Genomic DNA, 57671 nt, shown 5'->3' with positions numbered 1-57671 from the left:
ACTGGCCACCGATGACAAGAAAGCATTGCGAGAGCTGGGGCCACATCTGCTGGAGCGATTCGTTACCCTGAACCAGCCCCACAAGGCCGCCGAGTTGTATATGGCCACGTTGCAGTCCCACGGTGCTCCGGCCATCGACAAGTCCCTGTTGCGCCACCAGATCGCCGAGGCGCTCTACCGCCAGCGTCACTTCAAACCGGCGCTGGCGCTGGTGAATAATCTGCACAAAGAAGACCCCCACTACACCCGCCTGGATAGCGCATACCTGCTGCTGGCAAAGATCTACATGGATGGATTCAACCGCACGGACAACAGCCGCAAGCTGCTGGCGTTTGTGCGCGGCAAGTTTCCGAAAAGTGCGGTGCTTGGAGAGGTGAAACAGCTGGAGGCGATTCTCGCCGCGGAAGAAAGCGCACAGCCTGCCTAGTACCTAGCGGTGCCGCCACCCAAGTTTATTCAAACCACCTAAACCGCCGCAGGCTGTAAGGTACGCGCAAAATCCAGCGCCTTGCGCGCCCGCTCTTCATCGCCGCAACGGCGGTAATGCTCCACCAGGCCATTGGCCAGGCGCGCCATCAGCGGGTGGCGCTGCTGCTTTTGCTGCAAGCGTTGCAACAACACCTCTACCAGTCCCCAGTTTTTTTCCCGCGCGGCACGCTGGGCAAGTACCAGGCACACACGCGGGTTTAGTGCATGAGGTTCTGTGGTTTTTGAAAGGTAGGCTTCCAGGCCTTCTGCCACCGGTGCGAAGTCCTGCTCGGGGAGCCTGGCCAGGGCAAACAGACCAAGCCATGCACGGTGATGCGCCTCACTCTCAGGCGCCAGCGCCGTGAGCTCTATGGATTTGTGGATAAGTGCGAGGGAATCCGGGTGCTGTTTCACGGCACTGGCCGCCGCCTGTCCGGCCTCCAGTAACTTGCCATTGTTGTGCAGCGATTCGATGCGGGCCAGAGCCAGTTGCTCTGGAGTCGGTGGCAGATCTTCTTCCACATGTATCTCGCGACTGGGACGCACGCGGATCAGCGCCATGGTGCACACAAAGCCCGCCATCAGACCACCGAAATGCGCCCAGTACGCAATATTCTCGCTGCCAAAGAAATATCCAAATACTTCCTTGCCAAGCCAGAGCGGCAATACCATCAGTGCCGGAGCGGTAAATTCGCCAAAGGCGAAACCGAGGGTATAAAAGAAGCGCAGACGACGGATGCCGTAGACAGCAACAAACATCCCCATAATTGCAGAGACGGCCCCGGAGGCGCCGATCATTGGCATCATGCTGCCCACTTCCACCCCCATATGCAGCCCGGCTGCGGCGAGGCCGCCCAGCAGGTAGAGGCCAATAAACCAGGTCGCCCCCAGAGCCAACTCCACCGACAGGCCAAACAGTAGCAGGAAGATCATGTTCCCCAGCAGGTGGTCCCAACCGCCGTGCAGAAACATGTGACCGAACAGGCCCTTGAGAGTCGGCTCTGCTGGGGTAAGGCCAAAAGCGAAGCTGGACAGGCGATCGCGCAACTCCCCGTACTGCTGTCGCTGCATCAGCCACTGCCCGGCCCCTTCCTGCTCCAGGCGGGGCAGCAGCCAGTTGTGGAACTCGCGACTCCACAGAAGCTGCTGGTAAATAAACTCTTCGCCAGCGCCCTGGGCCTGGGTGCGCCACTCGGGCTTTTCTGCATCCACATATTCGTAGAAGCGCCCCTCGTCCAGCGCAGGGAGCTCGCTGGAGAAGTAGAACTCTTCCGCCACCCGCCAGCGCGCCTCATCACCGCCCTGATAGAGTACGAACACCAGCAGATTGGCGAGAATCAGTGCAAAACATACCAGTGGTGGCCGGCGCCAGTCGGGTTTGTTCTGGATGGGGATAATCAGCAAGGGCGGGCCTGCGACAGGTTGGGCAATGGGCCGTTGTGGCTATGGACCACCAGAATACAGGGGATGCTGAATAAGATCAGCCCCGGATGCCGCAGGCGCGAGCGAAACAAGGCTTTTTGCGCCAGTCGTGTGGCGGGCGCCCTCTCAGTGACTCGACGAAGTGCCGCCACTCCCGCCATCGCCACCATCACCGGACTCTCCTCCGTCGGCGCTATCATCGCCAGTCGAGTCCGGCCAGTCCTCGGCCCCCGCGGAACCGCGGCGCTCCACAGGCTGTATCGGTTCGCGCGGGTGACCGCCTGTTGTATCGTCGTCGGCCGGTGCCGCAAGCGGCGTCCCCTCACCCCAGCTGCGCACATGCAGATCCCGCTGCGGGAAAGGAATCTCGATACCGCGCTCATTGAACTCGCGCAACAGCTCGATGTTGTAGAGGGCGTTCAGATCCCCGAGAGAAGAAACCGCATTGCTGTTGACCCAGACCACCAGTTTGAAGTCCAGCGCACTGTCACCGAAACCAGTGAGCCACACCTCGGTTTTACGCTGCCAATTGCTAAAGGTCACCGGAACCCGCTCCGCCGCGGCCATGGCCGCCTCGCGCACTTCTTCCGGGTCGGTGCCATACGCAACGCCGAACATCACGTGAATCCGCCGCACCGGGTCTTCCAGGGTGTGGTTGGTTACCCGACCGGTGACGAATTCGGAATTGGGTACCAGAATATCCACATTGTCGCGCGTGGTGATACGGGTGGAGCGTACATTGATATCGCGGATACGCCCGAACACGCCGGATTCCAGCTCAACCAGATCCCCGACCCGCAGCGGCTGCTCAAACAGCAGAATCACACCGGAAATAAAGTTGGAAAAGATCGCCTGCATACCAAAGCCGATACCTACCGAAAGCGCGCCGGCGATCAGGGTGAGCTTCGAGGTATCCAGCCCCACCATGGTGAGGATAATAATGAACGTAATCAGAACGATGCAGTAATTCAGAATCCGCCACAACGTATAAGCTGACTGCTCGGTGGTGCGGCTCTTGTGCACCATGCGCCGCAAGATGATATTGAGCAGACGCGAACAGGCCCAGGCACCGATAATCACCAGTACCATCTGCGCGATGTCTTTCAGGGTGATCGGTTGCTCGCTGATGGCGAACAACTTGTAGTTGGCAAGGTTGCGCCAACCGGTGCGAATTTCCTGCAACTGATGAACGAAGCGTTCACCCAGGGTTTTCCACCACCCCTGCTGGCGCTGATACACAAACAGTTGCGCGGTTTCATAGCGCTTTATATCGTCGATCAGATCATGGGTGCGCCCGAGTGCACTGTCGATTTTTTCAAACTGCCGCCACCATTTCTTCATCCCCTCGGCATCTTCCCCCACCCAAGCAACAATCTGGCGCTGGCGTACATTGAGCTGGCGGGCGAGATTGGCCTGCGCTTTCTCCGCGTTGCTCACCAGGTCCTTGCTGATTGAAAGCTCTCCCTCCTCGCCGCCCGGTGCGAGCACGCTGTTGATCGCCTGCAACAATTGCTGCTTGCGGATCTGCAGGCGGTTTTCCAGCGCCCCCACACTGAATATCAGCATCTTGACCTGCTGTTCAACAGTGTCCGCGGCGTCAGAGCTTTCAAAGATAAGATGCTGAGCATCGCTCCGCTCTCGCGCCAGCTCCTGCAGATTCGTTTTTTCTTCGGTGCGCGCGGCGGACAGCTTTTTCTCTGCTTCCTCACTGTACTGCAGTTGCTTGAGCATGCGCTCCAGCTCGGTGCGGGCGAACGCCAGCTCCTCCCCCCATGCCACCAGCTGATCATTCAGCAACCGCTGCTCTTCGAGCACCTGGAGATGGGTAATCTGGGCAAGGAATACATTCAGGGTGGCACTCAGATACTTGGGGTCGTTGCGGTTAATATCCCGCAGCGCCACTACCCGCTCCCGCAGTCGGCTGAGAGACAGTGCAACACCGTCATCCAGCTGCTTTTTTTCAAGCTGCAGGCCGAGATAGCGCTGCTGGCCACGCGCGACCGCCGCATCCGATTCCGCCCATTGCAATACCGTGGGATCCGCAGGGAACTGCACATCCGGCAGTATTTGCACAGACTTCAGGTTTTCGCTTTTCTCCCAGGTTTTGCGGATACCGGCCAGGCGCTGATTGACCTGTTTGACGCGCTTATCCAGCTGCGCTTCCTCTGGCAGATTTTTATTCCACTCCTGCCAGGCACCTTCTATATCGGTAAGCCACTGCTGTTTTTGCTCCTGGGTCGCCTCCGGCCACTGGGTCCACCAGTCGGCGGCGAGCGCATTGAAGTCGGGAACAACCGGTGAGAACTCTTTGGGTTTGGTGGAGGGGAGCTGGGCGCTGGCCGGCGGGGGAATCAGCAGCGCGAGAAAACACAGGCACAGCAGCGACAGCCGCCAGAAACCTGTCAGTGGAGATTGTTTACTATGGGCGTCACTGGCGACCATGCCGGAACTTCCCTGTACCGCTTGAAACCACAACCGCGGGCACACAGCAGGACACCGTATACCGCGCAACTGTTTCAGTGTAGATGAGCCGCGCCGCGGGACTGGCGCCGGCTAGCGCTGACGATCGTAGCGCTGAATACAGTCGCGGTATTCCCGCTGGTAAATACGCAGTCGCTGGCTGTCGAGGCTGCTGCCGCGGCGCGCGGCACTGGTGGCATCCTGGCGACACAGTGACTCCGCCAGAGCGCGGTTGTCGTAGCGCTCGCCATTGGCATCGTAGGGAGGGCGCACATTGGCGTAGGGTCGGGAATCACTGCGACGCGGGTCGCGGTAGCCTTCCGCTTCAGACAGAGGAATGCCTTCACCGCCGAGCCCATCGGGACGGGCAGCGCGCGGCGGATAGGCGCGCGGAATACCGGAGCGGTCGCGCAGGTCTTCCAGGTCGGCGTCGGGATAACCATAGAGGCGGTCCTCGTATGCGCCCACCAGATCACCGTTATAGTACCTTCTCCACTCATAGGGGGGCGTGGTCACCACATAACTGCGACGGCGCGGTTCATACCGGTAAAAGGTCCCTGTTCCGCTCAGAAAAAACTGGCGGCCATCAATTTCGAACCCCTGACTGCCATACGGCAGGAAGGTCAGTTCTGCACCCAGTGGCGGCTCCACGCGCAGGTAGCCGTCATCTTCCTGGCGGTAAAAATAGCCGCCCTGATAGAAATAGATGTTTCCGCTCAGGGTGAGCCGCACCGCATCCGCGGGCAGCTGCTTCTGACGATTCGGGTCCCGCGCATAATCTTCGGCAGACTCACCACTGGATTGACCTGCAGGAGGTAGCTGCTCGCCGCTCTGTGCCTGCGCGCCCTGAAGCATAAAAAAACTGATTGCGACAAACAGGGCGATCACCGGCTGGCGCGGTTGCCACCTGGAAATCGCAAGAACGGAATGAATCGGCTTTGGGATACTCACCAGCAACTACCTCGCGGGAAACCTACAACTGCCACACACCGCTACTACCGCGGCAAACAGCAGCACACGGCCTCCACCACCGCGAAAAAAATCGGCGGCGGAAGACCGTGCGCGCATAGTAGCCGGAGGCGCCGCCCTCCCTGGGAGAGTGGCGATCGCGGCAGGGTGCATAGCGATGAAACCTTGCACTTGCTGTCACTCCGCCGACTACTTATTCAGTGTAGTTTCACCGGTGCAGAACCCCCATCACGGGGTAGAGGCTGCCTAGTCAGCGGTGGCGGTGGAGGAGGCGCGCAACACTACGCTCAGTTGGGTGGCACCAAAACGGTTCTCGCCATCATCAAAGTGGCCGCCGGCGTGGAGCAATTTGACTCTGGCCCCCGCTGCCAGGCGACGATCGAGTTCTGCCGCGAAGCTGCCGAAATCCGAGAAGAACACCAGGTCACCATCTTCGGCCCCGCGCTGGGCAATGGTGTAGATACCGCGACCGGAGAACACCGCGTCTTGTGGCTCGAGCCGCGGCAGCGCAGAGAGGTTCAACAGGTCCGTGCGGTGCGCACCTCGGCGGATATGGTGCATTGCGCCGAAATTACCATCGCCGGAAACCTGCAGGCTCGTGGCATCCACTCCGACAAAGGCCTGGGATTCTCCGTCGCCCTCCCAGCTCAGCAACAGGCGCGCGCGTGCATCGCCGTAGTCAACCACGGTGTGCGCGTGAAAGTCCGCCGGCGCGCGGCCAAATGGCGCCACGTAACCGCGAATCTGCAAAGGTGAGCCACTCACAGTATCTGGGCTCAGGCCATTCACCATGACTTCATAGGCCCCTGGGTCCGCATCCAGCGCCGCGCTACTTCCGGTACCGGTGAAATCGAACAGGGACACATCGCGGCCGCCAAAGGCGAGGGCGTTGACGCTTAGACCATCCTCGGAACTTTCAAGACCGGTTGCGGAAACACGGGTCAGCAGCAGGTGCGCGCGGCCGTCTCGCGCGTCAAATACCGCCTCTTCGGCATCCCAGTTCCCCAGCAGGCGAACGCGCTGCCCTACGGAAATATGCTCGATGGACAACACTTCCAGCGGACGGCGGGGTTTGCGCACCAAGGTAGTATCCGCCAGCGTCACCACGAGTTGCGGGTTGAAGTGCACCGCACCGTCAGCGCGAATCAGACTGGCGCCACGCACCGTCAACTGATTCCCACTGCGCGCCACCACGTGACCTTCCACCGCATCCAGCGTTGCTCCGGGTACACTGGTACCCACCAGAACCACCTCGGCGGTAAAGGTTTTTGACCCCCGGTCAAACACGCCCATGGCGAGAGTGGCAGTTCCCGCGTCCATTTGCGCAAGCTGGTCAAGTCCGGCGGCACCGATAAATGGCTCGCCATCAATCTCCCAGCTGGTTTGGCTATCGGTCTCGATATCAATACCGCCGAAGCGCCCCTGGCTGCGCTGGAAAGGGCGTACCGCAATGCGGTAGTCGCTGTCACTTTCCGGCACGGCGACCAGAAGACCGCGAAGGCGGAAGTCTTTCTGGTTCTCGGCGTTGACCTCAGCCACCAGCACCGGATACAACTCCACCACCGGCTCGGCACCGGAAATATCCACGGTGTGCGAAGCTGCGAGATCAAAATCCGCTGTCAGCATGGCGGGCACCCCAGGGGCGATCACCAGGCGATTGCGACTGTCAATAGTGAGCGCCAGTGACACCTGCTCTACCACCTGGCCGTTTTCATCCACCACCGTTGCCGGCTGAGCCTGCCCCGCCACTTCCACGCGAATATTGGCGTTGCGATAGTCGAGAGTGATTTCCCCGCGCACATAGGTGCCGGCGGGCACCGTCGCGGCGGTGACCAGCTCCGTCACATCAACGTACTGGGCAAAGTCCACCGTATTGGCACTGGGCAGCACATCCACTGTGGCACCGTTGGCGCGCTCCAGAGTGAGCGACACCACATCCACCTCGTACTGCAAAAAATCACCATCCGCATCGGTCAGCCCCAGCAGCAGAGTGCCGCACTGATCCGAATCGCTTCCGGAATCGGAGGTTTCACATTGGGCACTGCTCGGGGGCGGCGGCGCGGTATTCTCTTCTTCCGGTGCTAAAGCACTGCCACCACTGCCGCCACCACAGGCGGAAAGTGCGGCGCTGAGCAGAAGCGCTGAAAGCAGGTGGACAGGGTTTTTCAGGCCCACAGGCTGGGAAGTCGTCCTCATCCTTGGTTCCTCGTTATCGGTTATCAGATTGAATTTACGACCGGGTCGAAGATAACAACGGGGGCGGGACAAAAACGTTGACAGGGGTTAGTCGAAAATATACGACGTGTTTTGATGTGCACAGAACGGAAACACAAACGGGCACGAACCGTAAAGATTCGCGCCCGCCGTGGATAAACGTTGAGGATTTAGTTCTGTTCAGATCGCGCGCGATCAGGCCAGACCGGAAATCACCTCGCGCAGCTTGCCGACAATATCGTCGATCTCATGGGCCTCGATAATCAGCGGCGGAGACATGCACAGCGCATCGCCAATTCCTCGGGCCATCACACCCGCCTCCCAGGCCAGCGCCGACGCCTTGGCCCCGAATTTGCCTTTCAGGTTTTCCGGCGCACGCAGTTCGATGGCGCCGACAAGGCCGTAATTGCGCACATCGATTACATTGTCCAGGTCCGCCAGGCTGTGCAGGGCATTTTCCCAGTGCTTGCCGATATCCCCGGCCGCACGGGTCAGCAGGCCCTCGCGCTCGTAAATATCCAGGGTCGCCATACCGGCCGCGCAGGCCACCGGGTGCGCGGAATAGGTGTAACCGTGGAACAGCTCCACCATGCCTTCCGCCGCCGCATCCATCACCGTGTTGTAAATCTTGTCACTCACAAACACCGCACCCAGTGGTACCGCGGCGTTGGTAATACCCTTCGCGGACGTGATCATATCCGGGGTCACGCCAAACTCTTCCGAGGCAAACGGAGACCCCAGACGGCCCCAGCCGGAAATCACCTCGTCAAAAATCAGCAGCAGATCGTGCTTGTCACAGATCTCGCGCAAGCGCTGCAGATATCCCTTGGGTGGCAGAATCACACCACCGGCACCGGAGAACGGCTCCACAATCACCGCCGCAATCTGGTCCGCACCGTGGAATGCCACCAGACGCTCCAGATCCTCCGCCAGCTCCACACCGTGCTCGGGCAGACCCTTGCTGAACGCATTGCGCTCGATATCCAGCGTGTGGCGCATATGGTTCGCCTTCACCGGCTGACCAAAGCTCTGATAGTTCGGCGCAATACCACCTACAGAAATGCCACCAAAGTTCACCCCGTGATAACCCTTCTCACGGCCGATAAACATCGTGCGCGAACCCTTGCCCCGTGCGCGCTGATACTGCAGCGCAATCTTCAACGCCGACTCCACCGCCTCGGAACCGGAGTTGCCGAAGAACACATGATTCAGCGGATCTGGCGTGTGCTGCACCAGGCGCTCCGCATACTCAAAACTCAGCTCGTGGCCGAAATTGAAAATAGAGCTGTAATCCAGCTTCATCGCCTGCTGATGAATCGCCTCGGCAATCTCACTGCGGCAGTGACCCGCATTGGAGCACCACAGGCCCGCGGTCGCATCGATGATCTTGCGACCAGACTTTTCAAACAGGTAAATCCCCTCCGCGCGCTCCACAATACGCGGCGCCGCCTTGAAGGTGCGATTGGGAGTAAACGGCATCCAGAATGCGTTGGTATTCAGTTCGGACATGATGTTCTCCGAGTCTTAAGAGTTAGAGTCTTTCTAACGTAGTAAAAAAATCCGATGCGAAGGCAAAGTGCCGGGTATTCGTTTTCGAAAGCGTGAGCGACAGGGACGTCGCTCACGCAGCGTACATGGATGTATTCACAGCGGTTTCGAAAACGAATACCCGGTGCTTTGCCGCCACAAAGCCAATAAGAAGGTTCCTCACAAGCTACGAAGCTCAAACCCCGTAGCAGCAGTACTTGGTCTCATAAAATTCGGCCATTCCTTCGACACCACCCTCGCGACCGATACCGGATTCCTTGCAGCCACCAAACGGCGCCACCGTGGTCGAGAAGACACCCGCGTTGCAGGCCACCATCCCGTACTCCAGCGCCTCAACCACCCGGTTCGCCCGGTGAATGTTTTCACTCATCACATAGGCCGCCAACCCGAACGGCGTATCATTGGCGCGCTGAATCACATCATCCTCATCACGGAACTTCTGCACCACCGCCAGCGGCCCAAAAATCTCCTCACGGGCAATACGCATCTCATCGTGCACCTCCGTCAACAGTGTCGGCGCATAAAAATTCTCACCGTTCGGCAGAAAGTCCCCACCCAGCAAAAGACGCGCGCCATTGGCCACCGCCTCCTCCACCAAACCGTGCACCCGATCCACCGCCCGGCGGAAAATCAGCGGCCCGAACGTCGTGCCCGCATCCAGACCGTGGCCCACCTGCAACTTCTCCATCTGCCCGCGCAACTTATCCACAAATTCATCGTGCACCGACTCGTGTACATAAATCCGATTGGTAGACACACAGGTCTGGCCCGCATTGCGCATCTTCGTCGCCATACAGGCACTCACCGCCACATCGATATCCGCATCGTCAAACACGATAAACGGCGCATTGCCGCCCAGTTCCATGGACATCTTCTTGATGGTGCTCGCACACTGGGCCATCAGCAGCTTGCCCACCGGGGTAGAACCGGTGAAAGTAAACTTCGCTACCCTCGGGTCCTGGGTCAGCACCTTGCCAATCGCCGCAGAATCGGTGCCCACCACCACATTCAGGGTGCCCGCCGGCAACCCGGCCTGCTCCGCCAGTGCACACAGGGCCAGGGCCGACAGTGGCGTTTCCGACGCCGGCTTGATCACCACCGTACAGCCAGCCGCCAGCGCCGGCGCCGCCTTGCGGGTAATCATCGCATTGGGAAAATTCCACGGGGTAATGCAGCTCACCACACCCACCGGCTGACGGATGGTGTGCAGGCGCATGGCCGGGTTGTGGGTGGGGATGGTCTGACCGTAGGCGCGACGACACTCCTCCGCGTACCACTCGATATAGGAAGCGCCGTAGTCGATCTCACCCATGGCCTCCGCCAGCGGCTTACCCTGCTCCAGAGTCAGCAGACGGGCCAGGTCCTCGCGGTTTTCTGCAATCAGCTGGTACCAGCGCTTCAGTACCGCAGCGCGTTCGGCGGCGGTTCTGCGGCTCCATTCCGGGAAGGCCTCGTGGGCCGCAGCCACCGCGCGCTCGGCGTCGGCGGCACTGCCATCGGCAATCTCTGCCAGCAGATCTCCGGTCGCCGGGTCAGTAACCGCCAACTCACCGGTGCCCTCGCACCACTGGCCATTGATGTAGTTCTGGGTCTTCAATAGCTGGCTATTATTCAATTTCATCGAATACTCCCTGATCAGCCGGTATATATGCTTTTCATGGATTCTGGCCCGGTACTTCGACGGCGAATAGTAAGATCTTTGCAACTAAAGTTTAAATCTATCAAACTTTGTGAAATTCCCGATTGTAGGAACCTGCCCTGCAGGCGAGCCCATGCCAGATTCGACTCCGAAACCCGCAACAAAAACCAAGCCAACCAGCAGCAAGCATGCCCTTTCCGGCCGCCTCAGTGATATGGACCTGCGGCTGCTTCGGGTCTTTCGCGAAGTGGTGCAGGCCGGCGGCCTGGCGCCTGCGGAGGTCGCGCTCAACGTCAACCGCTCCACCATCAGTGTGCACCTGTCGGACCTGGAGACTCGCCTCGGGATGCAGTTGTGTATCCGCTCCCGCGGGCGCGCGGACTTCAAGCTCACCCCCGAGGGCGAGTCCCTGTACCAGGCCATCCTCGAACTGGACGGGCACCTGGCCACCTTCAAGAGTCAGGTCAACGCCATCCAGTCACAGCTCACCGGCAAATTGCGGGTGATCTTGCCGGACGATGCCCTGGCCATGCCCCAGCTGGATCTGCCCGCCACCATCGCGCGCCTGCGCGAGCGGGCGCCGCAATTGCAACTGGATATCCAGCTGGCAGCCCCCCACGAGCTGGAACTGGAAATCCTCGCTGGCCGCGCCGACGTGGGCATCAACCCGCTGCACTCGCGCCGCCCCGGTCTCAGCTATCAGCCCCTTTTCAGTCACCAGTCCCTGCTCTACGCAGCCGCCGGTCATCCGTGCACAGTCGCCGATACCGATGAAGAGCGGATTACCCAACAGGAACTCGCCGCCCCGGACCACGCGGTGCTGTCCGGTGCCGCGCACCTGTACCGTCTGTTCCCCAACAAAAGCATCGCCAACCATATGGCCGCGCGCCTGGCGATGATCCTGTCGGGAAAATTTATCGGCTTCCTGCCCACCTATCTGGCCGAGGAATATGTTAGAAATGAGCAGCTGGCCGCTCTGAGGCCAGAGCGCTTCTGCTACCAGATCCAGAATGCGATTACCTGTAAAAGCAGCGCGGCGGAACAACCGGCGGTGCAGTTGTTCACTACGGCACTGGAACTTCACAATGTTTAAAAAAAGGGAGCGTATATCATTATGAAAGAGGAATTTATTCAGGAAGTCTCCCGCCGCCTTAACAGGCTTTTTTCGAATTCCAAACTCGGCATGCGGATACCATCCGTCGAGCGGCACAGGCTGGAAGGCTTTATGCAAGCAGGCGTATTTTTCGGTTTCAGCAGTAAGAACGAATTAGCCCAGATTATGGAGAACATTCATATTGATGTGTTTGGCAAAACCATTGCAGAACGTAAAGCAGAAGTACCCGCCTCATGTGTATTTGAAGAAATCGATTACAGCCAATATGAAACGCCTACATATGAGCGAAGTCGGTAGCACAGAAAATGTATATTCCTAAACACTTTGCAGTTTCAGAGCGTGATGAACTTCATCACTTTATCCACAGCAACGCATTCGGCCAGTTGATCTCAAATCTCAACCACCGTCCCGAAGCCTCCCACCTGCCTTTTCTCTTATCGGCGGATGGTGAGCGACTGACCTGCCACCTGGCCCGCCAGAACCCACAACTGGAGAAATTAGACGGCCAGCAGGTACTTGTGATTTTTAACGGCCCCCATGCCTACATTTCGCCGCGCTGGTACCAGTCTGCCGGGGTACCGACCTGGAACTATCAGTCCGTGCATGTCTACGGAACAGCGCGCACATTTAATGATGCGGAGCGGCTGATGACACTGGTTGATCAGCTTTCTCAAAAGTATGAGTCCGGAGCAGAAAAGCCGTGGCAACCGGAGTACTCACCCAAACTACTGCGCGCGATTAGCGGTGTGGATATCGAAATTTCCGAGATTCAGGGCAAGTACAAACTAAGCCAGAACCGCCCACTAGAAGACAGGCAAAGTGTCGCTCGGGAATTGCGTGCAGAGGGCGAGATCGCCATGGCCGATGCCATCGCGCAGTGGGGAGCCCCAGCCAAGCCATGCTGAACGCCATCCATCACGCCGCAATAATCTGCTCGGATTATCCACGATCGAAACACTTTTACACGGAAGTTCTCGGGCTGGAAATCATTGCGGAAAACTACCGCGCACAGCGCGATTCATGGAAGCTGGATCTGCGCCTCGCAAACGGCGGCCAGATTGAACTGTTTTCGTTTCCCGATGCACCAGCACGGCCAAGTTACCCGGAGGCCCGAGGATTGCGCCACCTGGCTTTTGTGGTCCAATCTGTAGACGATGTAAAGGCTCGGCTGGAGTTGCGCGGTGTAGAGGTAGAGCCGGTACGGGTGGACGAGCACACCGGCAAGCGTTTCACATTTTTCAGTGACCCGGATGGACTACCGCTCGAACTTTACGAACAGTGATTTTCCGCATGTTTATTCTCAGCCACCCTTTCAGGCTTGGTTCCGTTGCTGATGCTCTCGATCACAAACACCGGCCGCCGTTTTGACTCCATATAAATCCGCCCAATGTATTCGCCGATCACGCCAATACCTATCAGCTGGATACCGCCGAGAAACAGCACCACTACAATCGTGGATGCGTAACCGGGGGTATCCACACCCCATAGCAGGGTGCGCGCAATAATCCAGGCGCCGTAGATAAATGACACGGACGAGACCAGCACGCCGATGTAGGTCCAGATGCGCAGGGGTACTGTGCTGAAGCTGGTGATGCCCTCCCAGGCCAGGTTCCAAAGTTTCCAGCCACTGAAGCTGCTCTCGCCGGCAACCCGCTCCGGGCGTTCGTAATCCACATACGCGGTGGGGAATCCGCACCAGGCAAACAGGCCTTTCATAAAGCGCTGGGATTCGGGGAGATTATTGAGCACGGTCACTACGCGACGGGAAATCAGGCGAAAGTCACCAACATTCTCCGGTATCTGTACCTTGGAGAGCCGCTTGAGCAGGCGGTAGAACATACCGGCGGTCCAGCGCTTGGCAAGGGAGTCGGACCTGCGGGAAACCCGCCGCGCCAGAACCACGTCAAAACCCTCCCGGTATTTTTCGAGCATTTGCGCAATCAGTTCAGGCGGGTCCTGCAGATCCGCATCAATGGGAATGACCACGTCGCCCTGCGCCACACTGAGTCCCGCTGACAAGGCGCACTCTTTGCCGAAATTGCGCGAAAGGTTAACCACTTTTAGCGCATCCAGGTCCGCGGCCTTTTGCTGCAGACGGTCGAGGGTGTCGTCGCTACTGCCGTCATTAACGCAGATCAGTTCATACGGGCACCCGAGGGCATCCAGATGCCGGGTGATTTCCTGAAAATAGTGTTCCAGTCCGGCGCTCTCGTTGTACATCGGGCAGACGACAGATATCAAAAGGCTCAAAGCGTTCCCCTGCAAATTATTCTTATAGTTCCGCCGCCAGCAGCGACAGAGTGGTCAAACGAAAAAACCGGGACCGATAGTAGCGGCAATTGCACGACGCTTCTATCGGGTACCCGGTTAAGGACGTTTGCCAGAGAGCAATCAGATCACGGGGTCGCCTTGGTGGCACCACTTGCACCGGTAGTTGTTTTGTCCTTTACCGACGCTTTGCCCTGAATCTGGCTCTGGGCCTTGCTCTTGTCCGCGGTCGAGGGCTTCAGCTCTGCCAGCATCATCTTCATCTGGTTGTACTCGGCCTCATTGGTAAGCTCCAGCATCAGCGGCTGGGCCACCTCGGCGAAGTACTCCGCGTCTTTGCGATCATAGAGCTCCTGGGCCATCCACTGGGCGATATGCAGCTCGCGGGGCGCGCGCAGGTAAGCCTGCTCGAGCATTTCCACATACTGCTTTTTCGGGTACCCCATCATCTGCATGGTGATCGCCAGGCCGTACCAGTTCATCGCTTCACTGGACTGGTTGTTGACCAGCTTGACGAACTTGTCCCGGGCACCTTTCAGCATTTCCTTGCTGCGATCGCCGCCCAGGGTGCTGATCTCGCGATTCAGCCACAACCAGGCCTGGGCCTTCTGGTACCAGAAGTGTTCGCGATCCGAAGGGGCTACCTGGGCCAGCAGACGTGCAGCCTGGTCAAAATCACCCTCGCGGGTCGCCGAGTCGGCGCGCACCGCGGTCAACTCTGGCGAGTAGAGGTTCGCGCGCTCGGCGTACTCCACCAGGTCGTGGATACCGTGGGGGTTATAGCCGGACTTCACCAGGAAGCGCGCCAGCTCCACCACCGTTTCCTGCCCGCTGAGCACCGTCAGTTTGGGACGCACCGGCTTGAAGCTCGCCGGTACCTTGCCGCGCGCCAGCTTGAAGCGGCCATCCTGAAACTTCTCGTTGTAGATATCTTCGATCTCACCGATGGACATACCGAGGTTTTTCGTCAACGCCTCGACCGGGTCTGCACCGTTGTTGTAATCCACAACGAACTGTTTGAACTGCTCGGTCTTGCCACTTTCCATCACGATCCAGTGGGCCAGCATCCAGCCACTGGCATACACGCGGCCTTTCTCTTCATCCGGCGTGTTGTACACGGTAGCGCGCAGTAGTTCCTGCAGGGGCACCGGTGCGGTGTACAGCAGGGTCATGGCGCGCTCGCCGGGAATGGCGCCGATATCGTAGGTATTACCCGGGCCAAAGGTCATGGTGGACATGAACTCGGCGAAGCCCTCGCTATACCAGTAGGGATAGTGAGTGGTGGTGCCGTTGTAGCTCAGGAAGTGGGTGTACTCGTGAAACAGGAACTCCCGGGCTTCCAGCTGGCGCTCACCGGTGCGGCCATCCAGGTTCACCAGGGCGTAGCTGCCCTCGGCGGTGGTATCGAACAGGCCGTTAGTCAGCTCGGAGAGGTCTTCACCCACCAGTCCGGCGTAACTCTCGCGGTCAGCGGCGGCGTAGATGGTCAGCTTGGCGCCATCGTCTTTGGCGCCGAGCAGATCCAGCGCCACCGAGCGGTACCGTTCCAGATCCTCCGCCAGACGGCGCACGGAGCCCGGCTCACCGTTGGTGACGATCTTAAAGTTAGCGCTGTCAATTTCGTACCAGGTGTCTTTCGCCAGGTTGTTCGCCATTACATCGCTGGTAAACAGCCATGCACCGGAAAAAACGACCAAGTATGCGAGCATTCGTGAAAACATATTCTGACCACCCGGAGTTTTCGCTAGATCTTCTCAGAAGGAAGCAACTATTCACTTTTTGAACGATGTTGCGCGAAAATCCACAATACCTGTTTTCACTGTTTAAAAAAAGAACAATCTTAAACGAGAACCTGTAATTCATCCTGAGTATAAGCGGGTCACAGACCACTCGGTCGCCCGTGGTCACAATCTGACCCTGAAGTTCTACGTATAGGTGCGCGCCACTGACCGATAAGTAATTCACAGTCACAAAAATTAACGCTTCTCAACCCGGGTCACCCTCATAGACTCCAGTTTCCGGTCGGTCCAGTGATCCCTATGGCGCCAGCGGTCTCTACAGATAGCGGGGCCCAGGCCGGAGCGATGACGCTGTAACAAAAGAAATAAATACAGAGAGAAGAGCATGAAAACACTCGCCCTGCCGGCACTGCTGGCCGGTGCCCTGTGCACCGCATTCACCCCGGCCCCCGAGGCGGCCCCTACCTTTATTGCCGACCTGGATATCACCACCTTCGATGGCACAGAACTGGACGCCAATCTGTTCGTCCCCGATACCCCCGCCCCCGCTGGGGGCTACCCCACCGTGCTGTTCACCAACAGCTGGATGCTCGACAAGCACCAGTACCTGCTGCAGGCCGCCGAGCTCGCCGACAACGGCTACCTGGTGATGAGCTACTCCACACGCGGCTTCGGTACCTCCGGAGGACTGGTCGATGTGGCCGGCAGCAATTCCATCCGCGATGCCGGCGTGCTGATCGACTGGCTGGAAGCCAACTACCCGGTGGGCAAACTGGGTATGGCCGGCATCTCCTACGGCGCCGGCATCTCCCTGATCACCGCCGCCCAGGATCCGCGCGTGGATGCGGTAGCGGCACTTTCCGGCTGGTCCGACGTGATCGAAGGACTCTACCCCGGCAACACCGTCAACCTGGTCTGGGGCACCATCCTCACCACCACCGCCTTCAACCTCGACCCGGAAGTGGACACCATCTGGGCCAACCTCCGCGCCACAGAGAACATCGACGGCGTAAAGGCGTTCGCCGCCCCCCGCTCCGCGCTCTCCTACGTGCCGGAACTCAACAGCAACGGCACCGCCGTGCTTATGTCCAACAACTTCGCGGACTACCTGTTCAAACCCAACAGCATGACCCAGCTCTACAGCCTGCTGGACGGCCCCAAGAAACTGCTGTTAAACCCCGGCACCCACGCCGTCACCGAAACCCTTGGCGGCAACAACGGCCACATCTGGGCCACCACCTTCCGCTGGTTCGACCGCTACCTTAAAGACCAACCCAACGGCATTGATCACGAGCCCAAAGTGGACATGACCGTGCGCATCAGCAACAGACTCGAGCAGTTCGACGACTTCCCGGTAACCGACAAAACCACCCGCTACCACCTGCACCCCAGGTTCAGCTACTTCAACAACGCCAGCATGAAAACCCGCCCCTACAGCGGCTGGGGCTGGAGCAACGACTTCCACGGCGGCTCAGACACCAAAGCCGGCACCGGCATCCCCGTCGTCTCCGACGCTTTAGAGGGCTTCGGCATCCCCGTGTACACCGCCATGACCGGCATCAACGGCTACTACGCCATCGAATACAACTCACCGGTACACTGGAGCACCTTCAAAATCCGCGGCACCCCAAGCCTCGAACTGTGGATAAAACCCAGCAAGCCCGAAGTGCAACTGCAGGTACACCTCTACGACACCGGCCCCCTCGGCCTCGGCCGCCTCATCACCCACGCCCCACTCACCCTGCACAACGCACAGGTCGGCAAGGCGCAAAAGATCTCCATGGAACTCTTCACCACCGCCTACGACGTGCCCCCCGGACATGTGGTGACCCTCGCGATTGATACCGAGGGCGCGATTTATCAAAAGCCGGAAGATACAAACTATGAAATTGAGGTGCCCTATCGCAGCAGCCGGCAGTCGGTGCTGACGATTCCGCATTTGTAATCCGCCGCGCGAATAAAGCACCAAAGTAACAAGCGAAGGCCGGGTGCCGGGGATTGGTTTTCAAAAGCGTCGGCGACATGGACGTCGCCGACGCAGCGTACAGGGATGTATTCACAGCGGTTTTGAAAACCAATACCCGGCGCCTGGCCGCCACGATGCGCACTACGAAGCACCAAGGAACCGTGCCACTGAGCTAGCACCAGGCTCAACCTGTCCCCCCACCCTGCAAACCAACCGCCCCAACCCGCTACAATAAGGACAACCCGCGAACCAACCATTCCAAAGCAAAGATTTACCATGCGAATTCTTACTCTTCCGGCCCTGCTTGCCGGACTGATACTGCTCACCGCCTGCGGAACTGACAACAAAACCACCAGCGACCCCAACCGGGAAAACGCGACACAGGAAACCACCGCCAGCGAGCAGACAGTGGAGACAAAAAACGCTGAGGCCAAACCCAGCGTCGAAGAACAACCGCCCGCCGGCAAGCTCCCCGACGGCGTCCGCCCCACCGCCTATCGCCTCGACCTCACCCTCGATCCCCGCCAGGCCACCTTCAACGGCCAGGTGGAAATTGACATAGAAGTGGACAAGGCCACCGACCACATCTGGATGCACGGCAACAACATCGACGTCGCCGATATCAAAGCCATCGTGCCCGCGCAGGGCAATGAGAAAGAAAAAGAAGTCGCCGCCCACTACCGCCAGATGCTCGACAGCGGCGTGGTACGCGTGGACTTCGCCGGTGGCATACCCGCCGGCAAAATCACCCTGCGCACCAAATACAGCGCCCCGTTCGATAAAAACCTCGCCGGCCTGTTCAAGGTCGAAGAAAAAGGCGATGCCTACGCACTGGCTAAATCCGAATCCATCCAGGCCCGCCGCTTCCTGCCCGGCTTCGATGAACCCGGCCTCAAAGCCACCTACGACATCAGCCTCACCATTCCGAAGGGCTACAAAGCCATCAGCAACGGCCCCGAAACCGAACGTGTAGACGCGGGTAACGGCATGGAAAAGGTCACCTTCGCCCAGACCCGCCCCATGCCCACCTATTTGCTGTCCCTCGCCGTGGGTCCCTTCGACGTGGTCGAGCGCCCGGACATTCCCGCCAACAAATACCGCAAGGAGCCGCTGCCCTTGCGCGGCTTCGCCCGCAAAGGTCGCGGCAAGGATATGGCGTACGTGCTGGATAAAACCCCGGAAATGCTGCGTATTTTTGAGGAGCAACTCCAGCGCCCCTACCCCTTCCGCAAGCTCGACATTATTGCCGCGCCCCAGTGGCCCAGTGGCGCTACCGAACTGTCCGCTGCCATCACCTATCGCGAACAGCGTATTCTGGTGGAAGGTGACGAACCCGCCCCCGGCCTGCGCCTGGCGCTGCTCGGCGTACACGCCCACGAAATTGCGCATATGTGGTTCGGCAACCTGGTCACCCCGCCCTGGTGGGACGACCTGTGGCTGAAAGAGGGCTTCGCCACCTGGGGCACGCCTCTGGCACTCACCATCATGGAACCGGACGGCGGCCACGACCTGAACGCCGCGGTACGCGCCATCAGTGCGATGAAGCTGGATTCCCTCGCCAGCACCCGCGCCATCCGCGAGCCGATCACCGACAACAACAATATCCGCAACGCCTACGACGCCATCACCTACTCCAAAAGCCTCGGTGTTATCCACATGGTGGATGAATATTTTGGAGCCGATACCTTCCGACCGGCACTGGGACGCTATATAGAAAAGTTTGCCGACGGCGTGGCCGATTCACCGGACTTTTACAAAGTCATCGGTGATGAAACCGAAAGCCCGCAGCTCACCGAAACCTTCCGTACCTTTGTGGAACAGAAAGGCGTGCCGCTGCTGTCACTGACCATGAACTGCAATACCGATGGTGAAGCCTCGGTAATTGTTCAGCAGCAGCGCTACAAACCGCTCGGCTCCCCGATTTCTGAGACCGGCCAGCAGTGGAGTATTCCATTCTGCATGCGCACCAACACCGGCGTTGCCCAGTGCGAATTCCTCAGTGACAGTCAGCAGGAGATCGCCGTTTCCGGCGGTGCCTGCCCCAAGTGGGTCATGCCCAACGTGAACGGTAGCGGCTACTACCGCTTCAACATGGATGAAAAGTACTGGCAGGCCCTGCTCGGTGAGTTCGACAACCTCAATCCTACCGAGCGCCTGTCACTGATCGACAGTGCCTTCGCCGCGTTCGAAAGCGGCAAACTCAAGCCAGACACCCTGCTGGAAGTGGTGCGCCTGTCGGCCACCTCAGACAAACGCCAGGTTGTGGAAGCACCTCTGGGTTACCTGACCAAGTATGCCGACCACTATATCGAAGATGCCAATGCAGCCAGCTGGCAGGCATTCCTGAAAGAACAGTACGGTAAAAAAGCACAGGACCTCGCCGGCAATACGGACTCGGAAAGCAAACTGCTGCGCAGCCGCCTGCTCGGCTTCCTCGCGCTGGAAGGCAAAGACCAGGACACCCGCGAACAACTGCAACAGCAGGCCGAACAATTTACCGGCTTCAACAGCGAGCGCGACCCCACCGCACTGGATTCCGACCTGTACGAGAGCGCACTTACCGTGGCCATCCAGGATTCCGGCAAGGATTTTCTCGCCCATCTGATTAAAGTGCGCAGTGAACTGGACGACCCCCTGTTCGAAAATGCCAGCGCCAATGCCATGGGCCGGGTCATCGATCCATCCCAGTTGGACACCATTCACCAGCTGGCGCTCAGTGACGATATGGGCGCACGGGAAGCGTTTGGGCTGATCCAGAATGCCCTGATCGAACCGGAGCTCCAGACCCAGAACTGGCAATGGCTGCGGGACAACTTTGCCAAAGTGGTAGCAAAAATCCCGGAGCAGTGGCGGCGCAACACTCCGCGCTTCGGGGCAAATTTCTGCGACCATCAGTACTTGAAACAAATACAGCTGCTGTTTACCCAGCAGCAAAAACTGGTTCCCGGGTATGAGCGAGCACTGGCGCAGACGGAGGAAGGAATCAACCTTTGTTTGGCATTGAAGGAAAAGGGGCAATCCCTCGTCGAGGGCTTAAAATAGAGCCTTGCGGGCTCACTCCGCTCCCCAAAAAAAATGGCAGCGAAAGCTGCCATTTTTTTTGGGGCACGGTGCTAGACAGGAATCCCTGCGCGCTCGAATTTCTCAGCTAGCGGCGCAAGCTCCGATTCGTAATTTCGCCAGCGCGCCAAAGCCGTTTTATACAACGGAGAGCGAACCTGTGCTGAACTCGCTGTGGCCACGGCACTTTGGTTTTTATGGAATTGACCACAAGCTTCCTGCCAGCTCAACCCGGCTCCGCTAACAAGCGCCTTCGCATCGCGGTCGAAATGACTCACAAGATCTTCATACCGCTGGAAGATGACCTGGCCAGAGAGCGAGTCCTGCCAGCGCAACTTAAGCTTCCAATACGCGACATAGTAACGCCCCAATTCTTCCAGGTCGTATGAAAATGGGTATCCCATCTGAAACAATGTTTTAAACATGCCGAAACAGGAATCCAGCGGATGGCGCTCCATCCAGATCGTAGTCGCCGCCGGCATGGATCTCGCAATCAGGCCTGCATATAGAAAATTAAGCGGTGTTTTGTCGATCACTTTTGTGCGACTAACCGGATAATTATTTATCCGATTTAGGTAGCCCCTGGCTATTGTCTCTGGGGACCACCCGACAGTTTCCCGAATTAGGGCTTCCTTACTCAGTTTCTTTCCGGCGCTCGCCATCAGTGACATAGGAAAATCAGTGATTTCTCCCAGACTGGTGCAATCGCTATGGCTGGAAAGTATACGATCAACCAAAGTGGTTCCGGAACGCGGTAAACCACAAACAAATACCATTTTCGAGCCATCGAGATCCGGATCAATTTTATCCGCACCACCCATCGCGGGAAGCTGGCCGTGCTGGTCACCAATCAGTTCCAATGCGCGCACATCACCTTCGACACTGTATTGCATACCTTGACGGCGGATCTGCGCTCCCTTTTGAAAACTGGAAAAAGCCTCGGTGTACTCTCCCAAGTCTTCCAATTCTTTACCCAGAGCAAAAAGGAACTGAACCCTCTCCGAAGCCCGCAAGTTCGAACGGGATAATGTTGCCAGAATCCGTTCCACACTGTTTTTGTTGCGACTTGCTTTAGCAAGTCCGCTTAACACCTGCTGTGCTTGCCCGTCATCAGGAAATTGCTCTACCAATGACCGCAGAATAGAATCGGCCTCCGCAATTTTTCCTACCGCAACAAGGTTCGCAGCCAGATTATAGCGAGCATCCCTGTCCCCACTTGCCGCCAGCTCACGATAAATTTCGACACCTTCGGGAATTTTCTGGCACTGGGTCATCAGTTGGGCACACTCAGCCAGTTGGCGGCGACTACCAACCGCACGCAACCGGTACTCAGTCAACAACTCCGCCGCCTGGGCATGCTCGCCAGAGAACATCAGGCACCGGATAGTGTGGGGGAAAAGAGTGATGGCATCGGGCCATTTCTGCCGTGCGCCAAGTAACTCTGCGAGTGCTTGTGCGAACTGGTTTTTCAGCAGGTGCTGATTGGCCTGCTTGATTGCCTCTATTACGGAATCGTTGTCGGTGAGCAAAATTTTTCCCCGCGTAAAAAAAGGGGCGCTAAGCGCCCCTAAATCATATCAGCAACAATGACGTCACACGAAACCCGCGCTTAGAATACCAAGCGCAGATTGGCGCCAATGGTGCGAGGCAGTGCGAGAAACTCTTTAGAACCATTGCCAAAATAGTTCTGAGATGGGTCGGTTCCCATGTACTCTTCTTTGAATACACCAGTGGTTCCCGCTTCATTGGTCAGGTTTTTGGCAAACAGTGTCGCGGTCCACCAGTCTCCAGCCAGCCCGATGTGCCCGTCCACAATCGCGAAGCCATCCAGTTCCGCAGCAAAGCGCGGGCTTTCACTGGCTGCGTTAGTAGTCGAAGACTGATAGTAACCGGCCAGGCGAGCAATCAGATTGAGACCGCCATTGCCAATCGGTGCACTGTAGTCGAGCGCCGAAGTCAAGGTGTGCTCCGGAGTACCCGGCAAGCGTGTGCCAGCACCGGCGATGAGCCCTCCAACTGGGGAGATCAGATCTTCATCCAGCTCCGCGTTGACATAAGCATAGCCGAGGCCATAAGACAGGTTATCGGTCAGGCTTCCCTGCAGCTCAAATTCGATACCGCTGGTACTGGCGCTCTCACCGTTGGCAACCACGTAGAAACCGTTGAGGGTGGACGTGTTGATCTGTACATCATCCCAGTCAACCATGAACGCGGCCAGGGTATAGCGCGCAGAACCCAAAGTGCCTTTGATACCGATTTCGGTGTTCAAGACCGAATCGGAGTCATAATCGAGCCAGGCATCACTTTCTGCGAAATTACCCGACAGCGGGACGGCATTATTACCACCGCGACGGTAGCCTTCGGAAACGGTCGCGTAGGCCATGGTGTCTTCACTGATATCGTAAGACACGTTACCTTTGAACAAGGTCCCGGAGTCCGCGGTGCTACGATTCTCGTTGACCACGTCACCTAATACACCCGAGCCATACAGAGGCAGATCCATAAACACGTCGGACTCATACTCGTTGTCAAAGTAACGAGCACCCAGGGTGAAGTGCAGGCGATCGAGGTGCCAGGTAGTTTCACCGTAAACAGCATTTTCGGTAAAGTTGTCCTGGCGGTCGTAATCCCAGTCCTGGTCAGATGCAACGACATCGATACCCCATGCAGCTTCTGCCCAGCGGTCGAATCCGCGCAGGTAACTCTGCTGTGCACCCGCAGTATCCTGATTAATATGGAAAACACCGACGGTCCAGTCGAAGTTATCGGTGGCCTGGGAAACCAGTCGCACTTCTTGGATAAAGGCACTGTCCTCATACTGGCGCGCGGCCTGAGCCATTGGGCGCGTGTGGTTGTAGTAGAAACCACCGATCCAACCCAACTGCGCGTAAAAGCCGGTATTCTCAGAAATGGATTCGCCAGCATGATCGTACTGAGAAGTCGCTGAGGTCAGCGTAGCAAACCCGAGGTCAATATCGACTTCCAGAGAAGTCATATCAGCTTCGCGGCTGGAGGGCTCAAGTTGAATAGAGCCGTTCTCATAGTCATCGTACGGGTTGCCGAAACCATCGGTCCCCAGTGTCTGCTGGCGACGACCACCGATGTCGTCTTCCTGCATCATGTGGGTCAATACTGCTTCAATATTGTCCGTAGGCTGCCACAGAGCCGCCACCTTCACATATTTGATATCGACAGTATCCGCATCCTCTACGGTGCGGAATTCTGCATCCGGAGAAAGTACGCCATTCGGAGCTGTCGGCAAACCTTCGCCGTCCAGCTGATATACATTGACGTAATCAACCACACCGGCGCCATCGACAAAGCCCGCAGCCGCTCGCACCGCGAAACTATCTGACAACGGCAAATTGATGACTGCATCGCTGTAGTAATTCAAGCCTTCCGAACCGGCAGTAGATGACACACCCGAATTGAGATTTACCTCTGCACCCTCAGTACTGGGTTTGCGAGTGATATATCGTACGGTGCCGCCAAGTGAGCCAGAGCCATAAAGGGTGCCCTGCGGACCACGCAGTACTTCCACGCGCTCCAGATCTTTAAGGATAAAGTTTGCGTATACCGGAGTGCTATTGATGTAAGTGGAAACGGTAGGGGATGCCGACAGCGCATAGTCACCCAGCGCAGAACCATCGACGTTGAGACCACGAATCATCACGCCATTGATTACACCAGAGTTGCGGCTGCCCCGGTCCACAACAGCGACACCGGGAATATTGCGCATCAACTCCGCCTGATCAGTGATCTGGGCAGATGCCACTGCATCCCCAGAAACCGCAGAGATGTTGTAGGGGATATCCTGCATTGAAGCTTCACGGCTGGTTGCCGTTACAATAATTTCTTCAATCGGCCCTTCATTTTCCGTTTGTGCGAGCGACATCTGCGGCACGCTGAACAGCGCCCCGGCAGATACTGCCGCGACTGCGGTTGCCAATGTAGTTTTGCTGAAACCCTGCTTGATTGGTTGTTTCATGATGCCCTCTGCTAGGTTTGGATCTCTTATTTTGAATTTTCGCCGCTGGCCAAACTGCGCCGGCTTTTTGTTGTGATTCTTTTGTATAACTGGACCCTGGCCTATACCTAGTGCCAGTTAGTCTACAACGACTGGTCCAGTTTGTTATGGTGATAAAAAGCCATCCTGTGAGAAATGAACTTTTGTCTAGCCAGTCTTACTCCGGCACTTTCAGCTCGCCGAGCTGCTCCAGCGCAGGGGATACCGCTCCCTGCTCGTACTGCGGATAGCGCACTTTGCCGTCGCGGAAGCTCTTCAGGGTCTGGCCCAGACCTTTCATACCGCGCTCGCGCACCTGAGTAACTTTTTCCACATCAAGGTACAAAGCAACAACTTCCTCCTCGATTGAGGCCTCGTGGAGAGTATCCCCTTCTGGGCCCACGATAATCGAGCGGCCGTTGCCCTGCTCGCCGGCACCGTTCACGTCGACCACATAACACTGGTTCATCACTGCGCTGGCGCGGACCATGGAGAGTTCGTCTTTGCGGTCGATGGTGTCAGTCTTGGTGGGGTGAATAATGACTTCTGCCCCCATCCAGGCCATGGCGCGGGTAGTTTCCGGGAACCACATGTCGTAGCAGATGGAGACACCGAAGCGACCCACCTCGGGCACATCGAATACGACGAACTGGTCACCGGCGGTAACGCCTTTTTCGTACGGCAGGAAGGGGTATATCTTGCGATAGCGGGCGATCACTTCCCCCGCGGGATTGATGACCGGCGTGGTGTTAAATACCGCGCTGCCACATTTTTCGTACATGGACCCCGGGATCAACCAGATGCCCAGTTCCCGAGCGGTGCGACAAAACGCGTCCTCTTCGGCGGAGGGCAGCTCGCGGGCGTGTTGTGCGCCGACTCCGCGCAGGGCCAGTTCGCTCAATACGATCATCTTGACCCAGGGGTAGCGCAGTTTGGTGCGCTGGATTTTCTGCAGAAGCAGCTCGAGATTGTCTGCTTCATCCAGTTTCAATTGCAGTGCTGCTATGCCAAAAGACCTGCGGTTGCTACTCATCACACCGGTTCCTGATTCTGGATTATTGATTTTTGTTGTTGCCGCAGCCTTTCCGGTGCAATCCGGGGTAGACCTTGGCCAGCTGGATTAATACTGGCCCAGAGCAGCACTCAGCTATAGGGCCAGATGGGCAACAGGCATGAGTCCAACCGGGGAGTGGGTGGCGGAATACGGGATTTGGACCTAATCATTGGGGGGATCTGGCACTATTACGCGAGCTGTAATAAGTTAGCTTTGGTCCGGCACAGGAACCGACCGCGACTTTTCTTGAATGGACGTCGGTTCAATCGATAAGACAGATAACAAGCTCTTCCAAAGCGCCGGAGTACCAATGAAAAATCCTGTCCAGTCTGCAGCGACAGACGCCCCTGAATCAGGCTATTCCGGAAATAAAATTCCCGAAAATGCCGGAAAAAATAGTCTTTTGGTCAGCAATGGCTGGATTGCGAGCATCTTTCTCGCGTTCCTGTCTTCCGCGGGCCTCTACTATGTAAACATCTTTCCGGTCATCGTTGACGCGTTGATGGCGGGTGCCGGGCTGAGCGCCGAGCAGGCGGGGCAGATCACATTCGCCAACACCATGGGCGCGGTGATCGGTGCTTTCACGGTTTCCTGGCTGATCCGGCATATCCCGCGCTGGAAGCGAGCCGCAGCCATTCTGCTGTGCTGCTCCATCGGCATGGATGTGCTGACCATTCAGCTGGCCAACCTGGACCTGCTGATTCCATTGCGACTGGTGCACGGGATTCTCGGTGGTGCCCTGGTGGGACTGGGCTTTGCGGTCATTGCCCGCAGTGGTATTGCCGGGCGCAGTTACAGCATGGTGCTGCTGGTGCAATACACCGGCGGGGCCATCGGGGTCGGTTTCCTGCCAGCGCTGGTTGTGGAGCACGGCACCTACGTGCCCTTCTTTGCGCTGATTACCTTCAGCGCACTCACCCTGCTGATGCTGCCGCTGATTGCCGACTACCCGCTGCCAACGGAAGAGGAGAGTCGCGCACACGCAGAAAACGCAGCGCCGCTGCCTCTGGCACCCATCATCATCACCCTGATTGCGCTGTTCTGCTTCCAGTTCGCAAATATGGCGCTGTTCGCTTTCATTTTCGACCTGGGCAAAACCTTTGAGTTGCCCCTGGGCTTTATTAGCCAGACCCTGTTCTGGGCAAACCTGATCGCCATTGGTGGCGCCGCGCTGGCGGCGGTGACCGGGCAGAAATACCCACTGGCCAAACCCCTGGCCGCGGCACTGATCATTACTCTGCTGGGCCTGCTGCTGTTCGTATTCAGTGATATTCGCCCGCTGTTTATTCTGGCCAATGTGGTCACCGGAATTACCTGGGCTTTCTGTGTCCCCTATTTCCTGACCATGGCTTCGCGCTTTGACAGTGCCGGGCAGATGGGTGCGTTTGGTGGCTTCGCGTCGAAGCTGGGGCTGGCCTGTGGACCACTGTTTGCGGGCTACTTCATTACCGGCGGAGGCAGCTATACCCAGCTGATCCTTGTTACCGTTGTGGTACTGGCTATTTGCCTGGTTGCGGTGCCCGCCGCGGCGCGACTCGATCGCGCCTCATCGAATTAACGCGCGTTCAATTTACTCGTTTGCAATAATCGCCGCATCAATCAGTTTGCCGGTTTCATTGAACCACTTGATGCGGTGGCCATCGGTCACCACGTAGAAACTTGCCTTGCGGCCGTAGGACCAGGTGCGCCACTGGCGCACCCACTGGTCGCCGTCGAGCCACCAGCGTCCGGTGTCGGTCTCGTCCATCTCCACATCGTTACGGGAATAGCCGAGCATAGTGCCGTCCGGCTTCAACTCGATGCGGTAGGACTCGCCCAGGGTGTTGGTACCGAGGAATATGGCCCCGGGCATCTCCCGCTGCAAATCTTCCGCGCTAAGGCGTCGGCCAGAAGCCACATCCAGTGTCTCTTCTTCCGCCTGCAATTTGCCGTTGATCAATTGCGCCAGGACCCGCACACCTCCCTCAATCTTGTCTGCATCAATCGCAGAAAAGCCGAGTCGCACGGCGCTGCCATCCCCCACTGTTTCCAGCAATAATCCGTTCTGTTCAGCACTGATTTGCAGCTGGGCGCCATCCACATGGGAGGGCAACTCCAGCCAACAGGCGGTGCCGCAGCTGGCGCGGCGGACTTTCAACTTGGGCAGGTGGTACATCAGGGCTTCGCCCAGAGCGGTCCACCGGTCCTTCAATTGCTGAGTGATCTTAAATAGCGCTGCGTCGAGGTGACCGGCCGCGACAAATTTGGCCAGCAAGCGCTGATTGAGTGCCGGTACCCGTTCGCGCAGGGTGTAGCGCAGTGCGCGCAGGCGCTGAATCACCGGCTTCGGGGCAACCACAAATGCGAGCTGCATCCCGGGGTCGATGATCTTTGGAAACTGATAGAGATAGATAACCGAACTACCGCCTTCCATACTTTTCAACGGCGGCAACGGATTCCCGTGGTAGCAGAAATCGTGGTCGCAGTCGTTTTCGATAACCACGGCCTGCTGCTCCCGCGCCTGCCTTAACAGCAGCCGGCGTCGCTCCAGACTGGTGGTCACCGCGGTGGGATTGTGCACGTTGGGCTGCAGGTAAATGCAGTGGGCCGCTTTGCAATTGTCATCCAGCAGTGGCCCGTCCGCATCTTGTGTGAGCGGTAAAATTTGCGCGCCGGAGCGCCGGAATATCTCCCCGGTTTCGCCACCGGCGGGCCGCACCAGTGCAAGCTTTCGCTGATTTCCCAGCAGTAATTCACCCAGCAGATAGCAGGCCTGCTCCATACCACTGGTCAGCAGTATCTGGCCCGGGTCCACGTAAATACCGCGGCGCGGCAGTAGCCGGGTACAGATCTGCTCCACCAGGTGCCGATCGTCCTCGTTATTGCCAAGGGTTGCCCACTGCGCGACTTCCCGCGCGGTAAAAATATCCCGTGTGCACTCCCGCCACTCCGCACTGGGGTACAGCCGCGGATCATATTCATTGCTGACAAACGGATAGGGATACTGCAACCAGTTGGCGGGACGATTCTGCAGGGCGCGACGACTGACAGATACAGGGTTGCAGTGGGCGCGCCAGAACTGCCGATCGTCCTCGTCCCTTTGTGGCTCGCCGGCATTGTGGCTGATAACACCCTGCTGCGACACGGTCTCACTGACGAAAAAGCCACTGCGCTCTCGGGTCACCAGAAACCCGTCATCCACCAGTTGCTGATAGGCGAGCACCACGGTATTGCGGGCGACGCCGAGCTGCTCGGCCATACGGCGCGACGAAGGCATTTTATGGCCCGCGGGAATACTGCCAGAAAGAATACCCTGGATCAGTTTTTCACGGATTTGCTGCTGCAGACTTTTATCCGCAGCGGGATCGAGAACGATCAGTGCTTCGCTCATGAACGGCTCGTTATATTTGTATTGGCCTGGTGCCCTTGAGATTGATCGCAGTTTGCACGGCGCCCCGTCCAGTTTCAAGCACAGTGCGACCCGGCACAGACGGGTGCCCCCTGTACCGGGGACGCCCTGTTAGCGGACGATTGCGCTCAGGCTTTATTCCGTGCGCTCAGCCAGCATGCGTATTGCGTGCCAACTTTTTCAGCCGGAATGCCAGCCACACCAGAATGAATCCGAACACAATCGCGTAACTGCCGATCAGCCACAGCAGGGCCAGTGCGCCAGCGCCGGGCTTCAGCAACAACACAAGACCAAAGATAACCGACAGTAGCCCGGCGAAGATCAGCAGCCACTCGTGATCGATTTCCTTGCGCAGACGAACAGCGCCAATGATTTCAAAAATACCCCGCACCAGCGCCCAGGCACCGATAAAGATCACCAGCACCAGCGCGGTCACCTGTGGATAAACGAAGGTAACGATACCTGCGGCGATACCGGTAATTCCCACAAACAGCAGCCACCACAGTGAAGAGCGCTCCACCTGACCACGCCCCTTGACCGCGCCGTACAGCGCTACCACACCGTCGATCAAGGTGTAGATGCCGAAAAGAAGTACCAGGCTGAGCAGGGATATGCCCGGCCAGACAAAGGTGAGCACACCGAACACGATGGCAAACAGGCCGCGCACCAGCGCCACCCACCAGTTCTCGGCCATGGCGCGCAGTAGCGGGCGGGTTGAAAGGGATACCTGAGATTCGCTTTCTGGTGCCATGGGCGCCTCCTGACCTTAGGTGTCCCGACACAGGATCACCGTCTAGCCGGAGTTTTAGTCTCCCCTACCCCAGAAAACGAGATTAATTTTCCGCAGAGGTGGGCATCAGGGCAGATGCCTGCCCAGTAGAAGACTACCCAGAAGAAACCTACCCAGGAAAAACCTAGAGGGTAGCTGCGCTGCTGTTCGGCTCTTCGCCTACCGCTATTTCACGCAGAACCTTTACCGCCTGTCCCGGCTGCAGTCGCTCGGCACCGCGCACAATGACCTGGTCGCCATCGCGCACATCGCCGGTGATCGCGATCCAGTCGCCGTCGCCACTGCCGGTGGTGACCGCGAGACGCTGCGCCTTGCCCTCGTCATCCACGCGGAATACGTAGGCATTGCCATCGCGCAGGATCAGGGCGTCACGGGGAATGGCGATGGTCTGCTCTGCCGCACGCAGGGGAACGGCGACCTGCACCGGCAAACCGGCTATCCACCCGGCGGCCACTTCTGTCGGCAAACTGACCAGTAATTTCACCCGGCGGGAGCCGGTATCGGCGACCGGCACCAGTTGCCGCACCTGCCCCTGCACCACTGCAGCGGCGGACTCGCGTTGCGCGCGGTTGCCCAGCAGGTCGCTGCGCAGGGTCAGGGAGTCGCCCTGTTGCAGCAGTGGCAGTGCCCCGAGGGGAATATCCGCTTCCACTTCCAGCTGGCCCATGTCCAGCGCGCGCATCAGTTCTTCACCGGTGCGTACGTATTCACCGGCCTGCAGTTCACGGCTGACCACCAGGGTGTCGAAGGGCGCATTGATACGGGTTTTTCCCAGTTCGTACTGGCTGCGGTCGCGGGCGATTTCTGCCGCGGCCAATTGCTGCGCCAGCGCTTCTCGCTCCGCCTGCTGTTCTTCCAGCGCCGCGCGCGACGTGCTGTTGCGTTCAGCCAGGGATTGCAGACGACTCAGCTGCGCATCCATATAGGTCAGGCGCGCCTGCAGTTGTTTGATCTGGCTTTGTGCATCGCGCAGCTGCAGTCTCCACGGAGTGGCCTCCAGCTCCGCAAGGCGCTGGCCCTGCTTTACCCGTGTACCCGGCTCGGCGACATATTCCAGCAGGCCGTCCAGCTGCGAGGACACGCGAATATCCCGCCGGCTCACCACACGCCCGGCGGCCCACTGACTGGGCGAGAGATCGCGCAACTGTGCGCGGCTGGTGGAAACCGCAACGCCTTCCTGGGGTCCCTGCGCGAGAGAGGGCAAGGCAAAGAAACTGCCGACAATCAGCGCTGCGCTGAGCCAGGTGGAAAATCGCTTGTTCGCTTTTTTGACTACTGTTCTGGTCGTTTTCATTGTGAGTCACTCCCTGCGCCGGACGCGCGGAGGTTTTGTTGAATTTGTCGAACACCGGGCAGAACAACATTGCCGGTTTGCAACAGGGCGGGCAGCAAGATCAGGGTAAACAGGGTGCTCACCGCCATACCGCCGACAATCACCGCCGCCAGCCCGCGATAAATCACGCTGCCTTCCCCGGGTGCCACCAGCAGCGGCAACATGCCAAATACACTGGTCAACGTGCTCATAAAAATCGGCCGCAGGCGCAGCTTCAGGGCCTGCTCCACCGCAGATGTGCGATTGAGCCCTTCCAGCTCCGCGGCGCGGGTCTGGTGTACCAGCAGGATCGCGTTGTTCACCACCAGGCCGAGCAGGATCACAAAGCCGATCATGGTCAGCAGGTCCAGCGGCTGGAAGCCGAAAAGGTTAATCAACCGCAGCGCCAGCACACCGCCCACCGTCGCCAGTGGCACCGTCAGTAAAACCAGCGCCGCATCTTTCAGCGAGCGGAACAGCGCGCTCATCAACAGGAACAGGATCACCAGTGCCAGTACGAAATTCTGTGAAAGGGATTTGATCGCGTTATCCAGATCACTGGCATTGCCGCCCACCAGAATACTGCCGTCGGCGGGCATCGCGGCCTGGAGTTTCGGTAGTATGTCCGCCTCGATCTGTGCGCGCACTTCCTCCAGGGAAACATCATCCGGCGGCACGATGCGCAAGCTGATGGTGCGGCGCCCGTCCACCCGGCGAAGACTGCCCGGCCCCACGGTGCGCTCAACGCTGGCCAGTTGCGACAGCGAAGTAATCTGGCCACGGGGAGTAACCAGCGGTGTATTTTCCAGCTGCTCCGGGGTACTCCACTCCTGCGCCTTGAAAATGACATCCAATCGTTTTTCACCGTTGAAGTATTCGCCCACATACAGGCCGTTACCCAGCGCGCGAATCAGGCTGCCCATATCCTGACGGTTCCACCCCTGCTCGTAGATGGCGCGATCGTCCGGGTGCACGGTGAGCTCCGGCTCTGCCAGCGCCAGGCCCGGGTTCGGCTGTACCGGCACCCCGGGCATCTGCTCACCGAAAATCTCCACGCCGGCTGCGGCGGCCTTCATCAAGCCCTCCGCATCTTTGGATTGCAGGTGCAGCTCGATCTGGCGATCGCCGCCGAACTGACCAAACAAATTGCCGCGCGCGGCAAAGCCCTGGAAGTCCGGAATATCCTTGAGCACTTCCTGGCGCAGGATACGCTCCATATCCGCAGCCTTGCTCATGTCTTTCACCCGCACGCCCATGGTGCCGCCATTGGGCCAGGTGAGGATGTAATAGTTTTTCAACGCCGGCTCTTTTTCGCCGCGCATATACGGGCCCATACGCCGGTCGATTTCTGCCACCACTTCTTTGGCGATGGTTTTATTGTTGGTGGCCGCAGGGAAATTCAGCCACACGTCCACCGCATCCCGTTTTACCGGCGGCAGATAGTCGAGCTTGGGTAACAGCAGCCAGGTCGCGGCCAGCGGCAGCACCAGAAACAGACCGATCACTCGCCAGCGCCGCGCGGTGGTGGCGGTAAGTCGCATCACCCGGCTACTGATTTTTTCCCACAATGGCGCGAGGCGATCGCGCGCAGATACTTCTGGCAACCAGAGTTTTGCCGCGACCGGCACCACCGCGACCGCAACCAGCAGTGAGAACACCACCGCTACCGCAATGGTGAGCGCGAGATCGCCGAATATCTGTCCTTCCACACTGTTGAGGAAAAACACCGGCAGGAAAATGGCCACGGTGGTCGCGGTGCTCGCCAGCAACGCGCCCCACACCTGCCCGGCGCCCTGCTCGGATGCCTCATCGGGACTCTTACCCTTTTCCCGCAGGCGAATAATGTTTTCCAGCACCACGATGGCAGCGTCCAGCACCATACCGGTCGCGAACGCGAGCCCCGCCAGCGAAATCACGTTCACACTGCGCCCCGCCGCAGACAGCACCACAAACGTGGCAAGCAGGGAAATCGGGATCGCCGCCGCCACAATCAGGGTGGCGCGCATACGCCGCATAAACCACCACAGCACCCCCACCGCCAGCAACATGCCCAGTAGCAGGTTGCCACCGAGTAAACTCAGCGCGCGGTAAACAAAGATCGATGCATCGAAGGATTGCACCAGCACCAGCTTCTGATCCGCCAGCATGGTGTTGTTCAGCTCCGCCACCCGCGCCTTTACCCGCTCCAGGGTCGCCAGCATATTGGCACCGTTGGCGCGATTAATACGGATGGAAACCGCCGGGTTGCCGTTCTGCGTGGCGGTACCATTGGACTCCGACGGCGCCACCTGCACACTGGCGATATCCCCGAGGCGTACCGCCTGGCCATCGCGCCATTCCAGCACCAGTTGCGCGAGTTCATCCGGGCGGTATTCCCCGGCGAAACGCAGGGTATAGCGGCGACGCCCCACATCGGTAAAACCACCGGAAACATCCCGCGCCGACGCCAGCTGCTGAGTCACCAGTGGCAACTGAATCCCCAGCTCCGCCGCCTTCCACGGATCAAACACCACCTGTAGCTCTTCCCGCGCGGCCACGCCATTCTGCGCCTCCACACTCGCCACCCCCGGCACCGCCTCCAGCTCCGGGCGCAACACATCCTCGATCAAGCCGGTGTACTCGCGCATGGTGTTCGGATTGCCCGGCAGCAGCTGCAAAAAGAAATAGGTCAGCGGCGATGTATTGCCACCCCAGCCACCCAGCATCACCCGCGGCGGCTCCGCATCCCGCGGCAGTGGCGGCAGACTGCTCATGCGACTGATCACATCGATCAGCACCTTGTCCATATCCGTGCCCATGGCAAACTCGAGGTTCACCCAGGCACCGCCACGGCCGGCATTCACCTGCATCATCTCCAGCCCGGTCACTCCCTGCAGCACCGACTCGATCGGCTCAACAATTTCCGCCTCCACCTCTTTTGGTGAAGCCGCGCGCCACCCGGCCTGAATGGTGATCTGCGGATTTTCGATATCGGGAAACAATTGCACCGGCAGCTTGCTGGCGAGAAACGCACCCAGCAGCACGGCAAGCACCACGGCGACCGCCGTGGCTGCAGGGTTTTTCAGCGCGGTATTGGTGAGCGACATGCTCGCGACCCCATCAACGTTTGGTTTTTATAAAAATTCTTGTTGATGGAAGGTTAACTGCAGGGGAAAGGAAAACAATCGCGTTGCGATAGAGAGAAATAAAATGCAGCCGAGCTGGAGAGGATTCAGGACGATCGACTTACGAAGTGCAATACCTTGATGCGAAGGCAGAGTGCTGGGTATCTATTTTCAAAAGCGTCGCAAACAGGAAGTTTGCGCCGCAGCGCCCAGGGATGGGTTCACAGCGGTTTTGAAAATAGATACCCAGCACTCTGCCGCCACGGAATGGAAAAATATAGGACCACAAGGCCTAAATAAAATGTTGAACCTTATTCTTATAACTGCGGCTCATCTTCAATCGCTCGCCGTTATTCAGCACCAGGTGATACTCGCCGTTGATGTGCGCGCAAATCTCCCGCACCCGCTTTAAATTGACGATGGTCGAGCGATGAATACGCTGAAATACCTTCGGATCCAGCTGCTGTTCCAGCTCCTTCATGGTGATACGCATCACATGGGTTTCGCCATTGGCGTGCACACACATATAGTCACCGGCGGCATCGATCCAGTCGATTTCCCGCGCCGGCACCAGGGTAATTTTTCCCGAATCCTTGATCGCGATCTTGTCCGGATAGCGACTGCCACCCAGCTCACCAGCCGCCAGCTTTTCTTCCAGCGCCTCCGGCGATTCCTGGGTCAGATCGGCCACCGCCTCCAGTAACTGCTCGCGCTGCGCCACCAGGTTTTCGCTACCCAGCTTCGCGCGCACCCGCTGCAACGCCACCGCCAACCGGTCTTCCTCAATCGGCTTCAGTACATAGTCCACCGCGTTGACCTCGAAGGCCTCAACCGCGTACTGATCGTAGGCCGTCACAAACACGATCTGTGGAATATCGTCCTTCGGCAGCAACTGCACCAGCTCCAGGCCACTGACGCCCGGCATCTGGATATCCAGGAATGCGACATCCGGCTTCAGCGCCAGAATCTGCTCGCGCGCCTCGCGGCCATTGCCGCACTCGCCAACCACCTCGATACCGCCCAAATTTTCCAGGCGCAGGCGCAGACCGCGCCGGGCCAGGGGCTCATCGTCCACAATGATGACTTTCAGGATTTCGTTACTCACTGGTCGCTTCTCTCCGGGTAATCCTTTTTTTATCCCTGCTTGAGTTTATTCCTGTTCGAAGGGAATACGCAGGTGCACTGCCAACCCGCCTTCGGGGCGATTGCAGAAGCGGGTCTTCTGCTCAACGCCGTAGAGTGCACGCAAACGCTCACAGGTATTGCGGATGCCAACACCGGCACCATGCCCCAGGCCGGCGAGATCCTGCTCGCGCACCCCCGGGCCATTGTCACTGATTTCGATCAGCAGTTCGCCGGCAAACACCCGCGCCTTGATCGTAATCTCACCGCCCCACTCCCGCTGGGAGATACCGTATTTGATCGCGTTTTCCACAATCGGTTGCAGCAGCAGACTCGGCACCAGCGCCCGCGGCGCATCGCCATCCAGGTCCACATTGATCTGCAGGCGATCGGCGAAGCGCACCTTCTCAATGTCCAGGTAGAGCATCAACGCTTCCACCTCTTTCGCCAGGGTCACCTTCTGCATGGGGTCATTATCCAGGGAGTGGCGCAGGAACTGGGACAGCCGCGTGACCATGCTGTTGGCGGTCTTGCCATCCTGATCCAGGATCAGGGTAGAGATGGCATTCAGGGTATTGAACAGGAAGTGCGGATTGAGCTGGTAGCGCAGCATCTTGAGCTGCGACTGGTGGGCGATGGACTCCGCCTTCAGTGCCTTCTCCTGCTGTTGCAGGGAGGTCTGGTAGTACTTGATGCCGTAGTAGAGCGCGGTCCAGGTCATGTAGATCAGGAAGGAGTAGGAGAACCAGTAGACCGCCAGCACCATCGGGTGGTCATCGCTCTCCTTGCCGTAGAGCCACAGGGATCCGCCAAACTTGATCGCCGCCCACAGCGCAGCCGCGACAATGATGACACCCAGGGTACCGATCAGGCGGGTCGCCGGCGGCTTGTCCCACAAGCGCTGGAAACCGCGGCGCATGCCCTCGGACAGGGCGATGCCCGATGCCGTCGCCACCGCCAGATAGCCGGTGTACAGCCAGTGGCTCTCCACCCAGAAGAAGCCGCCGATAAAGGTCAGCAGTGTATAACCTGCCCAGCCGCTGAATTGCAGCGCCCAGTACTGGTTGCGCTCGGACGCCAGCCAGTCGGACAGCCAGTTGAAAACGGTAGTACCCATAAATCTCCAAAGACGCGCACGCACGGCGCCAATCTGGGAAAATAGCCTAAATGACGCGGGCCGTGGGCGAAATACCACCAAACGCAGCAATCGGACGGACTGCCGCAGAAAGTGCGGCGGGCAAAGGCAGATCGAGGAAACAGTGCGATGAACTACTGGCTGTTCAAGTCGGAGCCGGATGAATACAGCATTAATGACCTGAAGAGCGAATCTGGTCAAATAGGGCGCTGGGACGGTATCCGCAACTATCAGGCGCGTAATTTTCTGCGCGACCAGGTGGAAGAAGGCGACGGCGTGCTCTTCTATCACAGTGCCTGCAAGGTGCCCGCCATCGTTGGCACCGCCCGCGTAGTGCGCACCGCCTACCCGGACCCGGCGCAGTTCGACCCGGAGAGTAAATACTTCGACCCCAAGGCAACTGAGGACAAACCGCGCTGGTTCTGTGTGGATATCCGCTGGCAGAGCGCCTTTGCACGCCCGGTGCCATTGAAAGAGATCAAGCAGAACCCGGCGCTGGCGGAAATGGTGCTGGTAAAGCAGGGGCGGCTGTCGATTCAGCCGGTGACGGCGGCGGAGTGGCAACTGATCGAAGCCCTGGGCAATTAACCCTCCGCCCGCATCAGATGAATTCGGCTATTTCCGCCAGCGACTTTTTGCCAATTGCCGGTACCTGCGCACCCTCTTCCGGCAATCCCGCTACCACGATCATATAGGGGCGCTCGTTACTGGGACGACCGAGGATCTGGTTCAGGAATTTCATCGGACTCGGGGTGTGAGTGAGTGTGGCGATGCCGGCATTGTGCAGGGCGGCCAATAGCATGCCGGTGGCAATGCCCACCGATTCGGACGTGTAGTAATTTTTGCGCTGCTCTCCCGCATCCCCTTCGGAAAACTTTTTCAGAAAAATCACGATCAGGTAGGGCGCAGTTTCCAGAAACGGTTTCTGTGCATCGGTGCCCAGTGGCGCCAGGGCATCCAGCCACTCCTCCGAGGCGCGCCGCTCGTAGAATTCCCGCTCTTCCGCCTCCGCCGCCAGGCGTATCTCTTTTTTCACGGCTGCCGATTCCACCACACTAAAGTGCCAGGGCTGCATATTGGCACCACTGGGGGCACTGCCCGCGGTCAGCACCGCCTGCTCGATGACTTCGCGGGGAACTGGCTTGTCTGAAAAATCGCGCACCGAGCGGCGCTGTTTCATCCACTGGTAGAAGGAACGCGCACGCGCGATTTTGGTTTCGTCATCGAACCATTGAAATTCCAGCGGCAGAAATTTCTCGGAATCCGCCATCACACATACCCCCTAATCACAAATACTCCCTAATCACACAACGCCTTTGGTCCGCGCGATAAACAGGCTGAGCAGGGACAACACTGTCAGCACGGCGAGGATAATACCGAGCAGCAGGAAAGGTCTGAACGGCTTGCGCTCCACATCGTTGTGGCCACGTTGCAGATAGCGATCGACCTTGGCCTGGTCTTCGTCGGAGAGTTTTTTCGGCGGGATGGTGGTTTCGGAGTCTGGAGTGGGCGAATCGGAACTGGACGAATCAGGAATAGACATAGGTAACCCGGGATCTTTTTATTTTGATGACCCGAGTTTAGGAGATTCGCCGAAATGAAAAAAGCCCCGCGGGTGCGGGGCTGTGATCGTCCGAAGGACCTGGATCCCGGATCGAGTTTGGGATGACGAGGCAAAGCAGGTTGCGCCGACTACTCGTCATGCCGGTACCGGATCTAGTCCGGCATGACAAAAACATCCGGCATCCAGCAACCGGGGTCAGAACAAGTCTTCTTCCAGATCCATCAGGGTCTCACTGCCGGCCAGCACACTCGCTGCCAGCGCCCTGGCCTGCGGCAGCAGGCGCGCGAAGTAAAAGCGCGCGGTCTTGATCTGACTGCGGTAGAAATCGTCGCTCTGGCCCGCGGCCACACTGGCCACCTTGGCCCACATAAACGCGTAGGCGACGAAGCCGAACTGGTGCAGGTATTCCACCGAGGCCGCACCCGGTGCGTTGGGATCGGTCTTGGCGGCTTCGATCACCGCTGCAGTCACGTCTTTCAGGCGTTGCAGCTCAGTGGCCAGCGGCACGATGAATTCAGAGAGAGCATCGTTCGCGGCATTGGCATCGATAAACTGCTGCACGTCGGCGGCGAACAGTTCAAAGAAGGCGCCGCCGTTGGCCACGGTCTTGCGGCCGATCAGGTCCAGGGCCTGAATACCGTTGGTACCCTCGTAGATCTGGGTGATACGCACGTCGCGCACCAGCTGCTCCTGACCCCACTCGCGAATATAGCCGTGGCCACCGAACACCTGCTGGCCGAGCACGGTGCAGTCCAGGCCCTTGTCGGTAAAGAAGGCCTTGGCCACCGGAGTCAGCAGCGCCACCATGGCTTCCGCGTGCTGCTTCTCTTCCCCTTCACCGTATTTGGACAGATCCAGCCACTTGGCCACATAGGTAGATAGAGCACGAGCACCGCCGATATACGCCTTCTGGGTCAGCAGCATGCGACGCACATCCGGGTGCACGATGATCGGGTCGGCGGCCTTCTCCGGCTGCTTGGCGCCTTCCGGGGAGCGGCTCTGCACGCGATCGCGGGCGTATTCGATGGCACTCTGATAGGAGCGCTCGGAAGCACCCAGGCCCTGAATACCCACACCCAGGCGCTCGTAGTTCATCATGGTGAACATGGCGGCGAGGCCCTTGTTCAACTCACCGACCAGCCAGCCCTTGGCACCGTCGAAGTTCATTGCGCAGGTGGCAGACGCCTTGATGCCCATTTTGTGCTCGATGGAGCCACAGCTCACGCCATTGCGCTCGCCCAGGCTGCCGTCTTCGTTCACCAGAATCTTCGGCACCAGGAACAGAGAGATCCCTTTCGGGCCCTTGGGCGCGTCCGGCAGTTTGGCCAGCACCAGATGGATGATGTTTTCCGACAGGTCGTGGTCACCGCCGGTGATAAAGATCTTGCTACCGGTAATGCTATAGCTGCCGTCGTCCTGGGGCTCCGCCTTGGTGCGGATAATGCCGAGGTCGGTACCGGCGTGAGGCTCGGTCAGATCCATGGCGCCGGCCCAGGTGCCCGCGTACATATTCGGCAGGTATTTCTCTTTCAGCGCGTCACTGCCGTGGGCGTCGATGGCCAGGCAGGCGCCGTTGGTGAGAATCGGGTAGAGCGCGAAGGAGATATTCGCCGAACACAGCATCTCTTCCACCTGGGCGCCCAGCATCTTGGGCATGCCCATACCACCAAATTCCGGGTTGCCCACCAGCGCACCCCAGCCGCCTTCGCAGTAGGTGGCGTAGGCTTCCGGGAAGCCTTTCGGGGTGGAGACCACACCATCGTTCCAGTGACAGCCTTCCTCGTCACCGCTGCGGTTGAGCGGGTCCAGGGTATTGGCGGCCAGCTTGCCCATCTCTTCCAGGATGGCATCGGCGGTTTCACGGTCGGCGGCTTCCGCCAGTGCGGGCAGGCGCGCCCACAGCTTGTCCGCCTCGAATACCTCGTGCAGCAGGAAGTTCATCTCGCGCAGTGGCGCCTTGTAATCGGCCATGGTCTCGCCTCGCAGAATCGGTTATTGGTGGATCAGCAATGACTGGTCAGATAACTCGGTGAATACGATCAATCAATTGTTTCAAATGCATGTTTCAAACACGCGTTTGAAATCTAGAGCCAAGCGCACCCCAAGTCAAGCCGAACGATCGGTCCGGCTTGTTGCATTCGGTCACCGCCTGCCTACAACAGGAGGCGGCTCACAGGGGATCAGTTGGAAGAAGATAGCAGCGGAGAGAGGTCGAGGTGGGTGGCGCCATTGCGGTAGTCGCCGGATTCGTCATAGTCGAGCACACCCAGGCAGGGGGCGGGCAGGATGGCGCCGAGGGTCATCAGGTTCTCCTCCGCCCGGGGCATTTCGGACTTGGGAGCACGCACAAAATTGGCCACCCAGCCCGCCAGTTGCAGGCCGTCGCGGTGGATCGCTTCGGCGGTCAGCAGCGCATGATTGATGCACCCCAGCTCCATACTGACCACCATGACCACTGGCAACTCCAGCTCCCGCGGGAGGTCGGAAAGGAACTGGCGCGGCGCCAATGGCACACGCCAGCCCCCCGCGCCCTCGATCAACACCAGGTCGGTTTTAGTACTCATTACCCCGCGACAGATGCCCACAAGACGCGACACGTCCAGGCGCCGCCCCGCTTCCATTGCCGCAATATGCGGGGCAACTGCCGGCTCCAGTGCGATGGGGTTCACCTGCTCGTAGGGTAAATCCTCGGTCATCGCCTCCATCAGCGTCAGCGCATCGCTGTTGCGCAGCCCGTCAGTGGTCTGCTCGCAGCCAGACGCCACCGGCTTTACCGCTGCCGTTTTCAGCCCCTGTGCGGCAGCCGCGTGCAGCAGCGCGGCGCAGGTATAGGTCTTTCCGACTTCAGTATTGGTACCAGTCACAAAAAACGTACGGGTCACGGAAACTTACCTCTCTTATAGAAATCTTTTATGTTGACGCCCCTTTAAACATGATCTACTTGCTGATAAATTGACCACGTAGAGCAGTAATCGTACAACCCACTTCGCCAAACATGGTTGGGGTTAGGATAATTGCCTAACGAAGACCCCCGCCTCTGGCATGGGGTGACAGTCTAGGACAGCGCTGTCATGACGCTATTGCGCCACCAAGTCGCACCGCGCAACCACATTGCTCAGCCAGCGGCGGAATTCCCCCGCCCACACGCCGAGTCTCCCCGCAAACAGCAGGGATGTGGAAGTGCGAAAGTACGGAAGCTGATTTACAGCCCCGGAATGACATAACAAACGAATGCCATTTATACCGACGAGAGCCATGCGATACCTGAAATTGAGCCTGATTGCCTTACTCCTGATCCCCACCCTGGCCGTCGCCAAGATCAAGCCTGTGGATGAAGTGGTGGTCTACAAGTCCAAACACCTGATGCAGCTAAAGCGCAACGGCAAGGTTGTGAAAAGCTACAAGGTGGTGTTTGGTAAAAACCCCGTAGGGCACAAACAGTACGAAGGCGACTCCCGCACCCCGGAAGGCCGCTACACCCTGAACTGGAAAAAGAAGAACAGCACCTACTACCGTGCTATCCAGGTGTCCTACCCCAACGCGCAAGACCGCGCACGAGCGAAAAAGCTGGGCCGCAGCCCCGGTGGCTCCATCATGATCCACGGCCAGAAGCCGCACTGGAAAGGTATCGAAGACTACCTCACCCGCATGAACTGGACCGATGGCTGTATTGCGGTAACCAACCCGCAGATGGACGAAATCTGGGCGATGGTGGATACCGGTACGCCGATCGAGATTTTTCCGTAACGCCCGCGCCGACAAATTCGAAGTACAAGAATCAGAATCGAAGGCCGGGGGCTGGGGCAAGTTTTTCGAACCGTCGTCGCCATGGATGGCGGCGCCGGAGCGTACATGGATGTACTCGCAGCGATTCGAAAAACTTGCCCCAGCGCACGGCCGCCACCGCGTTGGAGATCAGTGCTCCGGACCACCACTGTGGCGGCGAATCACTGGGTGCGGGTTTTCAGGACCGCTGTGAACCCATCCCTGGGCGCTTCGGCACAAACATCCTGTTTGTGACGATCCTGAAAACCCGCACCCAGCAATTCACCTTTAACTTTTGACCTCTGTGGCTCGATGTTCAGTCTCAATGCTCTTCCTGATAATACTCCGGCGCCAGATCATCAAAGCGCGTGTACTTACCCACGAACGCCGCCCGGCAGGTACCGATCTCACCGTTCCGCTGCTTACCGATAATCAGCTCCGCCAAGCCCTTATCCGGGCTGTCCTCGTTGTAATACTCATCCCGGTAAATAAACAGAATCACATCCGCATCCTGCTCGATCGCCCCGGATTCCCGCAGGTCCGAGTTCATCGGCCGCTTGTTCGGACGCTGCTCCACACCACGATTCAACTGCGACAGCGCAATCACCGGGCACTCGTATTCCTTCGCCAACGCCTTCAAAGAGCGGGAAATCTCCGAGATCTCCTGAGTACGCCCCTCAGTACTGCCCTTCACCTGCATCAACTGCAGGTAATCCACCATCACCATCGCCGGCATCGCCTTGCGCTCTGCCTCCTCGCGAGACAGCTTCGGGTCCGCCTGCATCAACTTGTTGGTGTGGTCGCGCACCGTGCGCTTAACCCGCGCGCGCACCTCTGAAGGCGAAAGACCCGGGGTATCGTCGATATACAGCCCCTTGCCCTTCATCTTCTGTACCGCGCTCGACAGCTTCGGCCAGTCCTCTTCCTGCAGCTTACCGTTCCGGATACGCCCCTGATCGATCTTGCCGATGGACGACAGCATCCGCATCACCAGACTGTCCGACGGCATCTCCATACTGAACACCAGGGTCGGTTTGTCCTGGCTCAACATGGCCGCTTCGACGAAGTTCAGCGCCAGAGCGGTCTTCCCCATGGAAGGACGGGCGGCGAGGATGATGAGTTCACCGGGCTGCCAGCCGGAGGTACGCTGATCCAGCTCGGTCAGCCCGGAGCTGAGGCCGGTGAGGTCGCCCTCCGACTTGAACAGCTCATCGATGCGCTCGACGGTCTTTTTCAGCAGCGTGTCGACACCAACAAAACCGCCCTCTTTGGCGCGGCCCTCGGCGATTTCCGCCACCCGGCGCTCGGCCATTTGCAGCAGGTCTGCGGAGCCGAGACCACCAGGGTTGAAGCTGGTGCGACTGATTTCGCCGGCGGCAGCGATCAACTGGCGCAGCATGGAGCGCTCGCGCACGATCTTGGCGTAGGCGACGATGTTCGCAGCAGAGGGGGTATTTTCCGCGAGTTCGGCGAGATACGCCGGGCCACCCACTTCCGCCAGCAGGTCGCGGGTGGCGAGGCCTTCGGCGAGGGTGACGATATCCAGTGGCTGCTCGCCACCGGAGGTCTCCAGCATGACACCGAAGATGACCCGGTGGCTGGCGACGAAGAAATCTTCCGCACTCAGCTGCTCCGCCACCGCATCCAGGCGGCTGGCATCCAGCATCAGGCCGCCCAGCACCGACTGCTCCGCCTCGACCGAGTGCGGCAGTGGCGAGCTGGCAGAGGTTTCCTGGGCTTCGTCTTCGTGGGGAGCGTATTCGTTCATCTTCGGCTTTATATTCGATGGCCCGGGCAGGTCTCGCAGACCAAGACCTTTTACCGGGCTAAAAACAAATCAGGCGCTGGACCCTCCGCATCGACCGAATGATCGACGGGGAAAATCCAGCGCCTGATTGTAGCGCGCCTGGGCCGGAAACGGGCAATCCCATTTCCACCCCAGCGCGCTAGGCGTTTCAGCGTTAGCAGAAGCTTATTCGGCCTCTACAACAACCTTAACGGTGCTGATCACGTCGGCGTGCAGCTGTACGTCTACGTCGTACTCGCCCACTTCGCGCAGCGCGCCTTCCGGCAGCTTCACTTCCGCTTTTTCAACGGCAACGCCAGCAGCGGTGATCGCGTCGGCGATGTCGCGCGTGCCGATAGAGCCGAACAGTTTGCCTTCGTCGCCAGCGTTGGCGGCGATGGTCACAACCAGGTCAGCCAGCTTGGTCGCGCGGCTTTCAGCTTCGCTTACTTTCGCAGCGGCCGCTGCTTCCAGTTCAGCGCGCTTGGCTTCGAACTCAGCAACGTTTGCTGCGTTGGCCAGCACCGCTTTACCGGTAGGCAGCAGGAAGTTGCGGCCGAAACCGGCTTTTACTTCAACGCGGTCACCCACGTTACCCAGTTTGCCTACTTTGTCGAGCAGAATAACTTCCATCTCGGAACCCTCAGTTTCAGTTCATGTGCGCCGCTCAGCGTTTATTGCTTGAGCGCGCGCGAATATCAATCCAGCTATCGATCAGTGCCAGTCCACACAGGAAACCGGCCAGTGGCAGTGCCGCGATCACCAACATGACGTACATGGCGACCAGTGGACCGCGCCCCCAGCCTCTCTGGGCTACCAGCCAGTGGATCAGGCAGATGCCCGCCACCATGATGGGGAAAGCAGCAACCGCACCCCAGAACACAAAGTGTTCGCTGACCAGGCAGTAAATCCACAACAGCATACCGGCTGCGGCGATCGGCAGGGGCATTCGCAGCCCGTGCATCTCTTCCCGCAAACCGCCGGGGTTGTACAGCAGCGCCTGCCACCAGCGACCGAGCAACAGCGACAGCATGGCGCTGATCACCGATACCCAGGTCAGGTATCCGGTGGCCTGCGCTTCACTGGCAAATGCTTTGCTCAGCTGCTGGGCCTCCGGGGTACTGGCGCCGCCAGCGGCCTCGTTGACCGCGGCGATCAGATTCCCCAGCACCCCCCCGGTCACCTGTGAGGTAACCAGGATGCCCGCTGCCGTCACTGCGGTCAGTGCCACCAGCGCCCAACTCCATGTGCGGGCAGTTCGCAACACCATTGCGCCGGCCAGCACCCCCACAAAGTGGGTGATGGCCATACCGGCCATCAGTGGCGACATATAGCCGGCACCGGCGGCGGCCACAATCGGCAACAGCGCCCAGGCCAGAACAAACAGGCCGTCGCCATTGCCGCGGCGTAACCCCACCAGCGCAAGCACTGCGGGGCTGATCAACGGGATACCCACCAGGGTGAGGATCACCGCGCGCACGCGCGATCGCATGGCAAATTCAGCGATAGCGCGCACTAGATAGCTTCTCTTTTACAACAAACCGTACGAAGCACTTAGGCTTCGTGGCTGTCCGTGTACGGCAGCAGCGCAATGTAACGCGCGCGCTTGACCGCGGTGGCCAGCTGACGCTGATACTTGGCTTTGGTGCCAGTGATACGGCTCGGTACGATTTTGCCAGTTTCAGAAACGTAGGCTTTCAGGGTATCGAGATCTTTGTAATCGATACGCTTGGTGCCTTCGGCGGTGAAACGGCAGAACTTACGACGACGGAAAAAACGTGCCATCTGACTATCCCCTTACTCTTCGTCTTCAGTGGTGTCGGAAGACTTGGCTTCCTCGGCGCCTTCGGAAGAAGAATCTTCACGGTCGGCGCGCTCGCGACGCTCAGAGCGTTCTGCGCGCGCAGCTTTGCGCTCGCGGGACTCTTTCTCAGCCTTCATGATCGGGCTTTCTTCGGTGATGGCTTCGTCTTCGCGGATCACCAGATTGCGCAGCACGGCGTCGTTGTACTTGAAGTTGGTGGTCAGTTCGGCCAGCGCTTCTTCAGTACACTCAACATTCATCAGAATGTAGTGCGCCTTGTGGATCTTGTTGATCGGGTAAGCCAGACGGCGGCGGCCCCAGTCTTCCAGACGGTGAACGTCGCCACCGCTTTCTTTGATGGTCGCAGTGTAACGCTCGACCATGCCGGCGACCTGCTCGCTCTGGTCCGGGTGAACCAGGAATACAATTTCGTAATGACGCATTTTAGCTCCTTACGGGTTAACACAGCCTCCCGGCTTGCCGCGGTAAAACAACCGCCGCCGCCCAGTGAGGCAAGGAGTACGCAACAGCAGCCCGGATGGGGCTATTGCGGGCGGCGTATTCTATGCGCCCCGCAAACTGGTTGCAAGTTGAACAGTGCACGGGGTACCCGGCTGTGCAGACCAGCCAGTCACCACATTGGAGCCGCGGAATTATTTTGAAATTTACATTGAGGGGAATGTGCCCGGAGGCGTCATACAGGCATAGGTCGCAAAAACAACTAAGAAGCCAGACCCTGAACTGATACCCAGAAACAATAACAATAATCTCCAGGGACCGAAGAATAACAAACGGGATAACACCGTAGAGGGGCTCCAGGGCCCCTCCATTTTTTTGCACTCCTCTTAAGCGCCTTTAAGCGCGCTAACCGCCCGCGGCTACTTCCGCCTGATCAGAACACGTAACTGACTCCAAGGCTTAACTCAGTCTTGTCGTAATCGTACAGTTCCCGGTTTTCCTGATTGTCGATACTCATCAGCTTGCCATCGAGACTGAAGCGCGGGGTCAGGCGGTAGCGGGTGGACACCCAGGTTTTGATGCGATCGGACTCCCGCTCGTACTCCAGCACATTGCCACTGTCGTCTACCACGCGGTTTAGCCCGTCATACACGCTGTAGCGGTACTCGATTCCCGCGCGCAGTTCCCAGCGGCTCAGAAAGCGCCAGCGCACATCGCTGCCAAAAGCGTGCCGTACCGGGGAGTAGCTGTAGTAATCCTCTGCCGCCTGCTGCAGATCCTCGCGGTCGTTGGTGTCGTACAGGTAGTAGGCACCCCAATCGGCGCCCCAACCTGCAACAGAGATCTCGCGACGCGCGCGGGCAGAAAAGCGCTGGCGCCAGCCGTCCAGATAGCTGTAGTTCTCACCACCGGCGTAGTAGGCCGGGATATACGACAACTGCACGCTGGTCGCGCCGAAATCCCGATTCGCGCGGGCGATCAATTGCAACTGCTGGCTGACCCGCTCACCACCCAAAGTCACCCGCTCAACGCCACTGCCCGCCTCCAGGCCCCAGCCATTCCGGCGCAGGTCGCGAATCAACGAGGTGCTGAGACTGCCCAGGTTCAGACTGTCCAGCTCGCTGTAACGACGGGTGAAGCCGTACCCCTGCAGGCGCCAGCCATCGTCCTCCGTCCCGGCCAGACGATACTGCCCCCAGCCGAACAGCTCGAAGAAGCTGTCCTCTCCCACCGCGTCGTCACCCAGTAACTCCGTTTTTACTGCATAGGGATTACCGTCCTGACCGCCATTGATACTGGCCATGGCCAACCAGGGGCGCGATTGGGCGGCGGGCTCGGCAACCGGGCTGCCCAACTGCAGAGCCGCCAGTCGCTGTAACTTTGGCGAGCCGGCACGCTCACTCACTCGGCGAAAATACTTCGCTGCCAGCATCTGGTCGCCCTGGCGCTGCGCCACCAGCCCCAGATTGTATTCCGCCAGGTCGCGCCATTGCGGCTCTGGCACCAGCTGCCAGAAATAGTCAGACGCTTCCGAATAGCGGCCCAGTTTGAACAGGGTGACACCCAGGTTGAATTTCAACTTGGCGCTGTCGTCCCCACCCCGCTCCGCCTGCCGGAACAGCGTCAGCGCCTGCGGATAATCGCCGCGCTTGAAGGCGCCGGTGGCCGACGGCAGCTCTTCGGCGGCCAGCCGCGCCGGGCCGAATATTGAAACCGCGATCAGTGCGGTGATAAGAAAAAACAGTTGGATAAAGTTGCGCATTCCCTGCCTCGTTACCTGACTTCCCTGCGGGGGGAGTTTTTGCCTCGTCAAATAGCATCGGCCCGGGTCGCATCCTGCGCGCCCGGGCCTGTTTTGGTAACGACCCTTTATCCCCCGGTGCCCTCTGCGGCATCACTCGCGTCACTGGCAACATTGCCCCGCAGAGAGTCCAGCAGGGCATCCACATCCCCCATGCTGTCTCCCATACTGCCGCGCGCCTCCTCGGGCAGGGCGCCGAGAATATCCTGCATCATCTGCTCGATCATGCCCTGCATTTCCGCATTGGTGAGCCCATTCTTCAGCGCCTCTTCCACCGCCTCGCGGGCAGACTCCACCGCCTGCTGCGCCTGTTCATTGGCGGCCAGCGCCGAGTTCTGCGCATTGGCCATCAGCTCCCCGCGGCGTTCAGCTATTTCTGCCAGCATCGCCTCGCTACTTGCTGCGCCCTCGCCATTGAGTGCGGCGCTGCCCGGCTGCGCTTCGCGCATGGCTTTTATCGCCGCCAGGGCGGCCGCCAGCTTCTGCTCGGCGATCTCACGTACCTCTTCTGGCAGCTCGATATTGTTGAGCAGATCCTGGGCGCTCTCGGCGTCTTCTACTACCTGCAGGGTGATATCCAGGTCAGCCATTTCCGCGGCGTCCGCAGCCGCCTGCAGATCTGCCTCGGTTGCCATGTCCTGTTGCGCCCAGCCGACAGAAGAGAGCGGCAGACAAGCTGTGAAAATGGCCGCGCACAGTAGCTTTTTGTTGAACAGGGGGTTGCTGGCACCAGATTGAATCTTTGACATAGTCCTTTACCTCAATCGAACAAGAGAATGGATGAAAAATTAAGATCAGAGTTGTGTCATGGGTTGATTGGCCGGTCCCTGAGTCGCCGGCGGTATCGCGTAGCGCAGGGTTTTTCTCGCCCCGCGGTACTCCACTTCTACGGTCAGTTGCCCAACAGGCTCCTGCCCGGGTGCGGAATTTACCTGCAGTGGCAAAGTAATCTGGTTGGCACCGGCAGAAATATCCGCCTGCCACTCCAGCTGATTTACATCGGCATATCCCTGGATACGGGTATTCGCCGGCAGCAGTACGCGGATGGTTGCGCCTTCCAGTGCAGCGGGGCTGTCTAGGCGTACATGCAGCGGCCGGATTGCGGCGGGCTCAATAGCCTCGGAAACTTCCGCTGTTATTTCCGCAGGCCGGTCAGTATTGGTCAGTAGTGGCGCCAGCCATAAGCCGAGCAGCAGGCTTGCGGCCATGGCGGCGGGCAGCATGATTCGATTTTGCGCCACTGCCTGCGGTTTATCTTCTGTCTGCACACGAGCGAGCATCCGCGACTCAAAATCCTTTCCGGGATCCGGAACCGGCAATTCACGGAGGGCACGCCGCAATTGCTCATTGGATAGCTTTGTACTGGATAGTTTTGTGTCCATGATTCACTCCTGAGTCCTGAGACTTACACCCGCGTCGTCTTTAAACCGACTTCTTCATTACTCGGCGAAAAGTCTCCCAGCAGCAGGCGCAATTTTTTGCGCGCCCGGTGCAACCGCGACTTCACCGTGCCGGCCTGCAGCGTGAGGATTTCAGCAACCTCTTCGGCGGTATATCCCTCGACATCGTGCAGCACCACCACATCCCGCCAGCCTTCCGGCAGTGCGGACAGCGCCACAGTCAGGCTGCGCTGCAAATCCAGGCGGGTGAAATCGCAGGGCCCGGAAGAGGCGACGGTGTGGATTCCCAGCACCTCGCCTTCATCATCGTCCTGATACAAGCGCACCCGTTCATCGATCGGAGACGCGCAGCGGCGGCGGTACTGATCCACGTATTTGCGGTACAGTACTTTTGCCAGCCAGGGACCCAGCTTCTCAACCGCGTCCAATTCATCCAGCCGAGGCAACAGCCCGAGCATCAGGTCCTGCACCAGATCTTCCGCTTCCTGCGCACAACCGCTCAGGCGATACGCCACGCGATGCAGCTGACGCAGATGGGGAAACACCAGCGCGACAAAGCGATCTTCCCGCGCGCGCTGTCGATTCAGAAACCAGGCCTTCACTACCGCACTCCCTTGCCCCGGAGCCGGCGACTGCCATTTGCCGGCTTGTGCACTCTTACACGAAGCGGAAAGCCAAAAGGTTCCCGCCAGAACGAAAAAAATTAAAAAACGAAAAGTCAGAAAAAATTAAAGCAGCTGCAGGCAAGCGGGATGACTGGCTGGGCGTGGCACAGGTCTCAAATAACGCTGAATACAGGAAGTGGCCTGCCAATCTTTTTTCGGCGGACAGAAGTGGCACGGAGAGAGCGGGAATTCAGCAGGCTGCGAGAAAATACAGGCGCAAAAAAAGCCGGGCGGAAATTCCGGCCGGCTTGCTGTTGGCATTTCTAAGAGCGGATCAACCGGTGCGCTGACGCACCGCTTCAAATAGACATACGCCGGTGGCCACCGAGACATTTAGGCTGCTCACTTCGCCGGCCATGGGGATTTTGATCAGGTGATCGCAATTCTCCCGGGTCAGTCTCCGCAGACCCGGGCCTTCGGCCCCCATTACCAGGGCCAGCGGACCGGTGAGGGAGGTTTGATAGAGGTCCTGCTCTGCCTCTCCCGCCGCACCATAAAGCCAGACACCGGCCTGCTGCAGCATCTGCAGGCAGCGGGCCAGATTGGTAACGGTGATAAATGGCAGCACTTCGGCGGCGCCACAGGCGACCTTGCGTGCGATGGGTGTGAGGCCGGCGGCCTTGTCCTTGGGAGCAATCACTGCGTGTACACCGGCGGCTTCCGCGGAGCGCAGACAGGCGCCAAGGTTGTGCGGATCGGTCACGCCGTCGAGAATCAGCAGAAACGGAGCTTCCCCTTTCTCATCCAATTCTTTCAGCAGCGATTTGAGAAACTGCTCATCGTAGACTTTGGTGTCGCCCACACAGATGGCCACCGCGCCCTGATGGTTGCCGTCGTCACCTATTTTTTCATCCAGGGCCTTGCGGTCGACGTAGCGAATGACAATTTCATTCTGCTCCGCCTGGCGGATGATCTTCTGTAATTTCTGATCGCGACGCCCGCGCAGCAACAGCAGTTCCTGTACCTGCTGGGGCGAGCTTTTCAGCAGTGCCTGCACCGCGTGCAGGCCGTATACCAATTGTTGTGTCACCGATTATTTCTTCCCACCGGGCTTTTTCGCCAGTTTTTTCTTGAGCTTTTTCTTCGCCGCCTTTTTCGCCGCGCGGTTTTTGGCTTCTGCTTTATCCGCCTTCTGCGCGGCCTTGCGTGCAGCTACTGCCGGGCGCTTGCCGCCTTTTCTCGGCGGGGTCTTTTTTGGCCGGCGCTTTTTCGGCGCATCTTCTTCGGTGATGGGGTTTGCGCCTTCCGCTTCGCTCACAATCTCTTCCGACGGAGGAACCACTTCCGCGGTATCGCTGCCGACCTTGCGCTTGCGAATAGGGCGCGGCTCATCTGCTCCACCTTCGGCGGCTTTTTTCTTCAGACCGGCGCCCCAGGGATTGGTCTTCTGTTCTTCCGAACTGAAATCGGACTTGCCGCGGCGCTTGCGCTCCTGCTGGAATTCCACCGCCATTTCCATGGCGCGACCGCTGACCTGGGTCGACTCCTCACCGGCGCGGGATTTTTTCGCAACCTTGTCTTTCTTGGTTGCGGGGGCGCTGTGCTCGGTACTGCTGGCACTCATTGCTTTCTTCTCAATCTTGCTGTCGCCTTTGACGGCGGATTTCTTTTCGGCCTTTTTGTCGGCCTTCTTATCCGCTTTAGGCTTTCTGTACTTTGGTGTCTGGTAACTGGGGCGCGGGTGCAACTCCACAAAGGAGAAATCCACCTTGCGCTCTTCCAGATCGACCCGCGCCACGTGTACGGTAACACCGTCACCGAGATGGAAGCGGGTGCCGCTGCGCTCGCCGACCAGACGCTGCTGGGCCTGTTCGAACTGGTAGTAATCCTTGGGCAGGGCAGTGACGTGAATCAGGCCTTCCACGTAGAGGTCGTCCAGCTCCACAAAAAGGCCAAAGCCGGTCACCGCGCTGATCACGCCGCGATAGACCTCGCCCACGTGATCCTGCAGATATTCACACTTGAGCCAGCTCGTTACATCGCGGGTGGCGTCGTCGGCGCGGCGCTCGGTCATGGAGCAGTGTTCGCCCAGCTCCACCATGGCGACGGTGCTGTAGGGCAGGATTTCTTCCCGCTCCAGCGCGTGGGCGCCAGGTGCCTGGCGCACCTTTTTCACTACCGCCGGCGGATTGGCACTGCCATTGCGGATCAGCCAGCGCAGGCCGCGGTGCAACAACAGGTCCGGGTAACGTCGAATCGGCGAGGTGAAGTGTGCATAGGCGCGGTAATCCAGGCCGAAGTGACCGCGGTTTTCCGGCTGGTACACCGCCTGGTTCATCGAACGCAGCAGCATGGTCTGGATAATGTGGAAATCCGGGCGTCCATCCACCTGTGAAAGCAGCACCTGGTAATCACTCGGCTGCGGTTCGCTGCCGCCTTCGAGGCGCAGCCCCAGCTCTCCCAGGTATTCGCGCAGGTTTTCCAAACGCTCGGTCTTGGGAACATCGTGCACCCGGTACAGGGCCGGAAGCTCTGCCAGTTCCATCAGCTCCGCCGCACACACGTTGGCGGCGAGCATGCACTCCTCGATCATCTTGTGCGCGTCGTTGCGCTGCACCGGCACAATGCGCTCGATCTTACGCGTGGCGTCAAAAATGATTCGGGTTTCGGTGGTCTCAAAATCGATAGCGCCGCGGCGATCGCGGGCACCGCGCAGGGCGGTGTACAGATCGTGCAGATTGTCGATATGCGGAGTCAGCGCGGCAAACTGTTTGCGGATGCCGCTGTTGCGATCGTCCCGCTCCGCAACGATTTCACCGACCTGGGTGTAGGTGAAGCGCGCGTGGCTGCGCATCACGCCTTCCAGGAACTGGTAGCTCTGGATGGTGCCGGACTGGTCGATGTGCATTTCGCACACCATGCACAGGCGATCCACTTCCGGGTTCAGGGAGCAGAGGCCATTGGAGAGTTTTTCCGGCAGCATGGGCACAACAAAATCCGGGAAATATACGGAATTGCCGCGCTGGTGCGCTTCCACATCCAGGGGTGTGTTGACCTGTACGTAGTGGGATACGTCGGCGATGGCTACCAACAGCTTCCAGTTGCCATCCGGCTGCACCTCGCAATACACCGCATCGTCAAAGTCCCGCGCATCTTCCCCATCAATGGTGACCAGCGGCAGCTGGCGCAGGTCAATACGCGCGGTCTTGTCTTCTTCCAGCACCTCGTCGGCAATGCCATCGACTTGCGCGAGCACTGCCGCGGGCCAGGTGTGGGGGATACCGTAATTGCGAATGGCAACGTCGATTTCCATCCCCGGCGCCAGGTGGTCGCCGAGCACTTCCGCCACTTCGCCCTGGGGCAGGTTGTTGCGGCCGGGCTGGGTGGTGATATCCACCACTACATACTGGCCGCTCTGGGCGTCAGCACACTTGCCTTCCGGCACAAGCACGTCGAGGGTCAGGCGGGGGTTGTCCGGGCGCACAAAGCAAATGCCGTCTTCGCGGTAAATCCGCCCGGCCAGTTGCTGGGTATTGTGCTTGATCACCCGCACCACCGCGCCTTCGCGCTTGCCGCGGAAACCGCCGGGGGTTTCCCGCACCAGCACCTCGTCGCCGTCGAAGACCTTGCGCATCTGGCGGTGGGACAGGAACAGGTCGTCGCTGCCATCGCCGGGGGATACAAAGCCGAAGCCATCGCGGTGACCGATCACGCGCCCGCGTACCAGGCTCATCTTGTCGAGCACGCCGAAATCGCCGTCGCGATTGCTGGCAATCTGGCCGTCGCGGCTCATGGCGATCAGGCGGCGGCGCACGCCCTCGCGACGGTCTTCGTCGTCGATGGACAGAAGGTCCGCCACTGCTTCCCAGGCCACTGGGCCCGGCTGCTGCTCCAGCACGTCGAGCAGAAACTCGCGGCTGGGAACGGGTTTTTCGTACTTCTCCGCCTCGCGCTGGGCGTGAGGGTCATTTTCCATTGCGGAGGGATTGTCTTTTTCTTGCGTCAAAACTGCTTCCATTGTTCTGCGATTGACCGCGCGGTCCGCGCAGCCCCGGGATTCATCCGGCGCAGGGGGTGTGAATGGGTGCAACGGTCGGGCCCGAGCTCTTTGGGTTGGGGAAAGCTGGGGCGGGCGATTGGAGTGGCGAGTGCCAAAAAGTGGCGTGGGCCACTGGAAATGTTGCACATTGCCGCGAGTATAAGCGATTTGAAGCCCAATTCCCGCGTTGATTTGTGCTTTCCACCCAGGAAATGCGCGGAAAAGACGCGCAAGCCGTTGATTGGCTGACAAATTTTGGCAACAGAGAGGCCATAAAAAGCGTTGACACCCCCGAGGGGAATCACTATAGTGCGCGTCCTCAACGGAGCACACCGTTGAATTGCCCAGGTGGCGGAATTGGTAGACGCGCTAGCTTCAGGTGCTAGTGGCCTTACGGTCGTGGAAGTTCAAGTCTTCTCCTGGGCACCATCTTTAAAAAAGGGGCCGACTCGCAAGAGTCGGCCCCTTTTTGTTTCCCCCCGACTACACGAACGGCGACCCAATTAAGGTTGGGAAATACGCTGCTGCACGGGCGAAGGTGGCGATGCCGGGCACAGCCTTGCGAGACCTTCAAAAACATGGATGTTTTTGCAGAGCCCCCAGGGATGGGTGCACGGCGTGTCTCGCAAGGCTGTGCCCGGTAGCGACACCGCCACCAGGCAAGACCGAAAGCTTACCCCGTATTCCGCATACCCGCCGCAATACCCGCAATCGTCACCATCAGAGCGCTTTCCAGCACCGGATCTTCCTCACGGGTGCGCAGACGCGCCATCAGTTCCGCCTGCAGCAGGTGCAGCGGATCGGTATAAGGATCGCGCACGCGGATGGACCAGCGCATGACCGGGTTGTTATCCAGCAAGCTTTCGCGGCCGGTGAGCTCGCTCAGCGCGGCAACGGTGCGAGCGAGGCGGCTGCGCAGTTCGACGCCCAGGCGCTGCAGTTCGGCATCGTCGGTGAGGCGCTCTTCGTACCACAGGGCGACGCGGGGATCGGATTTGGCCAATACCATTTCCAGCATATCTACCACGGTCTGGAAGAAAGGCCACTGCTCACTCATGGCGCGCAGAGTGTCGGGAGCATTTTCCAGGCCGGTCTCCAATGCAGCGCCGGTGCCCAGCCAGGCGGGAAGCATCAGGCGCATCTGGGTCCAGGCGAATACCCACGGAATGGCGCGCAGGGTTTCCACACCACCGCCGGGCTTGCGGCGCGCGGGGCGGCTGCCGAGGGCCAGGCGGCTCAGCTCGGTTTCCGGGGTCACGGTGCGCAGGTAGGAAACCAGCGCCGGGTCGTCGCGCACCACTTCGCGGTAGGCGCGTACGGAGGCCTGGGTCAGGCGATCCATTTCCGCGCGCCACTCCGGACGCGGCTCCGCCGGTGGCAACAGGGTCGCCTCCAGGGTGGCGGCGATGTACTGCTCCAGATTGTAGGCGGCCACGGACGGGCGGCCGTATTTGAAGCGGATCATCTCACCCTGCTCGGTCACGCGAATGCGGCCGGCCACGGATCCCGGCGGCTGGGACATCAGCGCCATGCGGGTGGGCGAGCCACCGCGGGAAATGGAACCGCCGCGACCGTGGAACAGGGTCAACGGAATACCGTGCTCTTTAAAGATTCCAGTCAGCGCTTCCTGAGCACGGAACTGTGCCCAGGCCGCACCCAGGAAGCCGGCGTCCTTGGCGGAATCGGAGTAACCGATCATCACTTCCTGGCCACCCTTGACCCGCTCGCGGTAGAAAGGAATCTCCAGCAGCGCGCTCATGGTGTCGAAGGCGTTGTTCAGGTCATCCAGGGTCTCGAACAGCGGCACCACGCGCATGGGGTCCTGCACACCGGCAATTTTCTGCAGCAGCATGACCGCTAGTACGTCTGAAGACGTGCGGGCCATGGAAATGACATAGGCGCCGAGACCTTCCGGACCCTGCTCGGCGATCACCTTGCAGGTATCCAGCACTTCGCGCACTTCGTCGGTACAGAATTCGCTGCGATAGAAGGCGCCGTTGATCAGCGGGCGGCGGCTTTCCAACTCCGCCAGCAGGAATTTCTGCTTTACCTTCTCACCCCATTCGGCGTAGCTGCCCAGATCCAGGAAGCGGGTGATGGCGTCGATCACCATGGCGTGACGGGTGGACTCCTGGCGCACGTCCAGTTTGAGCAGGGTAATACCGAAGCCGTTGAGGCGGCGCAGGGTGTCTTTCAGCTGGCCATCGGCGATGGCGGCAAGACCGACTTCGCGCAGGGAGCGATCGATCAGGCTCAATTCCTGATACAACTCGCCGCTGGTGGTGTAGACCTCACCCTGCGGCTCGGATGCCCCATTTACGCGAGCCTCCATCAGCGCGCGGGTGTTGCGCAGACGGTCGCGCACCTCGCGCAGAATCAGCCGGTAGGGCTCCTGGCTATCTCCGGTGCGGGCCAGCAGTTCGTCGCTGGCGCGGTGCATGGACAGATCGGCAAGCAGGTTTTCCACATCCCGCAGATACAGGTCGGCGGCCATCCAGCGGGCCAGGGTCAGCACCTGACGGGTCACCTTGGCAGTGACATTGGGGTTGCCATCGCGGTCGCCACCCATCCAGGAGGCAAAGCGGATCGGCACCCAGTCCGCCGGCAGCGGCTCCAGGCCAGCCAGAGCCAGCTCGTTTTCAATCTCGCGCATGCCCTGGGGAACCGCTTCCCACAGGGACTGTTCGATGGTGGCGAAACCCCACTTGGCCTCATCGACCGGGGTCGGGCGCTCGCGGCGGATTTCATCAGTGCACCAGGCGGACAGAATCTGCTCACGCAGCAGGCGGCGCAGGCGCTCGGCCTCTTCCGGGGTGCAGTCGGGGCGGTCGAGACCGGTCAGCAGGTCCGCCATCTGATCGTATTTGCGGATCAGGGTGCGGCGGGTAACTTCTGTGGGGTGGGCGGTGAGCACCAGCTCCACGGACAGGTCGGACAACACCTGGCGAATCTGCTCCGGGTCCACGTTGGCCTTTTTCAGCTCTTCCAACACCTGGCGCAGACCGCGGTCGGTATCCGGGTCGCCGGGAAAGCGCTCGTGCTGGCGGCGCAGGCGCTCGCGGTGGCGTAGGTCGGCAATATTGGCCAGATTTAGGAACTGGCTGAAGGCCCGCGCCACTTCGAGCAGAGTCTCGTCATCCAGAGGATCCAGCAGCTCCCGTAGTTTACCTACAGGCATCTCGCCGTGACTGCGGCTCTCGACCGCAACCTGGCGAATGGTCTCCACAGTATCGAATAATGCATCGCCGGCCTGGCCGCGCAACACGCTTCCAAGCTCCTCGCCCAACAGGCGAACATCTTCCCTCAAGGGTGCATTCTGATCTTGATCCACGGATTTATTCTCCCCTACCGGATTACTTATCGGATGCATTCTCACATATTTCCGGCCCGATTTTGATGCCCGCTATCGAATTCTTGTAAAAAAACTACAAAATCAACCCCTGAAAAACAAGCCTGCTCCGTGGCCGCCAACAGAATTCGAGGCAGGAATACCCGATGCGGATTTACCGGTCACACAGGACAATTGACACCCCGCAGGAAATGGCTATAGTGCGCAACCTCAACAGCGCACTGCGCTGCTTGCCCAGGTGGCGGAATTGGTAGACGCGCTAGCTTCAGGTGCTAGTGGCCTTACGGTCGTGGAAGTTCAAGTCTTCTCCTGGGCACCATC

General features: G+C 59.0%; 44 protein-coding genes and 2 tRNA genes (1 of these 46 running past the window's edge). 13 read left to right on the top strand and 33 right to left on the bottom strand.

What is annotated here, in order from left to right; all coding sequences use genetic code 11:
• A protein-coding gene (locus tag ACXAG1_RS03995; RefSeq protein ID WP_475118999.1) for a hypothetical protein crosses the window boundary here: on the top strand, positions 1-427 show its final stretch. Its footprint begins 1007 nt before the window's first position; 427 of the gene's 1434 nt are visible here — the last part of the coding sequence; its start codon lies beyond the left edge, outside the window; the stop codon is at positions 425-427.
• A gap of 38 nt (positions 428-465) precedes the next feature.
• On the opposite strand, the gene ACXAG1_RS03990 is transcribed toward ACXAG1_RS03995, so the two are convergent.
• From ACXAG1_RS03990 to ACXAG1_RS03965, 6 genes are all read right to left on the bottom strand, one after another.
• On the bottom strand, positions 466-1872 hold the full coding sequence (locus ACXAG1_RS03990) for a rhomboid family intramembrane serine protease (protein ID WP_475091568.1): 1407 nt from the start codon (positions 1870-1872) through the stop codon (positions 466-468).
• A gap of 144 nt (positions 1873-2016) precedes the next feature.
• Positions 2017-4332, bottom strand: coding sequence for a mechanosensitive ion channel family protein (locus tag ACXAG1_RS03985; protein WP_475118998.1), 2316 nt, complete (start codon positions 4330-4332; stop codon positions 2017-2019).
• Positions 4333-4443: 111 nt separating this feature from the next.
• Complete coding sequence (locus ACXAG1_RS03980; protein ID WP_475091566.1) at positions 4444-5301, bottom strand: DUF6515 family protein; 858 nt, start codon at positions 5299-5301, stop codon at positions 4444-4446.
• Positions 5302-5565: 264 nt separating this feature from the next.
• Positions 5566-7515, bottom strand: coding sequence for a DUF4382 domain-containing protein (locus ACXAG1_RS03975; protein ID WP_475118997.1), 1950 nt, complete (start codon positions 7513-7515; stop codon positions 5566-5568).
• A gap of 213 nt (positions 7516-7728) precedes the next feature.
• Positions 7729-9042, bottom strand: a complete 1314-nt coding sequence (gene aptA, locus ACXAG1_RS03970; protein WP_475118996.1) for an omega-aminotransferase AptA — start codon at positions 9040-9042, stop codon at positions 7729-7731.
• A 214-nt stretch (positions 9043-9256) separates the two neighbouring features.
• Positions 9257-10702: an NAD-dependent succinate-semialdehyde dehydrogenase gene (locus tag ACXAG1_RS03965; RefSeq protein ID WP_475118995.1), complete on the bottom strand. Its 1446-nt coding sequence runs from the start codon at positions 10700-10702 to the stop codon at positions 9257-9259.
• A gap of 151 nt (positions 10703-10853) precedes the next feature.
• Between ACXAG1_RS03965 and ACXAG1_RS03960 the strand changes: the two genes are divergently transcribed.
• Genes ACXAG1_RS03960 through gloA2 form a run of 4 tightly spaced genes read left to right on the top strand, consistent with a single transcriptional unit; the run spans position 10854 to position 13116 of the window.
• Positions 10854-11813 carry a LysR family transcriptional regulator gene (locus ACXAG1_RS03960; protein ID WP_475118994.1) on the top strand — a complete coding sequence of 320 codons (960 nt, stop codon included), beginning with the start codon at positions 10854-10856 and terminating at the stop codon, positions 11811-11813.
• A 21-nt stretch (positions 11814-11834) separates the two neighbouring features.
• Positions 11835-12131, top strand: coding sequence for a hypothetical protein (locus tag ACXAG1_RS03955; protein ID WP_475091561.1), 297 nt, complete (start codon positions 11835-11837; stop codon positions 12129-12131).
• A gap of 8 nt (positions 12132-12139) precedes the next feature.
• Entirely contained in the window at positions 12140-12739 is a 600-nt protein-coding gene (locus ACXAG1_RS03950) for an FMN-binding negative transcriptional regulator (RefSeq protein WP_475118993.1), read from the top strand.
• Entirely contained in the window at positions 12733-13116 is a 384-nt protein-coding gene (gene gloA2, locus ACXAG1_RS03945; RefSeq protein WP_475118992.1) for an SMU1112c/YaeR family gloxylase I-like metalloprotein, read from the top strand. Before ACXAG1_RS03950 ends, gloA2 begins: the two co-directional genes overlap by 7 nt.
• Here gloA2 and ACXAG1_RS03940 read toward each other — a convergent pair.
• On the bottom strand, positions 13104-14084 hold the full coding sequence (locus tag ACXAG1_RS03940) for a glycosyltransferase family 2 protein (RefSeq protein ID WP_475118991.1): 981 nt from the start codon (positions 14082-14084) through the stop codon (positions 13104-13106). The two genes, gloA2 and ACXAG1_RS03940, sit on opposite strands and share 13 nt — an antisense overlap.
• A gap of 146 nt (positions 14085-14230) precedes the next feature.
• Positions 14231-15811 (bottom strand): hypothetical protein, encoded by a 1581-nt coding sequence (locus ACXAG1_RS03935; protein WP_475118990.1) that lies wholly within the window; start codon positions 15809-15811, stop codon positions 14231-14233.
• A 415-nt stretch (positions 15812-16226) separates the two neighbouring features.
• Here ACXAG1_RS03935 and ACXAG1_RS03930 point away from each other — a divergent pair, with 415 nt between their 5' ends.
• Complete coding sequence (locus ACXAG1_RS03930) at positions 16227-17786, top strand: alpha/beta fold hydrolase (RefSeq protein WP_475118989.1); 1560 nt, start codon at positions 16227-16229, stop codon at positions 17784-17786.
• Positions 17787-18083: 297 nt separating this feature from the next.
• Positions 18084-20849: a M1 family metallopeptidase gene (locus ACXAG1_RS03925; RefSeq protein ID WP_475091555.1), complete on the top strand. Its 2766-nt coding sequence runs from the start codon at positions 18084-18086 to the stop codon at positions 20847-20849.
• Positions 20850-20920: 71 nt separating this feature from the next.
• On the opposite strand, the gene ACXAG1_RS03920 is transcribed toward ACXAG1_RS03925, so the two are convergent.
• The 3 genes from ACXAG1_RS03920 to ACXAG1_RS03910 form a co-directional block, all read right to left on the bottom strand.
• Entirely contained in the window at positions 20921-22396 is a 1476-nt protein-coding gene (locus ACXAG1_RS03920; RefSeq protein WP_475118988.1) for a sulfotransferase family protein, read from the bottom strand.
• Positions 22397-22476: 80 nt separating this feature from the next.
• Complete coding sequence (locus ACXAG1_RS03915) at positions 22477-24855, bottom strand: TonB-dependent receptor (RefSeq protein ID WP_475118987.1); 2379 nt, start codon at positions 24853-24855, stop codon at positions 22477-22479.
• Between the two features lie 196 nt (positions 24856-25051).
• A complete protein-coding gene (locus ACXAG1_RS03910) occupies positions 25052-25906 on the bottom strand; it encodes a carbon-nitrogen hydrolase family protein (RefSeq protein ID WP_475091552.1) in 855 nt (284 codons plus the stop codon).
• 331 nt (positions 25907-26237) lie between these two features.
• Here ACXAG1_RS03910 and ACXAG1_RS03905 point away from each other — a divergent pair, with 331 nt between their 5' ends.
• Positions 26238-27485: an MFS transporter gene (locus ACXAG1_RS03905; protein ID WP_475118986.1), complete on the top strand. Its 1248-nt coding sequence runs from the start codon at positions 26238-26240 to the stop codon at positions 27483-27485.
• 12 nt (positions 27486-27497) lie between these two features.
• Here the strand turns inward: ACXAG1_RS03905 and ACXAG1_RS03900 are convergent, their stop codons facing one another.
• The 6 genes from ACXAG1_RS03900 to ACXAG1_RS03875 form a co-directional block, all read right to left on the bottom strand.
• A complete protein-coding gene (locus tag ACXAG1_RS03900; RefSeq protein WP_475091550.1) occupies positions 27498-29297 on the bottom strand; it encodes an aminotransferase-like domain-containing protein in 1800 nt (599 codons plus the stop codon).
• Between the two features lie 166 nt (positions 29298-29463).
• Entirely contained in the window at positions 29464-30066 is a 603-nt protein-coding gene (locus ACXAG1_RS03895) for an HdeD family acid-resistance protein (RefSeq protein ID WP_475091549.1), read from the bottom strand.
• A gap of 163 nt (positions 30067-30229) precedes the next feature.
• The gene (locus ACXAG1_RS03890) at positions 30230-31399 is read right to left on the bottom strand and encodes an efflux RND transporter periplasmic adaptor subunit (RefSeq protein WP_475118985.1); all 1170 of its coding nucleotides are present in this window, start codon (positions 31397-31399) and stop codon (positions 30230-30232) included.
• Positions 31396-34503: an efflux RND transporter permease subunit gene (locus ACXAG1_RS03885; RefSeq protein ID WP_475118984.1), complete on the bottom strand. Its 3108-nt coding sequence runs from the start codon at positions 34501-34503 to the stop codon at positions 31396-31398. Before ACXAG1_RS03885 ends, ACXAG1_RS03890 begins: the two co-directional genes overlap by 4 nt.
• 310 nt (positions 34504-34813) lie before the next feature.
• Positions 34814-35626, bottom strand: coding sequence for a LytR/AlgR family response regulator transcription factor (locus ACXAG1_RS03880; RefSeq protein WP_475091546.1), 813 nt, complete (start codon positions 35624-35626; stop codon positions 34814-34816).
• Between the two features lie 45 nt (positions 35627-35671).
• The gene (locus ACXAG1_RS03875; protein ID WP_475091545.1) at positions 35672-36760 is read right to left on the bottom strand and encodes a sensor histidine kinase; all 1089 of its coding nucleotides are present in this window, start codon (positions 36758-36760) and stop codon (positions 35672-35674) included.
• Positions 36761-36907: 147 nt separating this feature from the next.
• Between ACXAG1_RS03875 and ACXAG1_RS03870 the strand changes: the two genes are divergently transcribed.
• Positions 36908-37366 (top strand): EVE domain-containing protein, encoded by a 459-nt coding sequence (locus ACXAG1_RS03870; RefSeq protein ID WP_475118983.1) that lies wholly within the window; start codon positions 36908-36910, stop codon positions 37364-37366.
• A gap of 13 nt (positions 37367-37379) precedes the next feature.
• Here ACXAG1_RS03870 and ACXAG1_RS03865 read toward each other — a convergent pair whose 3' ends face one another.
• The 4 genes from ACXAG1_RS03865 to bioD all read right to left on the bottom strand — a co-directional run bounded on the left by ACXAG1_RS03865 (position 37380) and on the right by bioD (position 41224).
• Positions 37380-38048 carry a nitroreductase family protein gene (locus ACXAG1_RS03865; protein WP_475118982.1) on the bottom strand — a complete coding sequence of 223 codons (669 nt, stop codon included), beginning with the start codon at positions 38046-38048 and terminating at the stop codon, positions 37380-37382.
• A 33-nt stretch (positions 38049-38081) separates the two neighbouring features.
• On the bottom strand, positions 38082-38321 hold the full coding sequence (locus ACXAG1_RS03860) for a DUF3094 family protein (protein WP_475118981.1): 240 nt from the start codon (positions 38319-38321) through the stop codon (positions 38082-38084).
• A gap of 216 nt (positions 38322-38537) precedes the next feature.
• Positions 38538-40313: an acyl-CoA dehydrogenase C-terminal domain-containing protein gene (locus ACXAG1_RS03855; RefSeq protein ID WP_475118980.1), complete on the bottom strand. Its 1776-nt coding sequence runs from the start codon at positions 40311-40313 to the stop codon at positions 38538-38540.
• Positions 40314-40522: 209 nt separating this feature from the next.
• Entirely contained in the window at positions 40523-41224 is a 702-nt protein-coding gene (gene bioD / locus ACXAG1_RS03850; RefSeq protein WP_475118979.1) for a dethiobiotin synthase, read from the bottom strand.
• Positions 41225-41597: 373 nt separating this feature from the next.
• Here bioD and ACXAG1_RS03845 point away from each other — a divergent pair, with 373 nt between their 5' ends.
• Both ACXAG1_RS03845 and ACXAG1_RS03840 read left to right on the top strand, forming a co-directional pair.
• On the top strand, positions 41598-42089 hold the full coding sequence (locus ACXAG1_RS03845) for a L,D-transpeptidase family protein (protein ID WP_475091540.1): 492 nt from the start codon (positions 41598-41600) through the stop codon (positions 42087-42089).
• Positions 42090-42223: 134 nt separating this feature from the next.
• Positions 42224-42406, top strand: coding sequence for a hypothetical protein (locus tag ACXAG1_RS03840; protein WP_475091539.1), 183 nt, complete (start codon positions 42224-42226; stop codon positions 42404-42406).
• A 23-nt stretch (positions 42407-42429) separates the two neighbouring features.
• On the opposite strand, the gene dnaB is transcribed toward ACXAG1_RS03840, so the two are convergent.
• The 11 genes from dnaB to rnr all read right to left on the bottom strand — a co-directional run bounded on the left by dnaB (position 42430) and on the right by rnr (position 53980).
• On the bottom strand, positions 42430-43875 hold the full coding sequence (gene dnaB, locus ACXAG1_RS03835; RefSeq protein WP_475118978.1) for a replicative DNA helicase: 1446 nt from the start codon (positions 43873-43875) through the stop codon (positions 42430-42432).
• Positions 43876-44079: 204 nt separating this feature from the next.
• Positions 44080-44526, bottom strand: a complete 447-nt coding sequence (gene rplI / locus ACXAG1_RS03830) for a 50S ribosomal protein L9 (protein ID WP_475118976.1) — start codon at positions 44524-44526, stop codon at positions 44080-44082.
• 34 nt (positions 44527-44560) lie between these two features.
• Positions 44561-45409, bottom strand: coding sequence for a YybS family protein (locus ACXAG1_RS03825; protein WP_475118975.1), 849 nt, complete (start codon positions 45407-45409; stop codon positions 44561-44563).
• Between the two features lie 38 nt (positions 45410-45447).
• Positions 45448-45678: a 30S ribosomal protein S18 gene (gene rpsR, locus ACXAG1_RS03820; protein ID WP_066960629.1), complete on the bottom strand. Its 231-nt coding sequence runs from the start codon at positions 45676-45678 to the stop codon at positions 45448-45450.
• Between the two features lie 12 nt (positions 45679-45690).
• Positions 45691-46140, bottom strand: a complete 450-nt coding sequence (rpsF, locus tag ACXAG1_RS03815) for a 30S ribosomal protein S6 (protein WP_475091535.1) — start codon at positions 46138-46140, stop codon at positions 45691-45693.
• 449 nt (positions 46141-46589) lie between these two features.
• A complete protein-coding gene (locus tag ACXAG1_RS03810; RefSeq protein ID WP_475118974.1) occupies positions 46590-47918 on the bottom strand; it encodes a tetratricopeptide repeat protein in 1329 nt (442 codons plus the stop codon).
• Positions 47919-48025: 107 nt separating this feature from the next.
• A complete protein-coding gene (locus tag ACXAG1_RS03805) occupies positions 48026-48706 on the bottom strand; it encodes a hypothetical protein (protein WP_475118973.1) in 681 nt (226 codons plus the stop codon).
• A 45-nt stretch (positions 48707-48751) separates the two neighbouring features.
• On the bottom strand, positions 48752-49339 hold the full coding sequence (locus ACXAG1_RS03800; protein ID WP_475118972.1) for a hypothetical protein: 588 nt from the start codon (positions 49337-49339) through the stop codon (positions 48752-48754).
• A 23-nt stretch (positions 49340-49362) separates the two neighbouring features.
• On the bottom strand, positions 49363-49959 hold the full coding sequence (locus ACXAG1_RS03795) for an RNA polymerase sigma factor (protein ID WP_475118971.1): 597 nt from the start codon (positions 49957-49959) through the stop codon (positions 49363-49365).
• Positions 49960-50296: 337 nt separating this feature from the next.
• Entirely contained in the window at positions 50297-51052 is a 756-nt protein-coding gene (rlmB, locus tag ACXAG1_RS03790; RefSeq protein ID WP_475091529.1) for a 23S rRNA (guanosine(2251)-2'-O)-methyltransferase RlmB, read from the bottom strand.
• A 3-nt stretch (positions 51053-51055) separates the two neighbouring features.
• Complete coding sequence (gene rnr / locus ACXAG1_RS03785) at positions 51056-53980, bottom strand: ribonuclease R (RefSeq protein WP_475118970.1); 2925 nt, start codon at positions 53978-53980, stop codon at positions 51056-51058.
• 363 nt (positions 53981-54343) lie between these two features.
• On the opposite strand from rnr, the gene ACXAG1_RS03780 reads away from it, so the two are divergent.
• Positions 54344-54430: transfer RNA gene (locus tag ACXAG1_RS03780), tRNA-Leu, on the top strand.
• Positions 54431-54674: 244 nt separating this feature from the next.
• Here ACXAG1_RS03780 and ppc read toward each other — a convergent pair.
• Positions 54675-57332, bottom strand: a complete 2658-nt coding sequence (gene ppc, locus ACXAG1_RS03775; RefSeq protein ID WP_475091526.1) for a phosphoenolpyruvate carboxylase — start codon at positions 57330-57332, stop codon at positions 54675-54677.
• Between the two features lie 250 nt (positions 57333-57582).
• On the opposite strand from ppc, the gene ACXAG1_RS03770 reads away from it, so the two are divergent.
• Positions 57583-57669: transfer RNA gene (locus tag ACXAG1_RS03770), tRNA-Leu, on the top strand.
• Positions 57670-57671 lie beyond the last annotated feature (2 nt).

Source organism: Microbulbifer sp. ABE4_465 (genome assembly GCF_056160765.1).
The sequence above is the reverse complement of the archived record's forward strand: the minus strand, read 5'-3'. Positions and strand labels throughout refer to the sequence as shown.

What these genes read in the sequence shown, in the direction of transcription:
- rnr (WP_475118970.1), bottom strand. Translation starts at nt 53,980, where the DNA reads ATGGAAGCAGTTTTGACGCAAGAAAAAGACAATCCCTCCGCAATGGAA.
- ACXAG1_RS03925 (WP_475091555.1), top strand. Translation starts at nt 18,084, where the DNA reads ATGCGAATTCTTACTCTTCCGGCCCTGCTTGCCGGACTGATACTGCTC.
- ACXAG1_RS03900 (WP_475091550.1), bottom strand. Translation starts at nt 29,297, where the DNA reads ATGAGCGAAGCACTGATCGTTCTCGATCCCGCTGCGGATAAAAGTCTG.
- gloA2 (WP_475118992.1), top strand. Translation starts at nt 12,733, where the DNA reads ATGCTGAACGCCATCCATCACGCCGCAATAATCTGCTCGGATTATCCA.
- ACXAG1_RS03910 (WP_475091552.1), bottom strand. Translation starts at nt 25,906, where the DNA reads ATGAGTAGCAACCGCAGGTCTTTTGGCATAGCAGCACTGCAATTGAAA.
- ACXAG1_RS03895 (WP_475091549.1), bottom strand. Translation starts at nt 30,066, where the DNA reads ATGGCACCAGAAAGCGAATCTCAGGTATCCCTTTCAACCCGCCCGCTA.
- ACXAG1_RS03805 (WP_475118973.1), bottom strand. Translation starts at nt 48,706, where the DNA reads ATGTCAAAGATTCAATCTGGTGCCAGCAACCCCCTGTTCAACAAAAAG.
- ACXAG1_RS03885 (WP_475118984.1), bottom strand. Translation starts at nt 34,503, where the DNA reads ATGTCGCTCACCAATACCGCGCTGAAAAACCCTGCAGCCACGGCGGTC.
- ACXAG1_RS03860 (WP_475118981.1), bottom strand. Translation starts at nt 38,321, where the DNA reads ATGTCTATTCCTGATTCGTCCAGTTCCGATTCGCCCACTCCAGACTCC.
- rpsF (WP_475091535.1), bottom strand. Translation starts at nt 46,140, where the DNA reads ATGCGTCATTACGAAATTGTATTCCTGGTTCACCCGGACCAGAGCGAG.
- dnaB (WP_475118978.1), bottom strand. Translation starts at nt 43,875, where the DNA reads ATGAACGAATACGCTCCCCACGAAGACGAAGCCCAGGAAACCTCTGCC.
- ACXAG1_RS03845 (WP_475091540.1), top strand. Translation starts at nt 41,598, where the DNA reads ATGCGATACCTGAAATTGAGCCTGATTGCCTTACTCCTGATCCCCACC.
- ACXAG1_RS03870 (WP_475118983.1), top strand. Translation starts at nt 36,908, where the DNA reads ATGAACTACTGGCTGTTCAAGTCGGAGCCGGATGAATACAGCATTAAT.
- ACXAG1_RS03985 (WP_475118998.1), bottom strand. Translation starts at nt 4,332, where the DNA reads ATGGTCGCCAGTGACGCCCATAGTAAACAATCTCCACTGACAGGTTTC.
- ACXAG1_RS03955 (WP_475091561.1), top strand. Translation starts at nt 11,835, where the DNA reads ATGAAAGAGGAATTTATTCAGGAAGTCTCCCGCCGCCTTAACAGGCTT.
- ACXAG1_RS03905 (WP_475118986.1), top strand. Translation starts at nt 26,238, where the DNA reads ATGAAAAATCCTGTCCAGTCTGCAGCGACAGACGCCCCTGAATCAGGC.
- ACXAG1_RS03915 (WP_475118987.1), bottom strand. Translation starts at nt 24,855, where the DNA reads ATGAAACAACCAATCAAGCAGGGTTTCAGCAAAACTACATTGGCAACC.
- ACXAG1_RS03865 (WP_475118982.1), bottom strand. Translation starts at nt 38,048, where the DNA reads ATGGCGGATTCCGAGAAATTTCTGCCGCTGGAATTTCAATGGTTCGAT.
- ACXAG1_RS03960 (WP_475118994.1), top strand. Translation starts at nt 10,854, where the DNA reads ATGCCAGATTCGACTCCGAAACCCGCAACAAAAACCAAGCCAACCAGC.
- ACXAG1_RS03930 (WP_475118989.1), top strand. Translation starts at nt 16,227, where the DNA reads ATGAAAACACTCGCCCTGCCGGCACTGCTGGCCGGTGCCCTGTGCACC.
- rpsR (WP_066960629.1), bottom strand. Translation starts at nt 45,678, where the DNA reads ATGGCACGTTTTTTCCGTCGTCGTAAGTTCTGCCGTTTCACCGCCGAA.
- ACXAG1_RS03810 (WP_475118974.1), bottom strand. Translation starts at nt 47,918, where the DNA reads ATGCGCAACTTTATCCAACTGTTTTTTCTTATCACCGCACTGATCGCG.
- aptA (WP_475118996.1), bottom strand. Translation starts at nt 9,042, where the DNA reads ATGTCCGAACTGAATACCAACGCATTCTGGATGCCGTTTACTCCCAAT.
- ACXAG1_RS03950 (WP_475118993.1), top strand. Translation starts at nt 12,140, where the DNA reads ATGTATATTCCTAAACACTTTGCAGTTTCAGAGCGTGATGAACTTCAT.
- ACXAG1_RS03965 (WP_475118995.1), bottom strand. Translation starts at nt 10,702, where the DNA reads ATGAAATTGAATAATAGCCAGCTATTGAAGACCCAGAACTACATCAAT.
- rplI (WP_475118976.1), bottom strand. Translation starts at nt 44,526, where the DNA reads ATGGAAGTTATTCTGCTCGACAAAGTAGGCAAACTGGGTAACGTGGGT.
- ACXAG1_RS03975 (WP_475118997.1), bottom strand. Translation starts at nt 7,515, where the DNA reads ATGAGGACGACTTCCCAGCCTGTGGGCCTGAAAAACCCTGTCCACCTG.
- ACXAG1_RS03875 (WP_475091545.1), bottom strand. Translation starts at nt 36,760, where the DNA reads ATGGGTACTACCGTTTTCAACTGGCTGTCCGACTGGCTGGCGTCCGAG.
- ACXAG1_RS03890 (WP_475118985.1), bottom strand. Translation starts at nt 31,399, where the DNA reads ATGAAAACGACCAGAACAGTAGTCAAAAAAGCGAACAAGCGATTTTCC.
- ACXAG1_RS03800 (WP_475118972.1), bottom strand. Translation starts at nt 49,339, where the DNA reads ATGGACACAAAACTATCCAGTACAAAGCTATCCAATGAGCAATTGCGG.
- ACXAG1_RS03855 (WP_475118980.1), bottom strand. Translation starts at nt 40,313, where the DNA reads ATGGCCGATTACAAGGCGCCACTGCGCGAGATGAACTTCCTGCTGCAC.
- ACXAG1_RS03935 (WP_475118990.1), bottom strand. Translation starts at nt 15,811, where the DNA reads ATGCTCGCATACTTGGTCGTTTTTTCCGGTGCATGGCTGTTTACCAGC.